This is a genomic window from Corynebacterium propinquum DSM 44285, assembly GCF_000375525.1.
GTDB lineage: Bacteria > Actinomycetota > Actinomycetes > Mycobacteriales > Mycobacteriaceae > Corynebacterium > Corynebacterium propinquum.
In genome coordinates this window covers 1-57,671 of sequence record NZ_AQXC01000007.1, presented here as the reverse complement: position 1 = coordinate 57,671, position 57,671 = coordinate 1, and the positions used below count along the sequence as shown (strand labels likewise).

Annotated in this window: 47 protein-coding genes and 5 tRNA genes (1 of these 52 running past the window's edge); 16 read left to right on the top strand and 36 right to left on the bottom strand. The window is 57.5% G+C overall.

Going from position 1 to position 57,671, the window contains the following annotated elements:
* From B142_RS0107110 to ramA, 6 genes are all read right to left on the bottom strand, one after another.
* On the bottom strand, nt 1-568 hold the 5' portion of the coding sequence (locus B142_RS0107110) for a DsbA family protein (protein WP_018120855.1). Its footprint begins 152 nt before the window's first position; only the first 568 of its 720 coding nucleotides appear in the window; its start codon is at nt 566-568; the stop codon falls past the left edge of the window.
* A 65-nt stretch (nt 569-633) separates the two neighbouring features.
* Complete coding sequence (locus B142_RS0107105) at nt 634-1,155, bottom strand: MauE/DoxX family redox-associated membrane protein (RefSeq protein ID WP_018120854.1); 522 nt, start codon at nt 1,153-1,155, stop codon at nt 634-636.
* A gap of 1 nt (nt 1,156) precedes the next feature.
* Nucleotides 1,157-3,772, bottom strand: a complete 2,616-nt coding sequence (locus tag B142_RS0107100) for an ABC transporter permease (protein WP_026167931.1) — start codon at nt 3,770-3,772, stop codon at nt 1,157-1,159.
* A 2-nt stretch (nt 3,773-3,774) separates the two neighbouring features.
* The gene (locus B142_RS0107095; protein ID WP_018120852.1) at nt 3,775-4,593 is read right to left on the bottom strand and encodes an ABC transporter ATP-binding protein; all 819 of its coding nucleotides are present in this window, start codon (nt 4,591-4,593) and stop codon (nt 3,775-3,777) included.
* A 161-nt stretch (nt 4,594-4,754) separates the two neighbouring features.
* Nucleotides 4,755-6,017, bottom strand: coding sequence for a UDP-N-acetylglucosamine 1-carboxyvinyltransferase (gene murA, locus B142_RS0107090; RefSeq protein ID WP_018120851.1), 1,263 nt, complete (start codon nt 6,015-6,017; stop codon nt 4,755-4,757).
* A 93-nt stretch (nt 6,018-6,110) separates the two neighbouring features.
* Nucleotides 6,111-6,953 (bottom strand): acetate metabolism transcriptional regulator RamA, encoded by an 843-nt coding sequence (gene ramA, locus B142_RS0107085; protein ID WP_018120850.1) that lies wholly within the window; start codon nt 6,951-6,953, stop codon nt 6,111-6,113.
* 300 nt (nt 6,954-7,253) lie between these two features.
* Here ramA and cysK point away from each other — a divergent pair, with 300 nt between their 5' ends.
* Both cysK and epsC read left to right on the top strand, forming a co-directional pair.
* Nucleotides 7,254-8,189, top strand: coding sequence for a cysteine synthase A (gene cysK, locus B142_RS0107080; protein ID WP_018120849.1), 936 nt, complete (start codon nt 7,254-7,256; stop codon nt 8,187-8,189).
* A gap of 21 nt (nt 8,190-8,210) precedes the next feature.
* Nucleotides 8,211-8,777 carry a serine O-acetyltransferase EpsC gene (epsC, locus tag B142_RS0107075; RefSeq protein WP_018120848.1) on the top strand — a complete coding sequence of 189 codons (567 nt, stop codon included), beginning with the start codon at nt 8,211-8,213 and terminating at the stop codon, nt 8,775-8,777.
* Between the two features lie 194 nt (nt 8,778-8,971).
* On the opposite strand, the gene B142_RS0107070 is transcribed toward epsC, so the two are convergent.
* The 3 genes from B142_RS0107070 to B142_RS0107060 form a co-directional block, all read right to left on the bottom strand.
* Nucleotides 8,972-9,262: a GNAT family N-acetyltransferase gene (locus B142_RS0107070; RefSeq protein ID WP_018120847.1), complete on the bottom strand. Its 291-nt coding sequence runs from the start codon at nt 9,260-9,262 to the stop codon at nt 8,972-8,974.
* Between the two features lie 168 nt (nt 9,263-9,430).
* A tRNA-Phe gene (locus B142_RS0107065) sits at nt 9,431-9,503 on the bottom strand.
* Between the two features lie 54 nt (nt 9,504-9,557).
* Nucleotides 9,558-9,631: transfer RNA gene (locus B142_RS0107060), tRNA-Asp, on the bottom strand.
* 173 nt (nt 9,632-9,804) lie between these two features.
* Here B142_RS0107060 and B142_RS0107055 point away from each other — a divergent pair.
* Complete coding sequence (locus tag B142_RS0107055) at nt 9,805-10,641, top strand: SDR family NAD(P)-dependent oxidoreductase (RefSeq protein WP_018120846.1); 837 nt, start codon at nt 9,805-9,807, stop codon at nt 10,639-10,641.
* A gap of 48 nt (nt 10,642-10,689) precedes the next feature.
* On the opposite strand, the gene B142_RS0107050 is transcribed toward B142_RS0107055, so the two are convergent.
* A tRNA-Asp gene (locus B142_RS0107050) sits at nt 10,690-10,766 on the bottom strand.
* Nucleotides 10,767-10,797: 31 nt separating this feature from the next.
* A tRNA-Glu gene (locus B142_RS0107045) sits at nt 10,798-10,870 on the bottom strand.
* Between the two features lie 254 nt (nt 10,871-11,124).
* Here B142_RS0107045 and B142_RS12185 point away from each other — a divergent pair.
* Nucleotides 11,125-11,457, top strand: a complete 333-nt coding sequence (locus tag B142_RS12185; protein WP_039734012.1) for a metal-sensitive transcriptional regulator — start codon at nt 11,125-11,127, stop codon at nt 11,455-11,457.
* On the opposite strand, the gene B142_RS12180 is transcribed toward B142_RS12185, so the two are convergent.
* On the bottom strand, nt 11,458-12,936 hold the full coding sequence (locus B142_RS12180) for a DUF4185 domain-containing protein (RefSeq protein WP_018120844.1): 1,479 nt from the start codon (nt 12,934-12,936) through the stop codon (nt 11,458-11,460).
* Nucleotides 12,937-13,039: 103 nt separating this feature from the next.
* On the opposite strand from B142_RS12180, the gene B142_RS12175 reads away from it, so the two are divergent.
* Nucleotides 13,040-13,285, top strand: coding sequence for a heavy-metal-associated domain-containing protein (locus B142_RS12175; RefSeq protein WP_236588387.1), 246 nt, complete (start codon nt 13,040-13,042; stop codon nt 13,283-13,285).
* A gap of 74 nt (nt 13,286-13,359) precedes the next feature.
* Nucleotides 13,360-15,657 (top strand): heavy metal translocating P-type ATPase, encoded by a 2,298-nt coding sequence (locus tag B142_RS0107025; protein ID WP_018120842.1) that lies wholly within the window; start codon nt 13,360-13,362, stop codon nt 15,655-15,657.
* 197 nt (nt 15,658-15,854) lie between these two features.
* Here B142_RS0107025 and B142_RS0107015 read toward each other — a convergent pair.
* Both B142_RS0107015 and B142_RS0107010 read right to left on the bottom strand, forming a co-directional pair.
* Nucleotides 15,855-15,927: transfer RNA gene (locus B142_RS0107015), tRNA-Lys, on the bottom strand.
* A gap of 159 nt (nt 15,928-16,086) precedes the next feature.
* Nucleotides 16,087-17,598: an acetyl-CoA hydrolase/transferase family protein gene (locus B142_RS0107010; protein WP_018120840.1), complete on the bottom strand. Its 1,512-nt coding sequence runs from the start codon at nt 17,596-17,598 to the stop codon at nt 16,087-16,089.
* 298 nt (nt 17,599-17,896) lie between these two features.
* On the opposite strand from B142_RS0107010, the gene dusB reads away from it, so the two are divergent.
* Together dusB and B142_RS0107000 are read left to right on the top strand one after the other, a co-directional pair.
* Nucleotides 17,897-19,045: a tRNA dihydrouridine synthase DusB gene (dusB, locus tag B142_RS0107005; RefSeq protein WP_026167929.1), complete on the top strand. Its 1,149-nt coding sequence runs from the start codon at nt 17,897-17,899 to the stop codon at nt 19,043-19,045.
* 79 nt (nt 19,046-19,124) lie between these two features.
* Nucleotides 19,125-19,808 carry a phosphate signaling complex PhoU family protein gene (locus B142_RS0107000; protein WP_018120838.1) on the top strand — a complete coding sequence of 228 codons (684 nt, stop codon included), beginning with the start codon at nt 19,125-19,127 and terminating at the stop codon, nt 19,806-19,808.
* A 108-nt stretch (nt 19,809-19,916) separates the two neighbouring features.
* On the opposite strand, the gene pstB is transcribed toward B142_RS0107000, so the two are convergent.
* From pstB to mshD, 5 genes are all read right to left on the bottom strand, one after another.
* A complete protein-coding gene (pstB, locus tag B142_RS0106995; protein ID WP_018120837.1) occupies nt 19,917-20,696 on the bottom strand; it encodes a phosphate ABC transporter ATP-binding protein PstB in 780 nt (259 codons plus the stop codon).
* A 19-nt stretch (nt 20,697-20,715) separates the two neighbouring features.
* The gene (gene pstA / locus B142_RS0106990; RefSeq protein ID WP_018120836.1) at nt 20,716-21,609 is read right to left on the bottom strand and encodes a phosphate ABC transporter permease PstA; all 894 of its coding nucleotides are present in this window, start codon (nt 21,607-21,609) and stop codon (nt 20,716-20,718) included.
* Nucleotides 21,606-22,583, bottom strand: coding sequence for a phosphate ABC transporter permease subunit PstC (pstC, locus tag B142_RS0106985; protein ID WP_018120835.1), 978 nt, complete (start codon nt 22,581-22,583; stop codon nt 21,606-21,608). Before pstC ends, pstA begins: the two co-directional genes overlap by 4 nt.
* 56 nt (nt 22,584-22,639) lie before the next feature.
* A complete protein-coding gene (gene pstS / locus B142_RS0106980) occupies nt 22,640-23,830 on the bottom strand; it encodes a phosphate ABC transporter substrate-binding protein PstS (RefSeq protein ID WP_018120834.1) in 1,191 nt (396 codons plus the stop codon).
* A 173-nt stretch (nt 23,831-24,003) separates the two neighbouring features.
* Nucleotides 24,004-25,146, bottom strand: coding sequence for a mycothiol synthase (gene mshD / locus B142_RS0106975; protein WP_018120833.1), 1,143 nt, complete (start codon nt 25,144-25,146; stop codon nt 24,004-24,006).
* 30 nt (nt 25,147-25,176) lie between these two features.
* On the opposite strand from mshD, the gene B142_RS0106970 reads away from it, so the two are divergent.
* Nucleotides 25,177-25,977, top strand: coding sequence for an LmeA family phospholipid-binding protein (locus B142_RS0106970; protein WP_018120832.1), 801 nt, complete (start codon nt 25,177-25,179; stop codon nt 25,975-25,977).
* On the opposite strand, the gene B142_RS0106965 is transcribed toward B142_RS0106970, so the two are convergent.
* On the bottom strand, nt 25,974-27,008 hold the full coding sequence (locus B142_RS0106965) for a diacylglycerol/lipid kinase family protein (protein WP_018120831.1): 1,035 nt from the start codon (nt 27,006-27,008) through the stop codon (nt 25,974-25,976). The genes B142_RS0106970 and B142_RS0106965 overlap by 4 nt on opposite strands.
* Before the next feature lie 41 nt (nt 27,009-27,049).
* On the opposite strand from B142_RS0106965, the gene B142_RS0106960 reads away from it, so the two are divergent.
* Nucleotides 27,050-27,733, top strand: coding sequence for a heme-binding beta-barrel domain-containing protein (locus tag B142_RS0106960; RefSeq protein ID WP_018120830.1), 684 nt, complete (start codon nt 27,050-27,052; stop codon nt 27,731-27,733).
* A gap of 67 nt (nt 27,734-27,800) precedes the next feature.
* Here the strand turns inward: B142_RS0106960 and B142_RS0106955 are convergent, their stop codons facing one another.
* Nucleotides 27,801-28,814, bottom strand: coding sequence for an aminodeoxychorismate lyase (locus B142_RS0106955; RefSeq protein ID WP_018120829.1), 1,014 nt, complete (start codon nt 28,812-28,814; stop codon nt 27,801-27,803).
* An 85-nt stretch (nt 28,815-28,899) separates the two neighbouring features.
* On the opposite strand from B142_RS0106955, the gene ygfZ reads away from it, so the two are divergent.
* Together ygfZ and B142_RS0106945 are read left to right on the top strand one after the other, a co-directional pair.
* Entirely contained in the window at nt 28,900-30,069 is a 1,170-nt protein-coding gene (gene ygfZ, locus B142_RS0106950) for a CAF17-like 4Fe-4S cluster assembly/insertion protein YgfZ (protein WP_051067314.1), read from the top strand.
* 120 nt (nt 30,070-30,189) lie between these two features.
* Entirely contained in the window at nt 30,190-30,363 is a 174-nt protein-coding gene (locus tag B142_RS0106945) for a DUF3073 domain-containing protein (RefSeq protein ID WP_081604949.1), read from the top strand.
* A gap of 172 nt (nt 30,364-30,535) precedes the next feature.
* Here B142_RS0106945 and purM read toward each other — a convergent pair whose 3' ends face one another.
* From purM to purD, 12 genes are all read right to left on the bottom strand, one after another.
* Nucleotides 30,536-31,618 carry a phosphoribosylformylglycinamidine cyclo-ligase gene (purM, locus tag B142_RS0106940; protein ID WP_018120826.1) on the bottom strand — a complete coding sequence of 361 codons (1,083 nt, stop codon included), beginning with the start codon at nt 31,616-31,618 and terminating at the stop codon, nt 30,536-30,538.
* 67 nt (nt 31,619-31,685) lie between these two features.
* Complete coding sequence (gene purF, locus B142_RS0106935; protein ID WP_018120825.1) at nt 31,686-33,209, bottom strand: amidophosphoribosyltransferase; 1,524 nt, start codon at nt 33,207-33,209, stop codon at nt 31,686-31,688.
* Nucleotides 33,210-33,311: 102 nt separating this feature from the next.
* Complete coding sequence (locus B142_RS0106930; protein WP_018120824.1) at nt 33,312-33,713, bottom strand: sterol carrier family protein; 402 nt, start codon at nt 33,711-33,713, stop codon at nt 33,312-33,314.
* 84 nt (nt 33,714-33,797) lie between these two features.
* A complete protein-coding gene (gene trhA, locus B142_RS0106925) occupies nt 33,798-34,529 on the bottom strand; it encodes a PAQR family membrane homeostasis protein TrhA (protein WP_018120823.1) in 732 nt (243 codons plus the stop codon).
* A 155-nt stretch (nt 34,530-34,684) separates the two neighbouring features.
* Nucleotides 34,685-36,991 (bottom strand): phosphoribosylformylglycinamidine synthase subunit PurL, encoded by a 2,307-nt coding sequence (gene purL, locus B142_RS0106920; RefSeq protein WP_018120822.1) that lies wholly within the window; start codon nt 36,989-36,991, stop codon nt 34,685-34,687.
* A gap of 12 nt (nt 36,992-37,003) precedes the next feature.
* A complete protein-coding gene (purQ, locus tag B142_RS0106915; RefSeq protein ID WP_018120821.1) occupies nt 37,004-37,684 on the bottom strand; it encodes a phosphoribosylformylglycinamidine synthase subunit PurQ in 681 nt (226 codons plus the stop codon).
* Nucleotides 37,684-37,965: a phosphoribosylformylglycinamidine synthase subunit PurS gene (purS, locus tag B142_RS12170; protein WP_049149862.1), complete on the bottom strand. Its 282-nt coding sequence runs from the start codon at nt 37,963-37,965 to the stop codon at nt 37,684-37,686. Before purS ends, purQ begins: the two co-directional genes overlap by 1 nt.
* Before the next feature lie 90 nt (nt 37,966-38,055).
* Nucleotides 38,056-39,387 (bottom strand): glycosyltransferase family 87 protein, encoded by a 1,332-nt coding sequence (locus B142_RS0106905; RefSeq protein ID WP_018120819.1) that lies wholly within the window; start codon nt 39,385-39,387, stop codon nt 38,056-38,058.
* Nucleotides 39,388-39,389: 2 nt separating this feature from the next.
* Nucleotides 39,390-41,630, bottom strand: a complete 2,241-nt coding sequence (locus B142_RS0106900) for a S9 family peptidase (RefSeq protein ID WP_018120818.1) — start codon at nt 41,628-41,630, stop codon at nt 39,390-39,392.
* Between the two features lie 55 nt (nt 41,631-41,685).
* Nucleotides 41,686-42,585, bottom strand: a complete 900-nt coding sequence (locus B142_RS0106895) for a phosphoribosylaminoimidazolesuccinocarboxamide synthase (protein ID WP_018120817.1) — start codon at nt 42,583-42,585, stop codon at nt 41,686-41,688.
* Nucleotides 42,586-42,636: 51 nt separating this feature from the next.
* The gene (gene purB / locus B142_RS0106890) at nt 42,637-44,055 is read right to left on the bottom strand and encodes an adenylosuccinate lyase (protein ID WP_018120816.1); all 1,419 of its coding nucleotides are present in this window, start codon (nt 44,053-44,055) and stop codon (nt 42,637-42,639) included.
* 54 nt (nt 44,056-44,109) lie between these two features.
* Nucleotides 44,110-45,387 (bottom strand): phosphoribosylamine--glycine ligase, encoded by a 1,278-nt coding sequence (purD, locus tag B142_RS0106885; protein WP_018120815.1) that lies wholly within the window; start codon nt 45,385-45,387, stop codon nt 44,110-44,112.
* Nucleotides 45,388-45,517: 130 nt separating this feature from the next.
* Here purD and B142_RS0106880 point away from each other — a divergent pair, with 130 nt between their 5' ends.
* Nucleotides 45,518-45,943, top strand: a complete 426-nt coding sequence (locus B142_RS0106880; protein WP_018120814.1) for an HIT family protein — start codon at nt 45,518-45,520, stop codon at nt 45,941-45,943.
* Here the strand turns inward: B142_RS0106880 and B142_RS12165 are convergent.
* Both B142_RS12165 and B142_RS0106870 read right to left on the bottom strand, forming a co-directional pair.
* Entirely contained in the window at nt 45,940-47,643 is a 1,704-nt protein-coding gene (locus B142_RS12165; RefSeq protein WP_018120813.1) for a sensor histidine kinase, read from the bottom strand. The genes B142_RS0106880 and B142_RS12165 overlap by 4 nt on opposite strands.
* A 34-nt stretch (nt 47,644-47,677) precedes the next feature.
* The gene (locus B142_RS0106870) at nt 47,678-48,391 is read right to left on the bottom strand and encodes a response regulator transcription factor (RefSeq protein ID WP_018120812.1); all 714 of its coding nucleotides are present in this window, start codon (nt 48,389-48,391) and stop codon (nt 47,678-47,680) included.
* 230 nt (nt 48,392-48,621) lie between these two features.
* Here B142_RS0106870 and B142_RS0106865 point away from each other — a divergent pair, with 230 nt between their 5' ends.
* Nucleotides 48,622-49,650, top strand: coding sequence for a daunorubicin resistance protein DrrA family ABC transporter ATP-binding protein (locus tag B142_RS0106865; RefSeq protein WP_018120811.1), 1,029 nt, complete (start codon nt 48,622-48,624; stop codon nt 49,648-49,650).
* Complete coding sequence (locus B142_RS0106860; protein ID WP_018120810.1) at nt 49,650-50,453, top strand: ABC transporter permease; 804 nt, start codon at nt 49,650-49,652, stop codon at nt 50,451-50,453. Before B142_RS0106865 ends, B142_RS0106860 begins: the two co-directional genes overlap by 1 nt.
* Before the next feature lie 304 nt (nt 50,454-50,757).
* On the opposite strand, the gene B142_RS0106855 is transcribed toward B142_RS0106860, so the two are convergent.
* Complete coding sequence (locus B142_RS0106855) at nt 50,758-55,584, bottom strand: Rib/alpha-like domain-containing protein (RefSeq protein ID WP_018120809.1); 4,827 nt, start codon at nt 55,582-55,584, stop codon at nt 50,758-50,760.
* A gap of 816 nt (nt 55,585-56,400) precedes the next feature.
* Here B142_RS0106855 and B142_RS13575 point away from each other — a divergent pair.
* Nucleotides 56,401-57,636: an IS30 family transposase gene (locus tag B142_RS13575; protein ID WP_420703252.1), complete on the top strand. Its 1,236-nt coding sequence runs from the start codon at nt 56,401-56,403 to the stop codon at nt 57,634-57,636.
* Nucleotides 57,637-57,671: the final 35 nt, after the last annotated feature.

Below are 57,671 nucleotides of genomic sequence, written 5' to 3'. Positions count from 1 at the left end.
GGAACTTGCCATTGCGAATGTCCTCGACAGCCTCGTCAGATGCTTCCATCTGCGCGGCCGCATCAGCGAAATCATCAGGGCCCCAGCTACGGGCAATATCCTGCTGGTTTTCGAACATAGCTTCACGCAGGTTCCACAGGGCGTTGACGTCGTCATGCTCTGCTAATGCCAGCAGAGCGGCAACTGCCTGGGTGGAATGACCGTCGCCCTGGTTGTCCAGGAAAGTCATAGGGTGAATCGATACGGCCAGGTTTCCAGCGTTGATTTCTTCCAGAGCCTCAGCATCCGTGGCTTCTGCCAAGTGTGCGCAGTGTGGGCAGGAGAAATCCTCATACAGATCAACGTGTGGGGCCTTGTCGGCATCACCAAACGTCAGGGTGTTGCCGTCAAAACTCGTTTCTGCAGAAACTTGCTTGATCTCCCAATTGGCAAATTTCTCTGCTTTCGCACCCTGTCCAGCGATGACGATATACGCAATCACTGCTACCACGATGACCAGCACCGCGACGATGGCACCGATAAAGCCCGCGCTTGATTTCTGGTTCGGGTTGGTTACTTTCTTACTCACTCATCCACCTTGTTCTTCGTTGGTTCTCGCTAGCGAGAAGGTCTCAGTTAAGGATAAACGGCCGCCTACGGATAAATAGCTAAGCGTCGGAAAGGCCTGCGCGCAATCCACACGCTTAAGAAGATATAAAACACATCCCGCAGGATTGTGCGTAAATAGTTCATAGCCTGATCCGATTCGCTGATATCGACAGTGAAGCAACCGCAATCGATCATCAGCCCACGCGCCCAAGCGGACCCTACACCGATGATAAACAGCACGAGCACCGTCGTCGATACCCAACCCGCTGGTTTCAGGAACAAACCAAGAAGCAGGAATACTCCCCCGGCGATCTCCAGCGGGCCAATCAGATGTGCCAATGCCGAAGACCATTCCGGGGTAAAGATTTCGTAGCCCTCAATGGTCTGTGTCACGGACAAGTGCTGATTCAATTTCGCGGAGCCAGCACTGATCCAGATATAGGCCATATAAAACCGAGCGAAAGCGCTGATGGCCTCGAGCAGCCAGAAGCCTAGAGAGTGGCCCTTCCAGGTGCGTTTCGCCACGCCAACATCCTTGGGCTCAGTCGTGCTGTCCATATCGTTCATGCTAGTCCGCGATGGCTTCCAGCGGTGGTGTCTTAGCAGCCTTGCGTGCTGGCCACAACGCGGAAACCACGCCCACGACTGCCGCACCACCCAGCATGATCAGCACCTGATTCCACGGAATGACCGCTCCGCCGAGGCCTTCACCTGCCAGCACGTCGATAAACGCCCAGCCCAGGCCAAGCCCCGCAAGAATGCCCATGATGGCACCGAATAGCGCAATCTGGACGGCCTCAACAATGATCATCGTGCGAATCTGTCCACGGTAAGCACCAACTGCACGCAACATGCCGATTTCTTGTCGACGCTCTATCACGCCGAGTGTCAGCGTATTGATAATGCCCAGCACCGCGATAATCACGGCAAGCGCCAGCAGCGCATACAGGATTGACAGCATCTGATCGATCAGCTGGCTCGCCTCATCGGCATATTCGGCACCGGTTTTCACCTGAATGACCAGGAATTCCTTGACCGATTCCACCAGCCGCTCGCGCATCTCATCTTCACCGACGGAATCATCGGTGTTTACCGCGATCATTTGGATCGGTGCGGTATCGCCGTCCATGACTTCATCAACGGCAGATTGCGAGACCAGCAGGTTTTCGAAGATATCGTTCTCGCTGCTGTAAATGCCGGTGATGGTCACCTCGGTTTGTGTCCCCGCTTCCACGTCCACCGGCGCACCGGATTCATCAGAAGTTTCGGCGGTCTCGAGCGTCGTCAATGGCAGTGCCTGGCCCACACTCCAGTCTTGTGCTTTCGCTAAGTCTTCGCTAACCAGCACACCGGGTTCTGCGACCAAATCTGCCGACCCGTCGACGATATCCATCGCGACGAAATCCTGCGGGTTGCCGTCAATGCTGTTGGTAAAGGTATAGCCCGGACCATAGTTGTATCCGGCCTGACCGGCGATCTGCACTGGCGCCATGCGCATGGTCACTGTGCTTTCCACGCCGTCGGTTTCTGCCAGCGCACCCGGAACCGCTTGGGGTACTGGGAAGGATCCATCCTGCGGGCCGGTAGCCAAGAAATCAGCCGTAACGGTTTCTTCTAGCATGTCGCCGATACTGTTTTTCATGGTCGCACCCAGCATGCCAATGCCGGTGACCAGCATCATGCCCAGGGTCAGCGCGAATGCCGTGGCAGCGGTACGACGTGGCGAGCGGCGCGCATTCGTGGAAGCCAGCCGTCCCATAGAACCAAATGGCGCACCGATGACCCGTCCCAGCGCGGGCACGATGCCCATGCTGAATGCCGGCCCAGCCATGAAGTAACCGACGACTACTAAGAAGGCGCCGATGCCAACCAAGCTGGCGCGCAGGGTAGTTCCCGAATCGTCCAGCAGCATCGCCAGGCCCGCGGCCAGCACACCGGCGACGATAATGATGGTTCCGATGATGGTACGCACAGTCAGCGGCGCCCCGGCGGCAGATTCTGTCGAGCGCATGGCTTCGACTGGCTTCACCCTGCCCGCCCGGCGCGCCGGAGCCCAGGCAGAACCGATGGTGACCAGAATTCCCAAGATGATTGGCACGACAACGGCGGAGACCGACAAGCCGAGGCCCCCACCGTCGAAGGACATCCCGCGCGCTGATAGCACCGCGCGGATCACCGCAACCAAGCCGATGCCGGAAATAACGCCGAGCACCGAACCCAGGAAGCCGACGACCAGAGCTTCGACGACCACCGATCCGGTGATCTGGCGCTGGGAGGCACCGATAGAACGCAGCAGCGCAAATTCCTTGATGCGCTGGGCGACAATCATCGAGAAGGTGTTGGCGATAATAAACGTGCCCACCAGCAGACCGATCAGCCCGAAGGCAACCAAGAAGTAATTGACGAAGCTCAGCGCGTTGCTGATTTGTTCGGTCAAATCGTCGGCAAGCGCTTGCCCGGTTTGGGCTTCCACCTTTGGGTATGTCTCGTTGAGGTGGTCAACCAGCTGCTCGGAAGTGGTGCCATCGTGTGCGGCGACGGTCATCTGGCTAGCAATACCGTCCGGGTTAAACAGGTGCTGGTACGCGCCTGCCTCCATCAACACAGACAGCGAGCCCACTCCTTCTTCCAGGGCTGGGGTGTAGATTCCGCTGACGGTAACCTCATAGCGCTCATCCGGAGTGACCAGGATGATCTTCTCGCCGACGTTGATGTCTTGTTCTTCCGCGGCGGCGTCGTTAACAATGACTTCGCCCTCGCCGCGCGGTGCTGCCCCATCAATGATTTCATCGGCCTCACCCACCTTGGCTTCCGGCGGGTAATACATTTGCAGCGTCGACGTACCTCCGCCGACTTGGTAGGCCTCGAGGTTCTCATTAGCAACCACGACATTGGTGGATTCGGTGAGGTTGACCGCCCGCACGGACTCGTCGTCAGTAATGGCCTGGACAGTCTCACCATCAATGGCCGGGGAGCCTTCTGCCGGACTGACGGCCGCGTCCACGTCCTCATAGGCACTACCGACGGCTGCTGCAAACGTCGACGACAGCGAATTAGTGAACATGAACGCGCCAGAAATAAACGCGGTGCCTAGCATCACCGACAGCACCGTCAGCGCCAAGCGCAGTTTATGCGAGACGATATTGCGCACGGCGATGGTGCGCATGGATGTACGCTTCGCCATCTTTAGCCCTCAATTCCCGCCATGGTCTGCAAAATATCGTCCATGCTCGCCCCATACAGCTCGTCGACGATGGTGCCGTCCTTCAGGAAAATCACGCGATCCGCATAAGAGGCAGCACGCGCATCGTGCGTCACGATCACGACGGTTTGGTCATCGTTATCGACTGCGGTGCGCAGAATATCCAGCACTTCTGCCGAGGAATTGGAATCCAAGTTACCGGTCGGCTCATCACCGAAAATGATCTCCGGGCGCGAGACTAACGCGCGGGCACACGCCACGCGCTGCTGCTGGCCACCGGAAAGCTCTGCTGGGCGGTGATCCAGGCGCTTGGCCAAGCCCAAACGCTCCGTGACCTCATCGAACCAGGCTTGGTCTACGTCTTTACCGGCAATATTCAGTGGCAACGTGATATTTTCCGCCGCTGTTAGTGTTGGCACCAGGTTAAACGACTGGAAAATAAAACCGAGCCGGTCACGCCGCAGCTCAGTAATGCCTTTATCGCCAAGCTGAGACAGGTCCGTATCCCCGATGAAGGAATGCCCTGCAGAAGCCGCATCTAGCCCAGCCATGCAGTGCATGAGCGTGGATTTGCCGGAACCGGAAGGCCCCATGATCGCGGTGAATTTCCCCCGCTCAAAAACCACATCGACAGCGTCAAGCGCGACAACTTCCGTATCACCCGAGCCGTATTTCTTGGACAACCGATGCGCGCGGGCAGCGGGAACAGCTTGTGGTTCAGCCTGCGGGTCAACGGCATGTTTGCCAGTGGCGTGTTTGCCTGTGCCTGAGCTTTGCTGTGGGCCATTGTCGTGAGCCGTCATGTGGGTGCGAACCTTTCCGGAAAGTTTCGGCGAAATCTAGCGCGTGATTACTCCAAGCAGACTACCCGATGGGGCTCACACCCGGGCAAGGTTTTCCGGTATTCCCTGGGTTATTCCCCCGAAAACCCCGGTTTGTCCAGGCACTGCACCAGCAACCCTGACTATGCAACGGAGCGTTCGATGGTTGCCCCCAAACGCTGCAGATTCTCCACAAAATTTGGGTATCCGCGATCAATATGGTGCACGTCATGGACGGTGGTCACCCCGTCGGCACGCAAAGCTGCCAGTACCAAACCGGCGCCCGCGCGAATATCGGAGGACCACACGCTTGTCGACGACAGCTCATCGATGCCACGCAACACGACGTGGTGGCCATCCACTTGGGCGTCCGCGCCGAGTCGCTGCATTTCGTCCACGAACCGGAATCGCGCCTCAAACACGTTTTCCGTGATCACAGACATGCCGTCGGCAAGCGCGGAAATGCCAATTGCCATCGGCTGCAAGTCTGTCGGGAAGCCAGGAAACGGCAGGGTTTGGTAGTCGACAGCGACCGGGCGCTGGTCCATGCGCACGCGGAATCCGTTTTCGTACGATTCGATTTCGGCACCCGCGCTGCGCAGCTTTTCCAGCGGCAAATGCAGATGCTTCGGGGCAATGCCACCGACCGTAATATCGCCTTGCGTCATCGCCGCAGCGTAGGCCCACGTGCCAGCCACAATGCGATCGCCGATCACTTCGTGTTCGATCGGGTGTAGCTTGTCGACGCCGGTGATCACGATTTTCGACGTCCCGGCGCCTTCTACCTGTGCGCCCATGCCATTGAGCATGTCGCACAAATCAACAATTTCTGGTTCCCGCGCTGCGTTATGCAGGGTGGTCACGCCGGCGGTCAGTACTGCGGCAGTCAGGATGTTTTCGGTAGCGCCGACCGAGGGAAAATCGAGTTTGATTTCTGCGCCATGCAGGTTTTCTGCCTCCGCGACGACAGCACCGTGCTGGATGCGGGTAGTCGCACCCATTTTTTCCAGGCCTGATTGGTGCATATCGAGTGGACGCGAGCCAATCGCATCGCCGCCCGGCAACGCGACGACAGCGCGACCGCAGCGCGCAGTCAACGGACCAAGCACGCAGACTGAAGCCCGGAACTGCCGGACTGCCTCAAAATCCGCATCCGGGGATAACTTTTCGCTGCTAGGCGTGGTGATCCGTACGGTGGGACCATCGATGTCCACCTCACAGCCCAGCCCTTGCAGCACGTTTTGCATCAAGGGAACATCAAGGATTTCCGGGCAGTTGTGCAGCGTGGTCGTACCTTCTGCTAACAGCGCCGCGGCCATCAACTTCAGCACGCTGTTTTTGGCTCCATCGACTTTGACCGAGCCCTGCAAGCGTGCGCCACCGGTGACTAAAAATATATCCTTCACGGTGTTAAACAGTACCGATTTCTACCTTGCTTATGGTCGCATTCGGCCAGTCCGTCTGTGCTCGCAGAGTTTTTTGTGGGCTCACGCAGATTTTTACGGCAAGGCGCCAATGCGACGAGCCGCATTTACGGCCTCGTATCTAGTGTGTGCGCCTAGTTTACGCATGACAGAACGCAGGTAAGACTTCACGGTTTCTGCACCGATGCCCATTTCTTCTGCCGCTTCCACATTGGTATGCCCCAGCGCGACACATGAGAGTACGTCGAGCTCACGGGCAGACAACCGCGTAGATTGCTTCACGCGTACTGGCGAGACCATTTGTTCACACAGCACCTCGATTTCTTTGCGCATATTGTCATCATCGACGCGGTTAGCCAGCATGCGCAGTTTGGAATGTGTGGAACGCACCTGCTCCCATTCCGCGCCATTCATGCTGCGACTTGAGCGCGGCGTGGCAGGCACGGAGGCTTCGAATTGCCGTAGCGCAGAATTGACCGCGAAATCTTGTTCCAGACAACGGGCAGTCATCGTAACTTCTTCGATAACTTTGTCACCCAAGCGCACCGGCGAGTGCACACCCACGTACAACACCCCACGGATTTCGCGGCGCACGATGACTGGCACTGCCAGTAATGAATGCAGCCCTTCGTCCTGCATGACTTGGTCATTTTCGTGGCTAATGATGTTTGCACGCACGTAATCGGAAACACCTACCGGGCGCCGGGTGCTGACCACGCGCCCACCGACGCCGGTTCCTGGTTCCATGATGAGGTTTTGCAGCGCAGGTGTACGCAGCCCAACCCACTGCGTGATTTGCAGGCGGTTATCAGCCAACAAGGTGGCGTACATGGTGACGGGAATGCTGGTGGAATTTTTCAGCGTCGTGAGCGCAGAGCGGATGGCTTCGTCATCGTCTTTGACTAGTTGGGAATCCATGAAGTCTCCTCATCTGGGTGTACCCATTTGGGTGTTTCCAAAACCGCGTGACCTCACTGTAGCGTGAAAACGGGGGTAATACCTAACCCCGATCGACCCATCGGAAACTTCACACCAAGCTGAAACTTTCGTTGGCAAAACCCCCGACTTAGCTGTCTAGAATATAAAGACTGCTCTGTCTAGTCCTTTGCTGTATAGTGGTGCGCAGAAAGAAACCCCAATTTCATTGCAGAGTGCCGTGCATAGTCGCTACACAGACCAATGCATAGATTCTGCAGCCGCAAAGGAGATGAACAACAAATGGGTAAGGTATACGACAACATTCTGGACACCATTGGTGGCACCCCACTGGTTCGTTTGAACGAATCCGTCAAGGGCCTCAAGGCGAATGTCTACGCGAAGGTAGAATCCTTCAACCCAGCAAACTCGGTGAAAGACCGCATCGGCCGCGCGATCGTCGATGCCGCCGAGGAATCCGGCCAGCTGAAGCCAGGTGGCACCATTATTGAGGCTACCTCCGGCAACACCGGTATCGCCCTAGCGCTGGTGGGCGCAGCCCGCGGCTACAAGGTCATCTTGACCATGCCAGAAACCATGTCCAACGAGCGTCGCGTTCTGCTGCGCGCCTACGGTGCAGAAATTGTTCTCACCCCTGGTGCAGCCGGCATGCAGGGCGCCGTCGACAAGGCCAACGAGATCGCTGAGGCCGAAGACAACGCCATCCTGGCCCGTCAGTTCGCTAACCAGGCCAACGCCCAGGTGCATTACAAGACCACTGGCCCAGAAATCTGGGAAGACACCGACGGCAACGTCGACATCTTCGTTGCTGGTATCGGCACCGGCGGCACCATCTCTGGTGCAGGCAAGTACCTGAAGGAAAAGAACCAGGACCTGAAGGCTATCGCCGTTGAGCCAGCCGCTTCCCCACTGCTGACCGAAGGCAAGGCCGGCCCACACAAGATCCAGGGCCTAGGCGCAAACTTCATCCCAGAGATTCTGGATCGTTCCGTATTGGATGAAGTCATCACCGTCAGCAACGAAGACGCCGTCAAGGCTTCCCGCAAGCTGGCTGTTGACGACGGCATTCTGGGCGGTATCTCCACTGGTGCCAATGTCAAGGCCGCCTTGGAGGTTGCAGCTCGTGAGGAAAACGAAGGCAAGAACATCGTCGTGATCATCCCAGACTTCGGTGAGCGTTACGTTTCCACCTTGCTCTACGAAGACATCCGCGACTAATCACCTGTTAGGCTCTTGTCTATGTTCCAGATCGTGTCCCGCATCCGCGAAGATCTTCAGAATGCCCGTGAGCATGACCCTGCTGCACGCGGCACCGTCGAAAATGCGATCGTGTATTCGGGTCTACACGCGATCTGGGCGCATCGCGTTGCCCATTGGTTGTGGCAGCGAGATTGGAAAGGGCCTGCCCGGGTTTTAGCGCAGCTGAACCGATTTTTCACCGGAATTGAAATCCACCCCGGTGCAAAGATCGGTCGGCGCTTTTTCATTGACCACGGCATGGGTATTGTCATCGGCGAAACCGCCGAAATTGGTGACGGCGTGATGCTGTATCACGGTGTCACCCTGGGCGGCCAGGTGCTCACCCAAACCAAGCGTCACCCAACGTTAGAAGACAACGTCGTTATCGGTGCCGGCGCCAAGGTATTAGGCCCGGTGACGATCGGGAAGAATTCCTCGGTCGGTGGCAATGCTGTGGTAACCAAGGATGTTCCGGCTGATTGCATTGCCGTGGGCATCCCCGCTGTGGCACGTCCACGGAAGAAGGAAGAGTGTGAAAAACTGCGCGACCCGGATTACTACATCTAGTCTAGGCAGCTAGCTCTTAGGCATCTAGGAACCGCGCACTAGGCGCCCTAGCGGGGTGCACAGCGCGTGGTCCACACACATGGTTAAAGCCCGGGTATTTCCACCCGGGCTTTCCTGCTGCCTGCAAACCCTGGTTCATCGTGTGGATCTTCCCCTGGGCTTAGCCGCTGCGGAGTGGTTTCAGGCTAGCGCTTTTATTTCGCTACCAGCTCTTGGTATTCCTCGTTTTTCTGCAGGAATTTCTCGTATGCCGGGCAGGTAGGAATAATTTTGAGGCCGTTGTCCCGGGCGTGATCCAAGCTAAATTTGATCAATGGCTTGGACAGGCCGTTGCCTTGAAATTCTTCGTGCACCACGGTGTGGTCAAATTCACGGACGTCGCCGTTGTCTTTGTATTCAGAAAAACCTGCCAGCTCGCCGTCAACGGTTAATTCAAAGCGTGATTCTGCAGGGTTATCAGTGATTTGTTGGTTATGTGCAGTCATGAAACCTCTCCTTTGCTCATGTAGTTTCCGTGGATCGTGTGATCCTTGTGCCGGAAAACCTGACTCCCCCAGTATGCCAGCATTCCTGGCTCCCCTGTATCCGAGTCCGCATCCACGATGCACAAAGCCCGCCAGGATGTTTCTGTAAACATTCTGACGGGCTAGATGTGGCCAGAAGCGGGATCGAACCGCTGACCTTCCACTTTTCAGGCGGATGCTCTACCAACTGAGCTATCTGGCCAAGGAAAATAATCATAGCATTAACGTTTCCGTGAATGCCGGGCATTTTCCTGAGCGACCCTGACGGGACTTGAACCCGCGACCTCCGCCGTGACAGGGCGGCGCGCTAACCAACTGCGCCACAGGGCCTTATTAACTTTGTGTGACTTCGGATTCTGTCTGTGCAGACTCCGTTGCGCACGATGGTTAAGACTACCGTTTGTTTGCATACCTGAGCAAATCTGCACTACAAACACCATAAACCCGCCATCCGAACCTCTTCATCAGGCCCAAAGTTACGCGCATAAAGTTAAACTCCTAGTATGCCTATCGAAAATGTTGCACCCCGCACCATCGTCATCACTGGAGCATCAGATGGAATCGGTGCCGCAGCCGCACACACGCTACACAAGAACCGCCCGGGTGATCGGCTCATCATCGTTGGGCGTAATCCAGACAAGACACGCAGCGTCGCTAGTGCCATCGGCGCAGAGTATTTCACGGCAGATTTCGCTTCCCTGGCGGAGGTTCGAGCGCTTGCCGACGAACTCAACCAGCTGGAACACATTCACGCCTTGGCCAATAACGCCGGCGGCATTTTTGACGGCCCTGTGACCACAACTGATGGTTTTGAACTCACGTGGCAGATCAACGTTGTCGCGCCGTTCCTCTTGACTTCGCTTCTGCAAGATAAACTTCGTGCCGACGACGCCACCGTCGTACAGACTGCCTCTGTGGCGCATTTGTTGATGTCTTATTTTCGCCCGAAAGACCCAAACACCTTCCGGAATTTCAGTTCTTCCCGTGCTTATGGCAACGCGAAACTCGGCGATATGCTGTTGACTCGCTACCTCGACCTGCACGGACTAACAGCGGTGTCTTTTCACCCCGGCGCACTGGCGACCTCGTTTGCGCAAACGTCATCAGGAGTTATTTCCCGGGTTTATTCCAGTGTTGTGGCGAAAGCTCTCAGTGCTCCTTCTGTGGGCGGCGATAACCTAGCGTATTATTTGGCCGGAACTCCGGGGATTCATTTCGACTCCGGCGAGTATTACAACGAGAAACGCCGTCCAGGCAGGCAGCGTCCAATCGCGAAAAATTTGGTGGTCGCGCGTCGAATCTTCGACGATATGTCCAACAAGCTAGGCGTGAGTTGGTAAAGAAAAATCTCGAGGCACCGTTTCTACAACGATGACTCGAGATCTTGTTGGCGACCCTGACGGGACTTGAACCCGCGACCTCCGCCGTGACAGGGCGGCGCGCTAACCAACTGCGCCACAGGGCCAAACTGTGAAAGAGGTTTAGAAAGCTCTTTGTACCCCCAACGGGATTCGAACCCGTGCCGCTGCCGTGAAAGGGCAGTGTCCTAGGCCGCTAGACGATGGGGGCTAGCGTGTTCAACACCTTGTTTCCTTGGTGTCGGCGACTTGCAATACATTAATACATGCCGTGATATTACACAAAACGGCAGGTAATAGACCATTTTTAGCCGTTTGTATGCGGTGCTAAGCAACCAGTAATCTACGAGTATGAGCGCTGCGGATACCCCACAAGAACTCGCACAGACCATGAATACACAGACCATGGATACACAGACCATGGATACACAGACCACCGACGCACAAACCACAGACACACAGAACATGCAACGACGTACAGAACAGGACGACGATCATTGCCCGTGCACCCACCACGAGCATGGGTACAGCGCAGATAAATCCCGCTACCTGTCCCGTTTACGCCGCGTGGAAGGGCAAACTCGCGGGATTCAACGAATGATCGACGAGGACCAATACTGCATCGACATCATCACGCAGATCTCCGCGATCACCTCAGCATTAGAAAATATTTCCCTGGACTTGCTCAACGACCACATCCATTCGTGCGTGGCCGATGCCGCTACCCAATCTGGGCCACAGGCAGAAGCCACGCTGGACGAGGCCATGAAGGCCATCCGGAAGATCGTCAAGAGCTAGCTAGTTCAGCAGCGCGGCAGCTTCGGCGTCGTCAAGTTCGACGATCGTGGTGGTCTCATCAGTGGTCAGTTGCGGTATGACGGCGTCGTCTGGAGCCACCTCGGTAACATCCAGGACTTCCGCATCGAACGGCACAACGTCTGCATCTGGCATCGGCGCCGAGCGCAGCGCACGTGGCTGTATTGTGTCAGCCTCCGCAATACCGAAGAATTTATCCAGCCCACGCACATTGAATTGCGTGGAGTTATAGCGCGAATTGTTCGAGGTGTTCCACTGCGAGATCACCAAGTCCAGGTTATCCAGGGTTGAGCCGGGCGTGATGTAGCCACCATAGGGCTGCGAGAAGTTATCCGGCCCCTGCGGCTGGCTCCACGGCCCGTTGCGCACGATGGTCGCCACCGGAACGCGGTTCCAGTCGGTCGCCAGGTCCCGGGAAATCCGGACCTCCACGGCTAATGTCTGCTCGTTGAACATCGCGAGCACCCAGTGGCCTTGGATATAGCGCAAAGACATTTCTCCGGCCTGTACAGGCTCGCTGAGTACCGGGTGCAGGGTTCTTGTCGACGCCGACTCCCACTGCCCCGTCCGCGGGTTGAAATGTTGCCAGGCGCGCGGGTTGGTGAGCTCGCCAGGCTGCATACGGCTCAGGTACACGTCGTGCTTGCGGCCAAATTTCGTCGACACCTGATAGATCCAACCATCCGGGCCTTGCTCCCAGGACAGTAGCTGCATCAGCCCACCCTTATAGCCGCCGTCGATCGTGCCGACGGATTGCCAGGTAGCGCCGTGGTCGACTGATTTCCAAACTTGCGTGTGCGTGACGTTTCCCAATGGTTTATTCCACATACCCTGCATGTACAGGGTCCCATTGAGGTTGAGCAGGTCGGATGGGATCACGGTCAGACCGTTATTGCCGTGGGAATATTTAATTAGCTGTTCAGCTTTGGCGCCGTCATTCAGTGGCTCCAGGATTTCGATGCGCCCATCCTGGGTTTTCTGGGCGACGACACCAACCGGGCTCATCCATTCACCTTGCCCAAAACGCTGGCCACGGAAAGAATCGCCAAATACCACCGCAAATTTCTTACCCGGGGTGATTTCACGCATGATCCCCAGATCACCGGAATAAAAACCGGCGGCATCGGACTTGCCGACGCCGAGCAGATCACCCAACATCGTGACGTTGAAATCTTGGCGTGGCTGATGCGGTTGCCCTGGTTGGCCCGGTTGGCCCGGTTGGCCAGGCTGTTCCGGGCGTTCTGGCTGCGGTGCTGGACGCTCCGGCTGCGGTGCCGGTTGCAGGGCTGGCCTACTACCTTGCCCACCTCCATTGGAGGAGCTGAACGATGATTGCGCGTGGGCTGCTACCGGAGCCACACCAGAACCAACCCCAATGCTGAAGCTCATTCCCAACGCGATGGCCAGAGCATATGGCCGCTTTTTAGATGAAGGCCGCTGTGCGCGGCGTGGTTTTGTCATAACCAGCAATGTAGACCATCACCTATCCTTGTCATATACCCCATGGGGGTATAACATGAGGCGTATAGCGTCCCAAAAAACGATTACCCCAACAGAAAGGCTCATGATGTCGACCGAGAACGCATCCAACCCAGCAGCAACCTACAATGTCACCGGAATGAGCTGCGAGCATTGTGAAAAAGCCGTACGCGAAGAAGTATCCCAACTGTCCGGAGTTTCCGGCTTAGATGTCAGTGCCGCCAGTGGAGTACTCACCGTGCACTTCCATGAAGGCGCAGAAACCCCAGCTACTGATCAGGACATCATCGCCGCTGTTGATGAGGCAGGCTACACCGCCGAACGCGCATAACGCAGCGCATAAAACTGCGCACAAGACACCACGTAAGTAATGCGTAAACAACGCGCAAAGGAGCATGTTCCACGATGCCCACTCCGACACCATCGTCACCGTCACCGTCCCCAGCCAACGCTGCATCCACTATCGAACTGAATATTTCCGGCATGACGTGCGCATCCTGCGCGGCACGCATCGAAAAGAAACTCAACAAGCATGACGGCGTGCAGGCACAGGTCAACTACGCCACGGAAAAAGCCACCATCACCGGCGGCACGGATGCCTTGGATGCCGACGCATTCATCGCCACCGTCGAAAAGACCGGTTACGGCGCAGAGCTCATTCCAGACGCCAGTGCGCCGGGCTCGCAGGCTCCGCAGGATGCGATGGCCGAAGCTGAACTAGATTCTTTACGACGCCGCCTGATCGTTTCTGCAGTGCTGGCCGTACCGGTTATTGCGCTGGCGATGGTTCCGGCGTGGCAGTTCGACTACTGGGGCTGGGTCTCGCTGGCGTTGACGCTCCCGGTCGTGCTGTGGGCCGGGTGGCCGTTCCATAAGGCCACGTGGCAAAACCTGCGCCACGGCAGCGTGACCATGGATACGCTGATTTCGCTGGGAACCTCCTCGGCGCTGCTGTGGTCGCTGGTCGCGCTCATCTTCGGTTCGGCGGGTGATGCCGGCATGCGTCACGGTTTTGATTTCACCGTCTCGCGTGGCGACGGGCTCAGCCACATTTACCTCGAAGTCGCCGCTGGCGTGATCACCTTCATTCTGCTCGGGCGCTACTTCGAGAAGCGCTCGAAACGCACCGCCGGTTCTGCCTTGCGCGCGCTGCTGGATCTCGGTGCCAGTGAAGTCACGGTACTGCGCGATGGCTCGGAGACCACCATCAGCATCGATGAGCTGGCCGTCGGAGATGAATTCGTCGTCCGTGATGGCGAAAAGATTGCCACCGATGGCGTGATTGTCTCCGGCCACAGCACCATTGATACCTCGATGCTCAGCGGTGAATCCATACCAGTAGAAGCAGGCCCGGAGGACTCTGTCGCTGGCGCCACGATCAACGTCGGCGGCGGCAAACTGGTTGTGCGCGCCACGAAAGTCGGCGCAGACACCCAATTGGCGCAGATGGCCAAGATGGTCGAAGACGCACAATCGGGCAAGGCTTCTGCCCAGCGGTTGGCCGATAAAATCTCGGGAATCTTCGTGCCCATTGTCATCGGCGTCTCCGTCCTCACGCTGGTCGCGTGGCTGCTCATCGATGGTGACTGGGCTGCCGCGTTTACCGCCGCAGTTGCTGTGCTGATCATCGCCTGCCCGTGCGCGCTGGGGCTGGCAACTCCCACTGCTTTGCTGGTAGGCACCGGCCGTGGCGCACAGATGGGCGTGCTGATCAAGGGCCCAGAGGTACTCGAACAGTCCCGCGGCATTGATCGCGTCGTCCTGGATAAAACCGGCACCGTCACCACCGGCGTGATGGAGCTTGCCGACGTCATCACCGCCGAAGGCGTCAACCGTGACGAAGTCCTGCATCTCGCCGGAAGCCTGGAGCACGAATCCGAGCACCCGATTGGCCGCGCGATCGCCCGGGCAGCAGCGGACAAGCCTGCCAACGACAGCCGCAGCCTCAGCGAGGTCACCGAATTCGAATCCATCCGCAGCGCTGGCGTGCGCGGAGTGGTGGATGGCCGCCAGGTCGCCGTCGGCAAGCCAAGCCTGGCAGATAACGAAGACCTGGGTGCGTTGCAGCAGCCGTTTTTCGACGCGCAGCAACAAGGACACACGGCGTTGGCTGTGCTTGTCGACGGCTCCCCCGCCGCCGTACTGACCGTGGCCGATCAGGTGAAACCCACCAGCGCTGCGGCCATCCAGCAATTCCAGGAGCTTGGCATTGAAACCATGCTGCTGACCGGCGATAACCAGGCAGTGGCGGACACCGTCGCAGCCGAAGTAGGCATTGACCACGTGAAAGCGGAAGTCATGCCGGAAGATAAGGTCGCGGTGATCGAGGAATACCAGGCTCAGGGCTATCAGGTCGCGATGGTCGGCGATGGTATCAACGACGCCCCTGCCCTGGCGCAAGCCGATCTGGGCATGGCGATGGGCACCGGCACCGATGTGGCTATGGAATCCGCCGACATCACGCTGGTGCGCGGCGATCTGCGGGCAGCCACCGACGCGATCCGGCTGTCCCGCCGCACGCTCGGCACCATCAAAGGCAATCTGTTCTGGGCTTTTGCTTATAACACCGCCGCACTTCCCCTGGCTGCTCTCGGTTTGTTGAATCCGATGCTCGCCGGGGCGGCGATGGCGCTATCGAGTGTGTTTGTCGTCAGCAACAGCCTGCGCTTGCGTGGATTCAAATCTACTGCGGGTACGGATTAGTGCGCTTGCCGCTCCACGTGGGTCTTGAGCGAAGACACGAAAAAGATCCACCCTTCGGTGACTCCTTGCAGCATCACAGAATCTTCGGAATCAAAGCCAGTATGGTTCAGGCAGGCCATCGTCCCAGGCATCCCGTTGTCTGAGGATTACACGACACAACCCCGGTCAATTTCCTGACCGGGGTTGTGCGCGTTATGTGGGCCCTGCGGGGGTCGAACCCGCGACCTTCGGATTAAAAGTCCGCAGCTCTACCAACTGAGCTAAAGGCCCAACAGCTCACTATGCTAATACATGCCAAACATAATTAAAAATCACCCCAGCTAGGTGCGGAAAGCACGCTAGCTTGGGGTGTCAGGCAGCGGCCCAACAGGGCCCGGCAGACGCTAGTTGCAGCTAGACAACCAGTAAGGGCTCGGAATTAGTCCGGAATTAGTCCTGCTTACCGCGCATATCGCCGTATTCTTCGAAGTTGCGCTGGAAATCGAAGGCGGTTTCCAGGTCAACCGGGGTGTGGACGTGCTGCTGTTTCATAGCACGGTCGAAGTATGCCTGCAGTTCGTCGCGGTAATCTGGGTGTGCGATCGCAATCATCTTCTCAGCACGGTCACGTGGGGTCAGACCACGCAGGTCGGCGTAGCCGTACTCGGTAATGAAGACCATGGTGTCGTGCTCAGTGTGGTCGATGTGTGAGGCGAATGGAACAATCGCGGAGATCGCACCACCCTTGGCCTGGGATGGGGAGATGAACGTCGAGATGTAGGCGTTACGGGTGAAGTCACCGGAGCCACCGATGCCGTTCATGACGCGGGAGCCCATGACGTTGGTGGAGTTGATGTTGCCGTAAATGTCGGCTTCAATCGCGCCGTTCGAAGAGATCAGGCCCATGCGGCGGATGACCTCTGGGTGGTTAGAGATCTGCTGTGGGCGCAGGATGATGTGCTCGCGGTACTTCTCTGCCTGTTCGTTCATTTTCTCCGCATATTCTGGGGACAAAGCGAACGAGGTAGCCGAGGCCACGGTCATCTTGCCGGCGTCGATCAGGTCGAGCATGCCGTCCTGGATAACCTCGGTGTACGCGGTGATGTTTTCGAACTTGGAGTCCAGCAGGCCAGCCATCACGGCGTTAGGCACGTTACCGACACCAGACTGCAGGATGAACTGATCATATTCCAGACGTCCCGCTTCAACCTCAGCTTCCAGGAACTTCAGGAAGTTCTGGGCGATCTTCTCGGAGATTTCATCTGGCTCGCTGAATGGGGCGTTGCGGTCTGCCGCATCGGTTTCGACGACTGCGACAACCTTTTCTTTGTCAATCTCGATGTATGGGGAACCAATACGGTCACCCACGTTGACGATCGGCACTGGGGTACGGTTTGGCTTGCGCGGAATCTGGTAAATGTCGTGCATGCCCTCGAGGTTTTCGGACTGCCAGGAGTTGACCTCGATGATGACCTTGTCGGCGTTGTCGATCCATTCCAGGTTGTTACCCACAGCAGACGATGGCACGATCTTGCCGTCTTCGGTGATCTTGGTGGCCTCGATAACAGCTACCTGGAAGCGACCAAAAAAGCCCTGCTCAACCTGCAGGCCCAGGTGGGACAGGTGAATGTCCTGGTACTTGGCTTCGCCAGCGTTGAACTGCTTGCGCAGGTTCGGGTCAGAGTTATAAGGGGTGCGGTAGTTAATGGCATTGGCTTCTGCCAGCACACCGTCGCACTCTGGCGCGGTGGAAGCGCCGGTGAACAGATCGATCTTGAATTCTTCGCCCTTGTCGTGGGCTGCTTTCGCCTTGTTGGCAATAGCGGTAGGAACGGCCTTCGGGTAGCCAGCGCCGGTAAAGCCGGACATTCCGATCTTGTCGCCGTTGTTGACGTGCTCCGCAGCCTGTTCAGCGGAAACGATCTTGTCTTTGAAGAATTCGTTGAGGATACGGTCAGCCACGTTAATCTCTCCTTGTTCTGAACGTTGTGAACTTCGTTAGGTTGTGAACTTCGCGTTCGTGTTGAGTGCACGCTGTGCAGGCGTTAGAGCCCAGATTCCCACATGGGGGCTAGGACTCAGTTTCTGCGTAGCGCTTCTGACACCACAGTATAGCGGAGGTCACTGTGATTGTGTTCATGATGAATACTAATACAGCTCATAGCCCCAATAGATCCACGTCATAGTTCGTGATCACCGCGTTTATGATCGCACCGGTGGCCGTTTGGCGTATTTCCCAACGTTGAGCACAATAGGGCCTGTGAGCTTAACAATTGGCCCCCACCGGCTTTCTTCCCCCGTCGTCCTCGCCCCCATGGCTGGGGTGACCAATGTCGCTTTTCGACGTCTCTGCCGCGAGCAAGAAATCACGAAAACCGGCACGGTTTCTGGTTTGTATGTCTGCGAAATGGTCACCGCCCGCGCGTTGGCTGAGCGTAACGAAAAAACCTTACACATGACGACGTTCGCGCCGGAAGAATCTCCGCGTTCGTTGCAGCTGTATACCGTGGATCCGGAATGGACCTATAAGGCTGCGAAGATGATCGTCGAGGAGAACCTGGCTGATCACATTGATATGAACTTCGGCTGCCCGGTGCCGAAGGTCACCAAGCGCGGTGGTGGTGCTGCCTTGCCGTATAAGCGCCGGTTGTTCGGCCAGATCGTGGCCGCCGCGGTCAAAGCCACCGAAGGTACCGATATCCCCGTAACCGTGAAATTCCGCGTCGGCATTGACGACGAACACCACACGCATCTCGACGCCGGCCGTATCGCCGTGGAGGAAGGTGCCCAGGCAGTCGCGCTGCACGGGCGTACCGCCGCGCAACGTTATTCCGGCACCGCGGACTGGGAACAGATCGCCGCGCTGAAACAACACCTGGCGCACACGGGAATTCCGGTGCTGGGCAATGGCGATATCTTCAAGGCCTCGGATGCCTCGGCGATGATGGAAGCCACCGGCTGCGACGGCGTCGTCATCGGGCGTGGGTGTTTGGGTCGGCCGTGGCTGTTTGCTGAGCTGTCTGCCCACCTGCGCGGCGAGCAGCCCCCTGCCCCACCAACTTTAGGTGAACTCACCGGCATCATCACCCGGCACGCGGAATTGCTCGCTGAGCACCAGGGTGAACAGCGAGCCTGCCGTGATCTGCGCAAGCACATGGGTTGGTACCTGCGCGGCTACCCAGTTGGCGGTGAGGTCCGGGCGCGCCTATCCAAGGTGTCGAGCCTGGCGGGTCTTGCCGACGAGCTAGCTCCCTGGGCAGACTCTGACGCGCTTGCCGACGACGCCGACGGCGCCCGCGGACGCCAAGGCTCCCCGTCGAAGGTGGCGCTGCCAGAGGGTTGGTTGGATGATCCACAAGATGATGCCCGCGCGCTTGCCGGTGCGGAGGCAATCAATTCCGGGGGATAACCAAGAGTTTTCCCGAACTTCACGTTCTGCCAGCCGCGGGGTAATCTCGTGGCAACTTTGTGTTTTTAGTCTCGTATCTATGCGTACTGCATATCGAGACACACTAAATAATTTTGCCAATGACATCGTTGAACTCAGCGACACCGTCCACCAGGTGATGGACTTGGCTTCGCAGGCGTTGTTGGCGCAGCCAGAAGCCGCACAAGAACTCGCTGCCCAGGCCGTCGCTCGCACGGAGGATCTGGATGCGATCCGCGAGCGCAGCGAAGCCCGTGCTTTCGAGCTGCTCGCCTTGGAAGGCCCGGTTGCTTCGGAACTCCGCCAGGTGGTTTCTTCGATTTATATCGTGGAGGATTTCACACGCATGGCGGCCCTTGCCACGCACATCGCCACAGCGGTGCTGCGCCGTTCACCGGAGCGCGTGGTACCGGAGTCAGTCACCCCGGATTTCGCGCAGCTAGCTGAGCTTGTCGACGACATGGCGCAACAAACCAACGCAATCCTGAAAGATCCTGCAGGCGGGATTGATACGGCAATGAATGATGATGACGACGCCGTCGACAAGCTCAATGCCACGTTGCTGGCACTGACCACTGCCGATGATTGGGCACATGGTTCACGCGCGGCCGTGGATGTGGCCATGCTGGCTCGCTATTACGAGCGCTATGCCGATCACTGCGTCAATGTGTGCGCACGCATCGTCTTTTTGGCCACCGGAAAACTACCCGAAGGTTTTTTGAGCTCGCAGTTCAACATCGATTGAGGCCTGTCAGCGGCAACAAAAATAGCCGCGGTCATTGTGACCGCGGCCCTATCTTAGGTTACCCAAGATTAATCGAGATTAACCAAGGTTGTTTCTGGTTTCAGGCGGCTAGCCAAACCTACCCGCAATATAATCCTCGGTTTCTTTCTTGCCCGGGTTTTCAAAGATCGTTTTCGTGTCACTAAATTCCACCAAATGCCCCGGCTTCCCGGTCGCTTCTAAAGAAAAGAATCCGGTTTTATCCGATACACGCGCCGCCTGCTGCATATTATGGGTGACCACAACAATCGTGTAATCCCGTTTCAACTCATGAATCAGATCTTCCACCGCCAGCGTCGAAATCGGGTCCAACGCCGAACACGGCTCATCCATCAACAACACCTCTGGCTCCACGGCAATGGCGCGCGCAATACACAGACGCTGCTGTTGACCACCAGATAGTCCCCCGCCGGGCTTATCCAGGCGGTCTTTGACCTCTTCCCACAAATTCGCCCCGCGCAATGATTTCTCTGCCACCTCACGCAAACGCTTTTTATCTTTCACCCCAGCCAGCTTCAAACCAGCAACCACGTTTTCTTCGATCGACATCGTCGGAAACGGGTTCGCCTTCTGAAACACCATGCCCACATTCATGCGTACCGCCACCGGGTCCACGTTGTGAGCGTAAATATCCTGCCCGTCCAGCAAAATCTTGCCAGCCACACGCGCGCCGGGGATGACCTCGTGCATGCGATTCAGCGTGCGCAGCACGGTGGATTTGCCGCAGCCAGACGGCCCAATAAACGCCGTAACGGCTTGCGCGGGGATCGTGAGGTTGACGTTTTGTACCGCGTGAAAATCACCGTAGTAAATGTTGACATCATCCAGCACGAGCTTCGGATCACACATGAGAATTAATCACCTTTGGTTAGCGGGAGGTTTTCACAGAGAATTTGGCGGAAATCAGCCGGGCGATGCCGTTGAGCACGGCAACGAATAGCACCAGGGTCAACGCAGCGCCCCACAGTTTCGCGGCTACCTCATCGGAGGTTCCGGCTTTGTACATATCCAGCATCATCAGTGGCAGCGAGGATTGCGGCCCACCGAATGGATTGATATTCAACGACGAGGTAGACCCCACCAGGATCAGCACCGGAGCGGATTCACCCATGATGCGCGCAATCGCGAGCACGATCCCGGTTCCGATACCAGACATCGCGGTAGGCAATACGATGCGCACGATGGTTTTCCATTTCGGAACACCCAGTGCATACGCGGATTCACGCAGCTCCATGGGCACCACTCGCAGCATTTCTTCACAATTGCGCACCACGATCGGGATCATCAACAACACCAGCGACAGCGCTACGGCAGCACCAGAACGCTCGAATCCCAGAACCGTAATCCACAGCGCGTAGACGAACAACGCGGCCACGATGGAGGGGACACCGGACAGGATGTCCACCATGAACGTCGTCAAGCGCGCCAGTGGGCCACCCTGGGAATATTCCACCAGGTAAATCGCGGTCAAAATGCCGATGGGGATGGAAATAAGCGAAGCGATGGCCACCTGGACCAGCGTGCCGACGATCGCGTGCAGTGCGCCACCGCCGATATCGTGCAAGCGGATACCGCGCTGGGAATACTGCCACCAGCCGGCATCGAGAATTGTGGGCAATCCGCGCGAGATTACTTCCCACAGCACCCAAACCAGCGGGATCAACACGATGACCACTGCCAGCCACACACTGATGGTGGCGATTGTGTCGGCGGTTCGGCGTTTTTGTGAAAGTCCGGCAGTTTCTAGAGTTGCTGGCGTCATGATGCACCCTTTTTCGATTTCGGTTTCGCCGTGGATTTCGACACCACCAGTGAACGTGCCGCCGCGTTAACCACGAAGGTGAGAATGAACAGCACCAAACCAGCAGCGATATACGCCCCGGCGCGCAACGGATTAGAGAATTCTGGCGCGGCGTTCGCGATCAAGGTGGCAAACGTGGTGCCGCCGTCGAAAAGCGAAAAACGGAATTTTGTGAGCGGCGAGACGATCATGTACAGCGCCATGGTTTCCCCCAGTGCGCGGCCCAGGCCCAGCATCGAGCCGGAGATATAGCCGGAGAAACCAAATGGCAGCACCGTCATGCGCACTACTTCCCAGCGTGTGGCACCCAATGCCAACGCGGATTCGACCTGGCCCGCCGGGGTTTGGCGGAAGATTTCGCGGGCGGTGGCGGCGATGATCGGCAGGATCATGATTGCCAAAACCACCGAACCGGTAAAAATATTGCGTCCGGTCACAAATGACGGTGAGTTTGGGTAGACGGTGAACAGGAAAAACCCGCCGGCCCAGCCGTGTAGCCAGTCATAGAAATCTGACAAGAACGGCCCGAGCACCTGCCAGCCCCACAGGCCATACACGATCGATGGGATGGCGGCCAGCATGTCCACCAAAAATCCGAGGGGTTTGACCATTCGGGCGGGGGCATAACTGGATAGGAAAATCGCGATGCCCAGCGCAACCGGCATGGCAAGTAGCAGCGCCAAAGCGGAGATCAGCACCGTGGACCCCAGAATAGAGGCAATGCCGAAGGTCATCTCTTGCGGATCGGAGGTTACCCAATCCCGCCCGTAGGTGAGGAATCCGAGGTAGCCCTCGGTATTGCGGTTCAGTGCCGGGACCGCTTGCAGAACCAAGAAGATGCCGATGGCGGCGATCATCAAGGTCATCAGCAGCGCCGACGTCGACGATGCGGTGCGGAAAACCCGGTCGCCGATGCGTGTTCGTGCCTGCGACATTATCGGATGCTTTCTCGTTTCTTACAGCTTCGGGCTTTTCTTAAAGCTTCGGGATCTTAGGATTGCGCACCAGAACCAGCGCTAGCGCCCGAGCCAGCACCAATGGCATCAACCGCATCATGCAGACGCTGCAAGTGCTCCCCGGTCACCGGGATGTAGCCAGAGGCTGCCAACTCCTCATCCTGGGATTCCAGCATGACGTTGAGGAAATCCTTCACCTGGGTTTCGGTTTCTTCGTCGTAGCCATCCGAGCAGACGATCTCGTAGGTGGTGAGAATCAGCGGGTATGCACCTTCGTCGTCAGAAGCGAACAAGGCATCGGAATCAACGACCATATCGTGCGGAGCTTCGTCGCCTTCCGCGCCCGTGAATTTCAGGTTATCGAGGGCCACCCCCACGGATTCTTCGCTCAGTTCTACCGGGCCGGAGCCGAAATCCAGGCGGGCTATGCCCAGGCCGGTTTGTTCCGCGAATCCGGATTCCACATACGTGATGGCGCCATCAATGGATCCGGTCTGGCTGGCGACACCGCTGGAGCCGTTCGCACCCTCACCGACCTTTTGCGGGAATTGCTTGCCCGCAGAATCCCAGTGGCCAGTCGAGGCAGTCAAAAACTTCTGGAAGTTATCCGAGGTACCGGATTCATCCGACCGGTATACCACGGTGATCTTGGTATCTGGCAGTTCCGCATCCGGGTTGGCCTCGGCGATTTCTGGATCATCCCAGCTGGTGATCTCGCCGGAAAAGATCTTGGCGACGGTGTCTACTGGCAGGTTCAGCTCTCCGTCGATGCCTTCCAGGTTATAGGCAATGGCGACCGGCCCGATGACCATCGGCAGGTGCCATGCATCGTTGCCTTCGCAGCGATCGGCAGCGGCCTGTACTTGGTCGTCTTTGAGCGGTGAATCAGAACCGGCAAAATCCACATTGCCCGCGATGAATTCGGTTTGCCCGGAACCGGAACCGGTCGGGTTGTAGGCCAGGGTGGCATCAGTCAGCGAATTGAATTGCACGCCGAAATAATCCATCGCGTTTTGCTGGGAGGATGCACCCTCGCCAATGAGCTCGCCGGTGGCGGTGTGATCGCTATCGTCGGCATCGTCGGCAGTGCTAGCAGCTTCATCTACTTCCGAGCATGCGATCAACGATGCCGATAAAGCCACCGCTCCCAGTGCTGCAGAAGCTTGCCGCAGCTTGTTACGGGCAATAGCAGTACGGGAAAAAGCGGTGCGGTTGGTCAAAGTCATGGGAACCTTCCTGGATTACTGTGTAGTTCTTCACGCGGTAGTTCTTAAACACGTTGCCGCGCTCACAAAAACTCACAGTAAGAGACGTATGTAACCAGGAAGGAAAATCACTATGGACTTCGTGTGAAGTCTCTGGAAACCTTTATGGTCGGGTGAAAAACCGACCACAACCGCTAGTTCTTAGCACCGTTTCCGCTGCTAGCGGCATAGACCACGTGGTTTTCCGCGATGTCGAAACCGGACTTTTCATACACCCGCACGGCCGATTCATTATCCTTTTCGACATACAGGATGACTTCCGTTGCCCCTTTGTTCACCATTTGTTTAATTCCCCGGCGCAGCAGGTGCCCAGACAAGCCACGGCCTTGATACGCGTTAGCCAGCCCAATCACATAGACCTCACCGACGGCTTTCGCGGAATCTTCGGCAGCCCCGTGCCATTTCGTCCAGTGAAAACCTGCCTGCGCAGGACGCTTGTCGACGCCCTCGGCAGCATCGTCCCACAAAAAGATCACGTCGTGCGGATCAAACCAGTCGGCCTCCATGGCGCGATGCAGCCGGTCCGTATCCCAACCGCCTTGTTCAGGGTGCCAGGAAAACGCCTGGTTATTCGCCTCTATCCAGCTGTTTTCTACATGCTCGGTGCCGAATCGTTCTACCGAATCCGGGTAATTCGCGGCCACGAAACCGTCGGGGGTCTCGCCCGGTTCAGCGGATTTCTGCAAGGCCGCGCCAGTCACGGACATCACCAGCAGGTGGCGGACAATTTCCAACTGCTGCTTGTGCGCGATCGCTTCGGCCGCCGGCAACTGTCCGTGTGCCCAGACTTGCAGGCTCGTGCCGACGAGCTCACGCAGATGCTGATACAAACACGTGCCAAATCCTTGGCCGCGATGGCTAGGAGCGATCACCATCTCCGCATTCACGTCACCGTTCGCGTCACTGTTTGCACCGTCAGCACTGTCTCCACCGGCACCGGCATCCGCATCGGCCCCGGCCCCGGCAGGTTTCCAGCCATCCAGGCCTGCCAGCCCCACTAGCTCGTCGTCAAGAAAAACCAGCACGTGCTGGTGGCCAACGCGGGTATCCGATAGCCCCGCGACGAACTGCTCGGACAGTGGAGCAAAACCGTCGGTAGATTCTGCGTCCTGCGCAATTTTCTCAGCGGCCTCGCGCGTCGCGGGAACAATGTCTTTCGCTGTCGTAACGCTGTCTTTCCCAGCGCCGTCTTGTGCGATCCCGGACAGATCTTCTTCTGCAAGCGTGTCGTCGGCAAGAGTAGTCAGTTGGAACCGTAAACGATCGCAATTAGTCATGCCCCCACCCTAATGCGGTATGAATGAGGAATGTCGTCGATCGTCGTCAAGCGCACAACTGCCCGCCGTGTGGCCTGGGCATTGGGTCTCGCGGGTGTAGTGGGCATCGCCTGGATTGGTGATACTGCTGTGGCATCGAATGTGGAACGCACAATCTCTGATGCGGTATACGAGACTTACGCGCCCGAGGCCGGGCATGAGCTAGCCACGCCACCATCGGTGTATGTTGGCGGGATTCCCTATCTGCAGGCTTTGGGTTCGGCCCAGGTGCCCGTTGTCGGGGTATCCGCGCTGGATGTCGATGTGGACGGCGTCGGCATGGTCAACACTGGGGTCACGCTGCAGGGGGTAAGCGCTGAACCGAATCAGGTGTGGTCGGGCGATTTTGTGGGTGCGAAAGCGCAATCTATGCGACGCACGCTGCGTTTGGATGGCGTGGCGATGGGTGAATGGCTAGACATGAAGGATCTGACGATCTCACATCCGGAAAATATTTCCCCAGGTGGTGGCACCGCAACCGAGGCCGTGTTTCAGGGGCGTCCGCCGGGATTCCATGAGCAGGTATCCGTGCTGGCCACGTTGCGGTTGGTCGGTGATGAGTTTCAACTGCGGCCGAAAGAAATTGTCAGCTCGTCGGTACACCCGGATGATGCGGACGACGACGCGCTGGCAGCCTTTGATCTGACCGTGGATACCACCACGTTGCCGTTAGACCGAGCCGCAGATGCGGTGTATCTGGAAGGCGGTTCCATCGTGTTCGAGGCTGTACGCAATAACGTGATTGTGCAGCCGGAATACCTCACCCCGGTCGGTAGTGCTGGCAACCGTTAGATCCGGAATAAATCGCGCACCACGGCCCACACACCGCGCTGCTGCACCGGGATGATTTCTTCTGGCGAGAACACCTCGATGGCATCCGGGATGCTGTTGAGTTCCACGGTTTTCAGCTTGCCCTGGGTTTCGCCGTCGGCCTGAAAACGCAGCTCCGTGTCACATTCCAGGGTGATGCGCGTGGCATCGTCAAAACGCAGCGTGCGCGCATCGGTGAACTTATTCAACCGGCCCTTTTCGTCCGCGCCAAACAAGTGCAGTAAGCCGACGAAGCCACCGAAGCCTTTCAGGTCTGTCAACCCAAATGTTCCCAGCCCCTTATCGAAGGAGTTGCGCGGATTGGTGACCACCGGCAATGGGCCCAAAAAGGTCCAGGGGTTCGTGTTCGAAGCAAACACGAGTGGGGCTTCGTCGATGTGCTGGGTTTGTCCCTCGGCGGATTCTGCGTGCGCACTGATTTTCGGCGGCGCATTCAGGATGCGATGCCACGCCTGGTAGGAAATGCGCAAGTAGCGCAGCGGAGTGGCGGCGAAGCCTTGTTCGCGGAGTTTGTCGATGTTGTGTAGCACGTCGGCGTCAATACCGATGCCCGCGTTGATGGCAAACCAGCGGTCGTTCCAGGTGCCCAAGCGAATGCGTCGGCGCAGATTCTGCTTAATGTGGCCCACCACAAGCTCCGTGGTGTGCACGGCATCGCGCGGGTAGCCCAGCGCGCGCACGAATACGTTCGCCGACCCAGTCGGGATCACCGCTAATGCAGGAACCTCAGAGGCTTTTCGACGGTCGTCGCCCACCTTACCCAGCAACCCGTTGACCACCTCGTTGACGGTGCCATCACCGCCGACCGCGATAACCACGTCGAAATCATCGCGGCTCAACCCGCGGGTCATATCCTCGGCGTGCCCGGCGTAGTGGGTGAACTTGGTGAGCAAATGCGAATCATCAATACTGCGCACCAGCGGGATGATGCGGCGGAACAGTTCATTGGTTTGACTCGTCGAATTTGGATTAGCGATTAACAGGATGCGCACGAATGACTAGAGTAGCCGATCGCACGGTAGAATTGACGGTTATGACATCCGAGGAGCAGAACACCCCGAAAAACCAGAAAGACGCAAACGACAAAGTAGATCCACAGATGCGTTTGGATGGCAACGAGGCCATCAATCTAGCCGAGAAACAGGCGAAGAAAACCGCGGACAAGAACATCCCGCAAACCGGCCTGGGCAAACTACCAGTCCCGGATGACACGGCAAACCTACGTTACGGGCCAAATCTGAACGACGGCCTGCTGGGCGTGCTGCCCCTGATTGGCGTGTGGCGCGGTGAAGGCCAGGCGGTCACTGCCGATGGCCAGCACACTTTTGGCCAAGAAATCATCTTTTCGCACAACGGCGAAAACCACGTGAAGTACGATTCCCGCACCTGGTTCATTGATGAAAACGGCAAGCCAGCCGGCGCTTCCCGGCGCGAAACCGGCTACTTGCGCATCGACAACAAGGATGCCATGGAGTTGACGTATACCTCTTCTGACGGCATCGTTGAGATCATGTACGGGCAGCCACACAATGAGCGTTCTTGGGAGCTGCAATCTGCTTCCACCATGGTCACCGAGACCGGCCCGAAAACACTGGGTCCTGGTAAGCGTTTGTACGGCCTGATGCCGAATAATGACCTGGGTTGGGTCGACGAGCGAGTCACCGACGGCGAGCTGGCACCGTATATGTCGGCGCAGCTGCAGCGCGTGGCCGGTTAACGGACGGCCCTGATCGGCCCTGATCGGTCGCTGCTGCTGCAGCCACTGCTACTGCTACTGGCGGTTGCTAGAGGCTGAGCGCTTGTTCGATCAGCGCGCGGATTTCCGCGTGATTTTCTGGGGCCGGTAGCTCTACGACGTCGGCATCGCCGCCAGTTGCCTCAAGCCCGCCCAATCTGGTCACTCGCGCGGCGATCCGCACCGAGGAAATCAACCACACCGATTCCGCCTGGTACAGCTCCCCTGCTGTAACCGGGCGGTTTTCGCATCTCCAGCCACGGGCTGCCGCATACTCGAATAGAGCATCGACCGTGGTACCCGCCAGCACATCTCCCGCAGGGGTAACCAAGCGGCGCTTGCCGACGCCGACGCCGTCGTCCCGGAGCACCAGAACCACCGTGGAGGTCGCGCCTTCTAGCACGCGGGTTTCGCGTTCCGACGAACCGATGGCGGGTTCCACGAAGATCACGTCGTCGAAGCCGCGTGCTTGCCGTAACGCAGACATCGTGGCCGCATAGTTCACGGTTTTCGCCCCCACCGTCGTCGTCCAGCCGCGCGGGGCCAATTGCGCGCGTACTCCCTCGCGGCGCTGGCGCAGCACAGATTCGGTTACTGGGGCGATCACCAGCCAGGCGGTTGGTTGCATCCCACGTGCAGCAACAGATTGCCGCCCGCGGGAATAGGTCCAGGTGCATTTCGCATCGACATCACTGGCATCAACACCGCCGATATCGACACCGCTGGCGTCGGCAAGCGCCCCTGCCCGCTGCCCTGCCTCAGCGAGGTGCTGTTGCCAATCAGTAACCGCCGCCTTTGTCGCGCGTGCCCAAAGCTCACGTTCCGGTACCGGCAATTCCAAGCGCTGCGCAGAACGCTGCAAGCGGTCCAGGTGTCGCTGCAGATTCGCCGCACGCCCAGCACGCACCAGCACAGACTCAAAAACCGCTTCGCCCCTGGTCACCGCGGCATCGTCCCAGAAGACCACCGGTTGCGCTGGATCATGGCGGCGGAAAGTTCCCGCGCCCGTATCAAGGGTATAGACCACCGGTGTCAACGGCGCTGCTGGAGATTGCTCACACATGTCATGGATTATGCCAAGGATCTAGCGCTACCATGGTGGTGTGACTACGCATTACCGTTCTGTACTGCTGAACCGTCCGGATGCCATGGCTTATCAGGAGGATCCACCACACCCGGATGTCACCGGTGTGGCCTGGCATTACGGTGAGCCGCTGAGCGAACAGCGCGCCATTGAATCCGCCGGCGCCATCGTGGATCGTTCCCACCGCCGCGTGTTAAAAGTATCCGGCCCGGAAGCCGCCGCGTTTTTGCATAATTTGCTTTCGCAAAAACTGGACGACGTTTCCGCTGGTTGGTCCGGGTCCGCATTGGATCTGGATACGCAGGGCCGCATTCTGCACACCATGGATATCGCGGTGACCACCGAAAAAGATGCTCGCGCTGCAACTGGCGCTGACACTGTCTCCGCCGAAACCGCTGACACCGATGGATCTGCAGGATCTGCGGGATTGGTTTTTTACCTCGACTGCGAAGCCAACCAGTTCGACTCCCTGCGGGATTTCTTGCAGAAGATGATCTTCTGGTCGCAAGTGAGCATTGAGGAAGCCGACCTGGCAATCATCACCGTGCTCGGCGGCCCGGTGGATATCGAACTGCCTTCGCAGACGCTATATTCGCGCACGGTTTCGACGAAAAATTCTGGCGGCGCGGGGTTCGGTTCGACCGCGAGCACACAACCAACCACTGGTTTGTGGGAAACCAACCGCACAGATATCGCGGTACCGCGGGAGCAGCTGGAAGCAGCCGTCGAGGAGCTCGAGAGTGCCGGACTGCAGCTTATCGGGCTGATGGCTTATACCGCCGAGCGAGTCAAAGCACTCGAGCCAGAGGCAATTGATCTGGATGAAAAATCCATCCCGCATGAGATTCCGCATTGGATTGGGCGCGGGGAACGCATCGGTGCCGTGCACCTGGAAAAGGGATGCTACCGCGGACAAGAAACCGTCGCCCGCGTAGAAAATTTGGGTCGCAGCCCGCGGCTGGTGGTATTGCTGCACTTGGATGGTTCGGCTCCGACGATGCCGAGCCCGGGTGCGGAGATTCAGGCGAAGGGTCGACGCGTCGGCACGCTCGGCACCGTGATTGATGATTGCGACTATGGGCCGATCGCACTCGGCATCGTGAAACGCTCCGCGCTGGATGCAGGACAAGTCAACATTGGTGATGTCGCTGCAAGTATTGATGCGGAATCTATCCCGGTTGAAGAAGGCGAAAAGGCTGGTAGGGCGGCTATTAACAAGTTGCGCGGACGTTAGTTTTCCCCCGGTGCAGAATTTTTTGCGGTTTTGCTCTATCCTGTAACACAGGACGAATAGAAAAGCAGATGGGGCATCCGAATTCCCTGGATTGCCCTTAACCCAAAGGGGGTCATGGCTATGGGTCGAGGACGCCAGAAGGCAAAGCAGACTAAAGTTGCCCGGGAGCTGAAGTACAACTCCCCAGCAATGGATCTGGACTCGCTCCAGAAAGAGCTCGCTTCTCAACCGCCGGGACGCGGTTGGTCTGAGGACTCCGACGACGAGTACGACTCTGACTACCGCGAAGACTAATCGCTAGGCCCATTGTGCGTACCACGCATATCGGGCTTAATACTTGAGTTTTACCCCGCTACCCTTTCCGGCCGCTACAGTTTCCGCTGTAGATTCCGGTAAGGGTAGTTTTTGCGTGTGCTAGACGGCGGGGGCTATCCCCCGCCGGGGTTAGAACCACTAGAGCTGTGGCTTAGAGCTGTGGGTGCTCGCCGTGCATGACGACGCGTGGCTCACCCTGTTCTGCAGCACGAACCGTGCCCAGTTCCCAGGCGTCGATGTGGCGCGCGGTAAGTACGGCGAGTGCGCGGTCGCGGTCTTCTGGTGCGACGACGGCGATCATGCCCACGCCCATGTTGAAGGTTTCTTCCATGGCATCGAGGCTGACGTTGCCGGTTTCGGAAATCTTTTTGAAGATCGGCCCCGGTGTCCAGGTGGTGCGGTACACATCAGCGGCCAAGCCTTCTGGGATGACGCGCTCCAGGTTTTTCGCCAAACCACCGCCGGTGACGTGGCAGAATACCGATACCGAACATTCCGACATCAGTTCCAGGCAGTCTTTGGCGTAAATGCGAGTCGGTTCCAGTAGTTCTTCGCCCAAGGTACGGCCGAATTCTTCTACGTGCCCATCAAGTGGCAGATTAGCCTGCTCTAGCAGGACGTGGCGCGCCAGTGAGTAGCCGTTAGAATGCAGACCGGACGAGGCCATGGCGATCACGACGTCGTCTTCGTTCACCTTTTCTGGCCCCAGAACGTCGTCGGCTTCAACAACACCGACGGCAGTGGCGGAAACGTCATAATCATTTTCGCCCATGACGCCGGGGTGTTCGGCGGTTTCGCCGCCCAACAGTGCGCAGCCAGCGGTGACGCAACCTTCGGCGATGCCGCCAACGATATCGGCCACCTTTTCCGGGTACACCTTGCCAATGGCCAGGTAGTCCTGCAAAAACAGTGGTTCCGCGCCGCAGCAGATGAGGTCATCAACGCACATGGCCACCAGATCAATGCCGATGGTGTCGTGCTTATCCATTGCCTGGGCCACGGCCAGCTTGGTGCCCACGCCATCCGAGCCGGATGCCAACAGCGGCTCGCGGTACTTACCTAATGCGAATAGGCCAGCGAAACCGCCGAGGTCACCGCGGACCTCTGGGCGGGTCGCGCGCTTAGCGTGTGGCTTAATCAGTTCGACGGCCTGCTCGCCAGCTTCGACGCTGACGCCAGCATCGGCATAGGTGGGGGAATCCGGCTGCGATCCAGCCTGGGAAGAATTCATCATAATCTCAATCTATCCTTTTATTGGGTGTATTCTGCGGAGCAATGCAGCGCCGCAGCAAACAGTCTGGCTACTCAGCACTCTCAGCGCTGTTGAGCAGCGTACGCACGGCGTCGGCATTCGAGTTGCCCTCTGGCAAGCCCAAGGGATAGTTCCCATCAAAGCACGCGGTGCACAGCTGATTTGCTGGCTGCTCGGTGGCAGCAACCATCTCATCAATAGAGACAAAGCCCAATGTATCCGCGCCGATGGCGTTGCGGATGGTTTCTGTCATGCCTTCCAGGGAATCATCACCGCCGATATTCGCAATCAGTTCCGCAGGAGTGGCGAAGTCAATGCCGTAGAAGCATGGCCACTTCACCGGCGGCGAGGCGATACGCACGTGGACCTCCGCCGCGCCGGCTTCCCGCAACATCTTGATCAGCGCGCGCTGGGTATTACCGCGCACAATCGAGTCATCCACAACTACAAGACGCTGGCCTTCGATGACTTCACGCAGCGGATTCAGCTTCAACCGAATGCCCAACTGGCGCAAAGTCTGCGTTGGCTGAATGAAAGTACGCTGCACATAGGCGTTTTTCACCAAACCCTGACCAAACGGGATGCCGGATTCCCGGGCATAGCCCACCGCGGCCGGGGTGCCGGATTCTGGTACCGGAATCACCAAATCACCGTCGGCAGGATGCGTCTGTGCCAGGCGTTTGCCGATCTCCAGGCGCGTCGCGTTCACATTACGGCCCCGAATCGTGGAATCCGGGCGCGCCAAGTAGACGTATTCGAACACACAGCCCTTGTGCTTGGTTTCTGCGAAACGTTGGGTACGCAAGCCGGCTTCGTCAATCGCGATCAACTCACCCGGCTCAATTTCGCGGATGAATTGCGCGCCAACAATATCTAATGCACACGTTTCTGAAGCCACGACCCAGCCGCGCTCCAGGCGCCCCAGCACCAACGGGCGTACACCATGCGGATCACGCGCCGCATAGAGAGTATTGCCATCGGTAAACGTCAACGAAAACGCGCCCTGCACATGTGGCAACAGGCGCGCAGCGGAATCCAAAATGGAATTATCGTCACCGACGCCGTCGGCAAGCAGAGCGGACATCACGGCAGTATCCGAAGACGTATCGCCCTCGGTAATCAATCCGCGCTCTTCGGCCATGCTGCGCAGTTCCAAATAATTAGTGAGGTTGCCGTTGTGAGCCAATGCGACATCTTGGCCGTGCTTGGAAGTGCCGAACATCGGCTGCACGTTGGCCCATTCCTTGCCACCGGCCGTGGAATAACGGTTGTGCCCGATAGCAACATCGCCCTGCAATGATTCAAGCAAGGATTCATCAAAAACATTCGAGACCAAGCCCATGTCTTTAAACACGAGCAAGCCATCTTCCCCACCGACGGCCATACCAGCGGCTTCTTGGCCACGGTGCTGGATGGCGTAGAGGCCAAAGTAGGTTAGCTTCGAGACTTCTTGGCCCGGCGCCCATACTCCGAATACGCCGCATTCTTCGCGTGGTTCGGTTTCGCCGTGATCGTCGAAATCATTGTGCTCAGCATGGTCAGTAAACGTGTTGGCTACCACGCAGTTCATCATAACGGTTGGCGCTATAAACCGCTAACAAGCATTTTTTACGCGCCTACCTCGAGCTCACCTAGCTCCCAGCTAGCGCCGCACTAAAACCTGGCTAGAGCCTGTCTAGAGCCTGATGATGGGCATCCACTGCGCGATTTCACCGGCCCGCGTACCCGACGCCGTCGTGTCTGCCTGAGCCACCAGCGCATCCCAGCTGCCGTGGCCTGTGGCCAAACGCAACCAGGCATGCGGGCTGGCTTCCACCACATTGGGCGGCACTCCCCTAGTATGCCGGGGGCCCTCAATACACTGCACCGCCACAAACGGTGGTACCCGCAGTTCGACGCTATGCCCGGGCGCATCGGCGGCGAGTAGACGCGCGGTGTAGCGCACGGCGTCGGCAAGCTGAGAACGACTCGGTTGCGCAATGCCGGCCGCACGTGCACCCTCGGGGGAATCGGCTGCGATCCAATCCGCAATAGCGAGGACTGCCGCGCGAGCTTTGGCAGGGTCAGGTTTTTTCACAGAGTTTGACCTCAAAATCTTTTTTAAGAGCTCCACACTGGCAATAACTGCCAGTCTTCGGGAAAGCCCATGTCCTTTTCAGGGCTACGCACTGGCCACGATGATCCACACCGCCACCAGGTGGAAAATCGCCGCGATGATCGTCGCCGTATGGAAGTGCTCGTGATAGCCATAAATCCGTGCGTTACGGCCCGGCCATTTCAAACCATAAGCCACCGCGCCGACGGTATACACCACGCCACCAGCCAAGAGCAGCCACACCACGGCAGGTCCGGCGTTGGTCCACAATTCAGATACCAGCGGCACAATCAACCAACCCAAGGTCACATAAATAGCCACATCAACCCAGCGTGGACGGGAAAGCCAGAAGAATTTCATCACCGCACTGGTAATCGCACCGCCCCAGACGATGGCCAAAAGCCACCACGACTGCGGCAACACAATCAGGCAAAACGGGGTGTAAGTCGAGGCAATGAACACCGCGATCATGGCGTGATCAGCCCGACGCCAAGCCTGCACAGTTTTCTGCCTACCCCACGGAATGCGGTGATACAGCGCAGAGACCGCAAACAGCGCGATCAAACCGCAGCCATAGACGGTAACGCCGAGGGCTTGCCACCATTCCAAGCGCATCCACGAAAACGTCGTGAGCACACTAGCGGCAGCCAGCATAAGGATGGCCGCCGCAGAATGGAACCAACCTCGGGTGGCCGGGCGTGGGCCACGATCAACCATGAAGAAAGTGCGCTGGACCAGGCCTTCCCGGTCATGGCTTTGCCAGTCTTGATTTCCCCGGTCATGGCCGTCCTGGTTCACAGCGTGCGAGACAGACGAGGCATTGTTTTTCACGCCCCTTATTTTAGACGAGTTTGAGACGAGGAAAATCCCGCCGCGGAAGGTCCACACAGTTTCTGCAGAACACAATCCGTGGCGGGAATGCCGAGCTCTAATGTAATGCGGAGCGCTAGCTCTTAGTCAAGAACAGAGTTTGCCCCGGTGGCATTACCAAACAAACCAGGCAGCGTAGCCGCCCAGACTTCGCGCAACTCGTCGACACCGACGCTCACGCCTTCGGCGACCTTGATGGTGCGCTCTTCGGTAGTGGCACCGATTTCCGCAGCCGGAACGCCTGCCTGCTTGGCCGCTGCCAGGGTGGCCTCCACATCGTTGGTGGCTACCAGGATGCGCGAGGCCGACTCCGAGAACAGAGCCGTGGTGGCATCAGCGTGTACGGCAGACAAGTCCACCTGCGCGCCGACGCCGCCATCGAAGCACATCTCGGCCAGCGACTGGCCCAATCCGCCTTCGGACAGATCGTGTGCTGCGGTGATACCAGCAGCTTCGCCAGCGCTCAGCACGGCAGCCAGGCGCTCTTCATTAGCCAAATCCACCTGCGGTGGCAGGCCGTTCAAACCAGCACCGGTGACCTGCTGCCAGATGGAACCGCCGAATTCTTCCTTGGTCGCGCCCAGCAGCACCAGCTTCTGGCCGGCTTCCGGACGGTGCCCAATCGCCTTGCGCACGTCGTCAAACACGCCAAGTACGCCCACCACGGGTGTTGGCAAGATGGGTTCCTCGCCGGTCTGGTTGTAGAAGGAGACGTTGCCGCCGGATACTGGCAGCTTCAGCTCCACGGCGCCGTCGGCAAGACCGTGCACGGCCTCGCGGAACTGCCACATCACATCGGTGTTTTCTGGGGAACCAAAGTTCAGGCAGTTGGTGATCGCTACCGGCGTGGCACCCTTGGCCACGACGTTGCGGTAGGCCTCCGCCAGCGCCAGGCGCGCGCCCATGTTCGGGTCCAGCTTGGTGTAGCGGCCGGAGCAGTCCGCGGACACGGCCACGCCGCGGTGGGTGTCTTCGTCGATGCGCAACACGCCAGCATCCGAGTGCAATGCATCCACGGTGTTGCCTCGCACGTAACGGTCGTATTGCTCGGTGATGAAATCGCGCGAGCACAACGCTGGTGAGGCCAGCATCTTCTTCCAGGCCGCCAACAAGTCGGCACCGGCTGGCTTGTCGACGCCGCGGAACTGCTGCAGCTCATCCTGCCATTCCGGGCGGGCATATGGGCGCTCGTACACCGGACCTTCATCGGCCATGGTATAAGCCGGAGCATCCACGACAACCTCGCCACCGTGGCGGATCACCAGGTGCTTGCCGTCGACAACCTCGCCGATTTCGGCACAGGTGACATCCCACTTCGCACAAATTTCGCGGAAGCGCTCCACGTTTTCTGGTGCCACGACCGCGCACATGCGCTCCTGGGATTCCGAGGCCAGGATCTCTGCGGCAGTCATGTTTTCTGCGCGCAGCGGCACCGCATCCAGGTTGACTTCCATGCCGCCGTCACCGGCAGCGGCCAGCTCAGAGGTAGCACAGGCCAGGCCCGCACCGCCCAAGTCTTGGATGCCGACGACGGTGCCCGCGTGGTAAAGCTCCAGGCAGCATTCGATCAACACTTTTTCTGCAAACGGGTCGCCGACCTGCACGGCAGGCAGCTTGCGCTCTGCGCCATCGTCGAAGGATTCCGAAGCCAGCACGGACACGCCACCGATGCCATCCAGGCCGGTGCGCGAACCAAACAGCATCACCTTGTTGCCCTTGCCGGAAGCGAAAGCCAACTTCAGGTCTTCCACCTTCAGCTTGCCGACGCACAGCGCGTTGACCAGCGGGTTGGCCGCATAGGATTCATCAAAGACGGTCTCGCCACCGATATTCGGCAAGCCCAAAGAATTGCCATAACCGCCGATGCCATGCACCACGCCAGGCAACACGCGGGAGGTATCCGGTGCTTCTGCAGGGCCAAAACGCAGCTGGTCCATCACGGCAATCGGGCGTGCGCCCATCGCCATGATGTCGCGGACGATGCCGCCGACACCGGTCGCAGCGCCCTGGTACGGCTCCACATACGACGGGTGATTGTGGGATTCCACGCGGAAGGTCACCGCGTTACCGTCCCCGATATCCACCACACCGGCGTTTTCGCCAATACCGGCGAGGATCTTTTCCGACATCTGCTCGGTCATGGTCTCACCGAAGTAGCGCAGGTGCGCCTTGGAGGATTTATACGAGCAGTGCTCCGACCACATGACCGAATACATGGTCAGCTCGGCATCGGTGGGGCGACGGCCGAGGATTTCTTTAATGCGCGCGTATTCGTCGTCTTTTAGCCCCAGTGCGGCATAGGGTTGTTCCTGGTCAGGGTTGAGCTGGGCTTGTTCGACGGTATCGTTGGCGACTTTTTTCGCAGCAGCGTCATTGGCGACGTGAGCCATGGGTGTATCTCCTTAGAGCTTCTCGGCGCTCAAAGCGTTGAGTGCGGAACGGAAAATGCCCAGGCCGTCGACAGAAGGCCCAGTCAAAGCTTCAACAGCATGCTCCGGGTGCGGCATCAAGCCGACGACGTTGCCGGCCTCATTGGTGATGCCCGCAATGGAGTTAATCGAGCCGTTGAAGTTGTCGGTGTAGCGGAAGACGACGCGGCCTTCTTCTTCCAACTGCTCAATGGTGGCAGCGTCGGCTTGGAAGCGGCCTTCGCCGTGCTTGGCTGGGATCAGGATCTTCTGCCCCTGCTCGTATTCGCTCGTCCACGCAGTATTAGCGTTCGCTACTTCCAGGTAGGTGTCCACGCAGTGGAAGTGCAGGTGCTGGTTGCGGGTCAGCGCGCCTGGCAGCAAGCCAGATTCGGTCAGAATCTGAAAGCCGTTGCAGATACCGAGCGTCGGCATGCCTTCGCGCGCGGCTGGGATCACGGCCTGCATGACTGGCGACAACGCAGAAATCGCGCCAGAACGTAGGTAGTCGCCGTAGCTGAATCCACCTGGGACGATGACGCCGTCGACGTTGTGCAGGCTGTTGTCGTCGTGCCACAGCTCCACCACGTTGGCACCGGCTAAGCGGGCAGCGCGGGCAGCGTCGACGTCATCAAGCGAACCCGGGAAGGTAATGACACCGATGGTTGGGCTCATTAACGCTCACCCCGGGTGTTATTCGCATCGTCCTGCGCAACGTCGCGTTCTTCGATGACGATCTCAAAATCTTCAATTACCGTGTTGGCCAGGAGTTTTTCTGCCACAGCCTGGATTTCGGTTTCGGTAACGGTCTCGTCGACATCGAGTTCAAAACGCTTACCCTGGCGCACCTGGCTGGCACCCGTCACACCGATGCGGCCCAGGGCCTGCAACACGGCTTTGCCTTGCGGGTCGAGGATCTCGGGCTTGGGCATGACATTGACTACGACTCTGGGCATTGCACTTCCTTTAGCGACTCGGAGTGTGGGCGTGCCACGGCGTGTGGGCGTGCCACCGTTTTCGTTGCCAGTCTAGCGTGAACACACAAATCACTGGAGACTGGCCCGCCAACGCCTGCGCTCCGGCTTCGGTTCATCACGCTGTAATTCCGCGACGCACAAAGCAATCACCGCACCCACCAGAATGATCAGCGCAGACCACGGGAACCACAGATCAGAATCACTTGCTGCCAGCGGCGGGAAAGCAAAAAATGCCAGCAGCGGAGCAGCATAAATAATCCGGCCCTGCCCGCGAGCAACTACTCCCAGCAGCGGCATGAGCGCAATGAGCGTGTAGTGGTCCCACAAGATGCCGCTGGTAGCCGTCAGCGTCGTAAAGATACCCACGGTGGCAATTTTCCACGGCTCGTGCGAACGCCACGCGGCATAGACCACCACAGCGACTAGGACGATGGTGACTAGGCGTGGCACCAGGCTGGTGACCAGAGGTGGATCGTTGATGATGGCAACGAGCAAGCTGTCGTCGTCGACAAGATGGGTGCTGATCTGTGACGCAAAAGCACCATTAACCGGGGCCACCAATGCAGCAGCATTGATTTCTTGTAAGGTTTCGCGCCACGTCATAAACACATCCCAGCCGGCTATCACGATGGAATACGCGACCGCGACCATGCCTACAGCCATTGCCACCAACCCAGCCTTGCGCGCGCGTGGGAAAAACAGACAAATCAACACCACGATCACCGGGGTCAGCTTGATCGAGGCCACCACCCCTAGTGCTAGACCGGCACGCACCGGGTGCACTTGGACGGCTGCTAACCCATACGCGACACCGGCGAAAATCAGCGGGCTAGTTTGCCCGAGATACAGCGATGATTGAAACGCGGCCGAGACCCAGCCCAGCAGGATGCCCGCCAGCAGCACAACCATGGGGATTTCTTCTGTAAACCAGAAAAACCACGCGGAAGCCAACAACACCACCAGCGCCCAACCGGAAGCCACCGTCAACAGCAACACCGAGATATCAAAACTCATGATGCGCACGGCCACGCTCATGACATCGGCGACGAAAGGAACGTGCACGAATGGGTGCGGAAACGACGAGACATCCGAGGCGGCAATGGTCTCAAACCACACCTCGCCTTGCGGTAGCGCGAAATCGCGTTCATCGATGTTGTACAGGTGCTCACGATTGCCATCGCGCACCAATAGCCCGGCGATCCACAGCGAGCCCCAGTCGCTCGAGTTGAGTTTTCCTGCGGTGATCACCGTGATAATCAGGCCGAAAAGCAGGCCCAGCGCGTGGTGATACCAGCGCAGCACGGTATTCGGTGCTTCCGGAATGCGGTGGCGCGCACGACGGGTGGCTGGGCGTGTAGCTGGGTATGTGGCTGGGCGCGATCCCGACGGGTGGTTGGGCATAGTTATTCTGTGATCCCGGTGGCTTTGTTGATCGTCCACGCGTATTCGAACGCGGTCTGCTTCCACTTGCCGTAGCGCCCGGAGACTCCCCCGTGGCCAGCTGCCATCTCGGTTTGCAGCAAAAACTCGCCGCCACCGGCAATCTCGCGCAGCTTCGCGATCCACTTCGCCGGTTCCACGTACAACACGCGGGTGTCATTCAGCGAGGTCACCGCCAGGATATCCGGGTATCGCTGGTCCGTGATGTTCTCATACGGCGCATAGGAGGCCATGTAGTCGTAATAGTCCGGGTCATGGTACGGATCGCCCCATTCATCCCATTCGACGACGGTCAGCGGCAGCTCCGGTTTCAGCATGGATGTCAGTGGGTCGACGAACGGCACGATCGCAGCAATCCCGGCGAAACGGTCGGGGGCCATGTTGGCGATCGCGCCCATGAGCATGCCACCGGCCGAGCCACCTTCGGCCACCATCGTCTCTGGGGCGGAAAGCCCGCGGGCCACCAGGTCGTCGGCCACGTCAATGAAATCGAAGAAAGTGTTTTTCTTCTTATCCATCTTGCCATTGTCATACCAGCCACGGCCCATTTCCCCGCCGCCGCGCACGTGCGCGATGGCAAAGATCATGCCGCGGTCCAGCAGCGACAGCCGGGAAATGGAAAAGCCCGGGTCCGTGCTGGATTCATACGAGCCATAGCCGTACAACAAGGTTGGGGTCGGCGTGGTGGTGTCCAGGTCTGCGTGGTGGATGATCGAGACTGGGATCTCGGTGCCGTCGCGCGCGGTCGTCCACAAGCGGTAGGCGGTGTAGTTGCTGGCATCGTAACCGCCGAGGACTTCTTGGCGTTTCAGCAGCGTGAACACGCCGGTGGCGGGGCGGTAATCATACAGGTGCGCCGGTTGCGTGAACGAGGTATAGCCCAGGCGGATCATCGGTGCGTCCCATTCCGGGTTACCAGAGACACCGACGGTGAACAGTTCTTCGTCGAATTCGATTTCTTCAAAGCGGCCCCAGTCGCCGGTGGAATCGGTGATCGAATCCAGCATCATGATTGCCGCGCGTGGGATGGCGCCGCGCCGGTAAGAAAGCACCAAAAAGTCGCGGTAGGCGTCGACGTCTTCGAGGCGCACTTCCTCGTCGTGGGCGAGCAGAACCGGCAATTCGCGCAGGCCAGGCAGGGCGCTTGCCGAGGCCGAACCATCCGTCTCTTCGCTTGCCGACGCCGTCCCAACGCCGTTACCAGCACCACAGCCTTCGGGCACCGGCACGGTGGAAACGGCAAAGTTCGCGCCCGCGGTGTTGTGCGTGACGATCCAATAATCCGCACCTGCCACCACGGCGTGATCAACTTCGTATTCCACGCCTGGTTCCCGTGCCCACAGGCATTCAAATTCACCTTCGGGGTTGTTGTAGTCCAAAACCCAGACCTCGGAGGTAATCTTCGACGAGGTGATGATCATCAGGTACTTCTCGGAGCGCGTGGCACCGACCCCGACGTTGTAGCGCTCGTCTTTTTCTTGGAAAACCAGCACGTCTTCCGACTGCGGGGTGCCAATTCGGTGACGCCACACGGTATCGGGGCGCCAGGCTTCGTCGACACGCTGGTAGAAAATGTAGTCCTCGCCTACCCAACTGGCGCCATAAAAGATGCCGGTGAGTTCATCGGGCAAATACTCGCCGGTCTGCAGGTCTTTCACGTACAGGTGAAAGCGCTCGTCGCCGGCGGTGTCGACGGAATATGCCAGGTAGCGCCCACTGGTGGTCACCGTGGATGCACCCAGGGAGAAAAATTCGTGGCCTTCAGCCAGCGCGTTCAGATCCAGCACAATCTCTTCGCCGGGAACCGGCCCGTCGTCCGGGATGCTCGGCGGAGTCCACGGGTCAGTGCCTTCTTCGACCGGGATGCGGCAGGAATAGCCGTAGTCTTTGCCCTCTTCAGTGCGCCCGTAGTACCAATAATCGCCCGCGCGGGTGGGCACGGACATGTCGGTTTGTTTGATGCGCGAGGTGATCTCGGAATAAATATTGTCCCGCAGGCCGGTGAGGTGTTCGGTCTGCGCGTCCGTGTAGGCGTTTTCCGCCTTCAGATAAGCAAGCGTTTCTTCTGCTTCTTTATCACGCAACCACTCGTAGTTATCCACAAAATCCCGGCCATGGAAACTGCGGGTGACCGGGTGTTTCTTCGCCTGTGGCGGCTGCGCGGGTGCTGGGGTGTACGGAACGGTAGAACCAGAATTATCCATACCGTCACATGATACTGGTTTTCGTGCACCCGCTAGCCGGGGTGCTTGCCGACGCTTAGCCGCCCAGCCAATCGCTGAAGTTGGCGCCGCTCAGCCGCTCGTAGGCCTCGATATAGCGTGCCCGGGTTGCTGCCACGACGTCGTCGGGAAGCTCGGGAGGGGTGGTCTCGCCATCCCACCCGGATTCGTCGCTGGTGAGCCAATTGCGCACATATTGTTTGTCGAAGCTCGGCTGCACCTGGCCTTCCCGGTAGGAATCTGCTGGCCAGTAGCGGGAAGAATCCGGGGTGAGCACTTCGTCGCCGAGTACTAGCTGACCTGCGGCGTCCAGGCCAAATTCAAACTTGGTATCGGCCAAGATGATGCCGCGTTCGGCGGCCAGTTCCTGCGCACAGGCGAAAATATCCACGGTGGCGCTACGCAGCTGCTCGGCGCGCTGCGTGCCCAAAGACTCGGCTACCACATCGAAACTGACGTTTTCATCATGCTCGCCCTGTTCCGCCTTGGTTGCCGGGGTAAAAATTGGGGTCTCCAGTTTGGAAGCTTCCACCAGGCCGTCGGGAAGCGCTACCCCGCACACCTCGCCCGTGCGCTTATATTCCTTTAGCCCTGAGCCCGTCAGGTAACCGCGGGCGACGCACTCGAAAGGCAGCATGTTCAGCTCGTGGCAGACCATCGCGCGGCCCAACACGGATTCCGGGATGCGCTCGTCGTCCAGCGGGCCAGCCAAATGGTTGCGCACGCCCATGCGCTGGGCTAATTCCTCGAAGAAGTACGCGGAAATCGCGGTTAATACCCGGCCTTTATCCGGAATGGCGGGTTCCAGGGCGTAGTCGTAGGCAGAGATCCTATCCGAAGCGACGATCAACAGCGTGGAATCGTCAATGCGGTAGATATCGCGGACTTTGCCGGTGGCAATCGGGGTATACGCAGACAGTTCTGGTCGCGTGGTCATGTGCGTTTACGTGCCTTCCTGGAAATCGGGTGCGTGGGTGCTCGGTGTAGCTTAGAGAATCTCGCCTGGACGGTAATTCGCCGCACCTGGGTGCTCATTGCGCAGCGTGGTCACCCGCGCCAGAACGCGCTTGACCTGGGATTCCGCCGCACCGATGAAGGCGTGCTTATCTGCCAGTGCCTCGTCCAAGGCCTGCTTGTCCAGCGGCAAAGCGTCGTCAGCCGCCAAGCGCTCCACCAGGTCTTGGTCCGCACCGTTTTCACGCATGTTTAGCGCCACGGCGACGGCGTGTTTTTTGATGATCTCGTGGGCGGTCTCACGGCCCACCCCAGCGCGCACGGCCGCCATGAGGATGCGGGTGGTGGCCAAAAATGGCAGGTAGCGTTCCAATTCGCGGTCGATCATGGCCGGGAAGGCGCCGAATTCATCCAATACCGTCAGGAAGGTTTCGATCATGCCGTCGATGGCGAAGAACGCGTCCGGCAGCGCAACGCGGCGCACCACGGAACACGAGACATCGCCTTCGTTCCACTGGGTACCGGCGAGGTCGCTGACCATAGTCAGGTAGCCGCGCAACACCACTTGCAGACCGGAAACCCGCTCGCAGGAGCGCGCGTTCATCTTGTGCGGCATGGCGGAAGAGCCCACCTGACCTTCTTTGAAACCTTCAGTGACCACCTCATTGCCGGCCATCAGGCGGATCGTCGTAGCCAGCGAGGACGGCCCGGCGCCCAACTGCACCAGGGCAGAGACGGCGTCGAAGTCCAGGCTGCGTGGGTAGACCTGCCCGACGGAGTGGAACAAGTGCGCAAAGCCCAGGTAGTCTGCGATCTCGGTTTCCAGGCTGGCGAGCTTATCGTGCGAACCGCCGAGCAGATCCAGCATGTCCTGGCTGGTGCCCATGGGGCCTTTGATGCCGCGCAGTGGGTAGCGGGTGAGCAATTCATTAATGCGGTCGATGGCCAGCAGGATTTCTTCCGCGGCGCTGGCAAAGCGCTTACCCAACGTGGTGGCTTGCGCTGCGACGTTGTGGGAGCGGCCGGCCATCACCAGCGACTGGTAATTCGCGGCATGCTCACTCACGCGGGAAACCACCGCGATGGCTTTGTCGCGGATGATCTGCAACGAACTGTAAACCTGCAGCTGCTCGACGTTTTCCGTCAGATCGCGCGAGGTCATGCCCTTGTGGATGTGCTCGTGGCCAGCCAACGCATTGAATTCTTCGATGCGGGCTTTGACATCGTGGCGGGTGGAACGCTCGCGCTCGGCGATGGATTCCAGATCTACCTGGTCAATGACTTTCTCATAATCCGCGATGATATCTGAAGGAATATCAATACCCAGGGAACGCTGGGCACGCATCACGGCAATCCACAGCTGCCGCTCGTAGATCACCTTATTGTGCGGGCTCCACAGATTCACCAGATCCGCAGAACCATAACGGGTAGCGAGGACATTATTCATCGGCATTTTTTGTTGCGTCACACTGTGTATTATCACACGAATTTCGCCACAGCGTAAACGCTAAATGCTGATTTCTCCCCGCGCAGCCTTGGCACCAATATCGCGGCGGTAGAAACCACCGGCCAACTGGATGCCACCGATGGTCTCGTAGGCGGCCTCACGGGCGGCGTCCAGGTCTGTCCCCTTGCCAATCACATTGAGCACGCGGCCGCCGTTGGAATAGTATTCGCCGGTCTCGCGGCTGGTGCCGCCGTGCAAAATCTTTTCTGGGTTCTCAATATCATCCGAGACAATCCGGTCGCCCTTGCGCGGGCTGGCCGGGTAGCCTGAGGCGGCCAAGACCACGGTGACGGCCGAGCCTTCTTCCCATTCCAACGGCTCCAACTCGCCCAAGGTGCCATTCGCGCAGGCGGCGAGTGCTGGGGCCAATGGTGATTTCAGCAGTGAGAGCACCGCCTGGGTTTCCGGGTCGCCAAAACGGCAATTAAATTCCACCACTGCTGGGCCGTCTTCGCCCCAGGCCAGCCCGGCGTACAGCAGGCCGGAGTAGGCGGATCCACGCGCAGCCAATTCCTTGGCTACGGGGCGACAGACTCCATCAACGATGCGCTGGACACCATCGTCGGGAAGCCACGGTAGCGGAGTGTAGGCGCCCATGCCGCCGGTGTTAGGGCCTTCGTCGTCGTCATAAGCGCGCTTGTGGTCTTGGGCAGGTAGCAGCGGAACCACGTCTTCGCCGTCGACCAGACAGAACAGAGAAATCTCTGGGCCGGACAAAAACGATTCCAGCAACACCGGGTTGCCGCCTTCGTGCACGGCATGGATGTGAGCGACGGCTTCGTCGTAATCCTGGGTGACAACCACGCCCTTGCCACCGGCCAGGCCGTCATCCTTGACGACGTACTGTGGGCCGAAATTCTGCAGCACCTGGGCGATCTCGTCGTCGCTGGCCCCGGGTTGGATCTGCTCGGCGCGCGCGGTTGCCACACCGGCAGCGGCCATCACGTCTTTGGCGAAAGCCTTGGAGCCTTCGATGCGGGCAGCGTCTTTGTTTGGGCCAAATACTGCAAAACCGGCCGCGCGCAAGGCATCGGCCACACCCGCAACCAGGGGTGCTTCTGGGCCAATGACCACCAGTTCTGCGTGCAGTTCCTGCGCCAAAGCCACCATGGCTTCGGCGTCGTCGGCGCTGCCAGCGTCGGTATGCCGGGTAGCTAGGGTGTCCATGCCAGGGTTGCCAGGGCAGACGTGCAGTTCGTGGGTATCACGGCTATCACGGGAAAGGCCCTGCAGTAGGGCATGTTCGCGGCCGCCAGTTCCGAGTACGAGAATACGCATGGCCCATATTCTATATGGCTGCTCTCACTCGTTGAGAGTGGTCACCGAGAGTGGTCACCGAGCTTAGTCACGGAGGCTGCACTGGGAACGTACCGGGTAATAAGGCACCGGATCCCGGTAGTGTGGTGGCATGAGCACTGTATTTAGCAAAGTCATTAATGGGGAATTGCCCGGCCGTGTTGTTTACCGCAGCCCTGACGTGGTGGCGTTTTTGAGCATTGAGCCGCTCGCTTATGGCCACGTTCTCGTCGTACCAGTCGACGAGGTGGATAAGTGGACAGATATTGCCCCGGAGCTGTGGGCACGGCTGAACGCTGTGGCTTTTGAAGTGGGCAACGCTGTGATTGAGGCTTTCGACGCACCACGCGCTGGCAATGTCATTGCCGGTTTTGAAGTCCCGCACGCCCACATTCACGTCTTCCCTGCGCACAGCATGGATGATTTCAATTTCGCGAACGTCATCCCAGCTGATCAGACCGATGATGCCCAGATGGACGACGCCGCTAACAAGTTGCGCGCCGCCCTAGGCACCGATGAGGACGGCAACAAGATTTAGTTTTTATGGCCGGGGCCTTTGGGGCCGGCGTCATAGTCGCCCTCAGCTTCGTGGCCTTTGGGGCGCTCGTCGGCATACTCCTCGGTAAATTCGTCGCTATACGCGTCAGCGTCGTATTCTTCATACGTTTCAGTACTTAGACCCGGTTGCTCGAGAGCCGGGATACACACGGTAAACGTGGAACCTTCACCCGGCGTGCTGTCGACGGTGATCTCACCGTCGTGCTGGTCGACGAGCGATTTCACGATTGCCAGCCCCAGCCCGGAGCCACCACCGGCACCACGAGCCCGCGAGGGATCTTCGCGGTAGAAGCGTTCGAAAATTAATCCTGCGACTTCCTCGCTCATGCCGCGACCGTCGTCAGAGACATCAATGCAGACGTAGTCGGATTTGCGCGCAGCACCGGCTCCGTTGGCACTGTCCGCTCCATCGGCACTGTCGGCACGGGTTTCTTTCCGCAGCGTTAGTGTCACGGAAGCATCCGGGCCACCATGGTTGAGACCGTTGGTGATCAGGTTCAATAACACCTGGTGCAAGCGGTCCGGGTCGCCGGAGACCACCGGAATATCGGTGGTTTTATTTTCCACGTCGATGGTGCGTTCGGGGAAAGCCGCACGCGCCGAACCCACGACCGCGAGCGATAATTCCAGCACATCCACGGTGCGTTTATCCAAGCGTGAACCTTCTGCACGGGTGAGCGCCAGCAAGTCTTCAACCAGAAGTTTCATGCGTGCGGATTCATCATCGATGGTGGCGAAAACATGGTCGACATCGTCGGTCGCGCCCGAACGATACAGTTCCACGTAGCCGCGCAGCGACGTCAGCGGGGTGCGCAATTCATGCGAGGCATCGCCAACGAAACGGCGCATCTGTTCCTCTTTGGATTGCGCGGATTCGATGGAATCCTGCAGGCGCTCCAGCATGATATTCAACGCAGCCGAAAGCTGCCCGACCTCCGTATTCAGCGGCCAATTGGGCACGCGTCGGTCCAGATCGCCCTCGGCAATATCGCTGGCGGTGCGCTGCACAATCTGCAGTGGTTTCAACGTTTGTCTGATCACCGCGAAAGACAGCAGCGCCAAAAATCCCAGCATGAGCAAACTGATCAGCGCTTGCAGCATCGCCAATCCACGCAGGAGTCCGTTTTCTCGCTCCAGGTTCTTGGCGACGATGGTGACCACGCCGTCTTTTTGCGCCGCTATAGCGCGCCATTCTGGTTGTTGGGGCCCGTCGATGCTGGGAACGCTGCGCGGGCCACCACCGATCACCAGGTTGTTGATCTGTGGCAGGGTGTCACGGTCGTTATATACGCGCGAGGAGCCATCCGGGAAGATATGGATGACGGCATAGTCCGTCGGCGGGCTGGCCGAGAGGTTGCCGGAAAACAGCTCGGAGTTTTGCGCCCAGCCGTCCATGGATTGCGTCAGGTCGTCGTCGACACGCTGGTAGAAGACCTCACGCATCACGGAATACACCGCGAATGAGCTGGCAAAAAGCCCGAACGCGGAAACCAGGACCGTGAGCACCACCAACCAGGTGCGCAATCGCAGTGGCCGGTGGGTGCGGTAGGCGCGGTAAGAACGACGTTTGCGCTCCCCCGGTTCGCCCCATCCTGCGACTTCTTCGGCTGATTTCTGCGACTCTGACTGCCGCTCTGACTGGGCCTCGGGTTCAGGCGCTGCGCTATTCGACTCTTCCATGTTTGACGCTGCCATACTTGACGCTGCCGTGCTTCTAACGGCGTGGTTTACGCAGCACGTAGCCCACACCACGCACGGTGTGAATCAGCGGCATATCGCCGGTATCGATCTTGCGGCGCAGGTAAGAAATATAGGATTCGACGACGTTGCCGTCGCCGCCGAAGTCGTAGTGCCAGACGTTGTCCAGAATCTTTGCCTTGGACAGCACGACTTCTTTGTTGAGCATCAAAAAGCGCAGCAAGTTGAATTCCGTCGGCGACAGCTCAATGAGCTCGCCACCTTTGGTCACCTCGTGGGTGTCGTCGTTTAGTGTCAGGTCCGCGTAGGTGATGGAGGATTCTTCGTTGGCGTCTTCTTGCACGTTGCCGCGGCGCAGCACGACGCGCAAGCGGGTGATTACTTCTTCCAGGCTGAATGGTTTGGTGATGTAGTCGTCGGCCCCGATGGTCAGGCCGTGGATGCGCGATTCGACGCCGTCTTTGGCGGTCAGGTACAGCACCGGGCCTTCCAGGCCTTCGGAGCGCAGTTTTTGCAGCAGCTCGTAGCCGTCCATGCCGGGCATCATGACGTCCAGGATGTAGGCATCCGGACGGAATTCGCGGGCCACGCGCAACGCGTCAGTACCGGAGTTGGCGCTGCGTACATCGAAGCCTTGGAACTTCAACGAGACTGTTAATAGCTCAACAATATTGGCTTCATCGTCGACAACGAGGACTTTCACGGGGTCGTTATGTGGGGAGTCATCCATGGTGTTCACTATCTTCTTTCACGGTCTTGGTTCGTTCAGGTTTTCTCCAGGCCATTTTTAGTGCGATGAACTTGCACGTAACTGCAGGGGTGCTGGATAGAGTCTGTGAGCCAATTTTAGGGTTCCTGGCGGTTTTTCGCAGAGCGCTGCCCTGAATCCTGAATCACAACTGGACACGGCTCCGGAGCTGGCTTACGTGAGACATCATCTACTGGTGTTAGGCTGCACCCATGACTGATGACTTATTGATCCGCATGCGCGATGTGCGTAAAGAATATGCGGCGAAATCGGGCACGGTCCATGCCCTGGATGGATTAAACCTGGATGTCGCAGAAGGCACGGTCCGTGGCCTGCTGGGCCCCAATGGTGCGGGCAAGACCACCACGGTCAAGGTCTTGACGACGCTCACCCGCCCCACTTCCGGTGAGGTCACCATCGATGGCCTGGATGTAGTGCGCAATGGCCACGAGGTGCGCAACCGCATTGGTGTCTCCGGGCAGAATGCCACCATTGACGAGGAGCTCACGGCGCGGGAAAACCTCATGCTGGTGGGGCGTTTATTCCACCTGGGCGATAAGGGTGCCAAAAAGCGTGCCGACGAGCTGCTGGAGATTTTCAATTTAGAGCATGCCGCCGACCGCCCGATCAAGGGCTTTTCTGGTGGTATGCGCCGCCGTGCGGATTTGGCGGCCTCGTTAGTTAATGATCCGCGGATTTTGTTCCTCGACGAGCCCACCACCGGCTTGGACCCGGCTGCGCGTTTGTCTTTGTGGGAAGTTATCAAACAGCGTGTGCGTTCCGGCACTACCCTGCTGTTGACCACGCAGTATTTGGAAGAAGCTGATTATTTAGCAGATCAGATTAGCGTGATTGACCAGGGTAAAGTCATCGCTGAGGGCACTGCTGACGAGCTGAAGTCGAATGTCGGCGGCCAGCGAATCTCCGTGGTTCCGGTGAACCGCGCAGATCATGACGTCATCACGAATCTGCTGGACGATGTCGCTGCCAACCGTGGTTCGGTGTCCGTCGACGGCAACGAGCTTAGTGTGTCTGTCCATGATGGCCCGGCGGCGCTGGAGCAGGTTATCGGCAAGCTGCGCGGGCGTGAGATCGCGATGCACGATGTGGGAATGTCGCGCCCGAGCCTGGATGAGGTCTTTTTGGATCTCACTGGCCAAAGCGTTACTGGGGAAAAACCCACACGGCACGGTGAGTCTTATGAATCTGCGACACCGGCCCAGGAAGGTGGCAACAACTAATGGCTTCTACTTCTACTACGCCAGCGATGTGGCTTGCCGACGTCCGGGCGGTGGTTATTCGCAATTTGATTAGGATCCGCCGCTCGCCCGACATCATTGTGTTCACGGTGCTGCAACCAATCATGTTCGTGTTGTTGTTTTCCCAGGTGTTCGGCGGTGCTATTCACGTTCCGGGCACGAGTTACGAGAACTTCTTGATGCCGGGCATTTTTGTGCAGTCGGCGATTTTTGGTTCCACTACCTCGGGCCTTTTTATCGCGAATGATAAAAAAGACGGTCTGATTAGTCGCTATAAGACTCTGCCCATGGCGCGTTCGGCAGTGGTTTTTGGCCGCACGGTGGCCGATATCGTGCTGGCCAGCGCGACCCTGCTGGTGATGGTGTTGGCTGGGCTTGCGATTGGGTGGCGCCCGGAATCATTCTGGGGCTTTGCGCAGGGCTATCTACTCCTGCTGGTGTTCGTGTGGGCTTTTTCTTGGCTGATGGTCACTCTGGGCTTGGTGGTTCCACGGCCGGAGGCGATGAACTCCGCGACGTTTATTACCTTGTTCCCGTTGACTTTCTTGTCCAATGCTTTCGTACCGCAGGAGACTATGCCTACCCCGTTGCGCATTTTTGCGGAGTGGAACCCACTGTCTGCTCTGGTACAGGCGCTGCGTGATTTGTTCGGTAACAATGGCGGCCTAGAGACACCGGATGTGTGGAGCCTGCAAAACCCGGTGGCGCTGGTGCTGATTGGCGCGGCGTTGTTCTTCGTTGTTTTCTGCCCATTGGCGGTGCGCGCTTACGATCGCAAGGCGTAAATAATTCAGCGTTAATCGCTGCGGCGATCCTGTTGCCTGGCAATCGTTGAGGTACCAAGTAAGGCAGCCCCTTTCCGAGTATTCGGGAAGGGGCTGCCTTTTTCTGTGCCGGATTTGCTTTAGTAGCTCTGTGGTTTTCAGGCCTTGTAGCTCTGTCTGCTTGACTCTCGTGTTTAGGAACCTGGCATCATGCTGTGCACCGGGCCTGGGAACGGCAAACGGGGCACCCGGTGTGCTGTGCACATTGTGGGTAATGTGCTCACACCAGGTGCCCCGTCTTGGTTAAGGGGATGCTATCCGCGGGTTACTTGCGGTTGAACAGCCCTTGGAACCAGCCGACGATTCCGCCAGCGTTATCTTCTTTTGCCTCATTGCGGGCTGGTGCCTGCTCTTGTGAGGAGGAAGACAAATCTACCGACGAAGTGGATTCGCTCGACGCTGCCTGGGTGTTCATGCAGTGCTGGAAGCTCAGACCGGCTACGGCAATGGCAGCTGCGGCCAAGCCGATGTGGCGGTTATCGTGCGCTACCTGGCCCAGTTGCTGGTTGAACTCGTTGACCCGAGCGTTGATGTGGTCCATGAACTGCAGGGCTGGGTGTCCTTCGACACCGAGGCCACGACGTACTTGCTGATCCAGAGCGTGCAGTTCGCGGTGGAACTGTTCACGCAGCCCGTTCAGGTGCGGGTTGATCATCATCTCGTACATGTTGTGCATTGGCGAGAGGAGGATCAATGGGATCGCGGTGACTCCGCCCGCAAAGACCGCGCATTGCAGGTGCTTCGGGATGTCGAAGTTGCTGGAGCCCAAGGAGGATCCTGGCAGTTCGGACGAACCTGGGTTTGGCAGCGGCTTGTTGTCCCCACCGACAGTCACGAGTACCTGAACGGACTCGTTCTTGTCACCGTCCTTTTGGGACACGATGAACTGAGTCTCTGGGGTCGCACCGCCGGTTAGGTCGACAGACCAATGTCCGTTCTCGTGCACCGTTGTGGTGGTGGAGAAACCGTTTGGCCCGGTGACCGTGATGGTGGCACCTGGCTTACCAGTACCAGTGATGATGCTGTCACCTGGGCTTACATCATTGACCGTTGGTGCGTCGGTAAAGAGGTCACCTGCGGTGAGATCATCGTCGTTGCCGCCGGTCAATGGTGGAAGCTCGCCGAAGTTTCCTGGTGCGAACGCGTCACGGTCACCTTGCACCTGGACCACGAAAGTCTTGGTTTCGCTATTTCCGTCTGGGTAGTTGATTTCTACCTCGACCATGATGGCGTCACCCGGCTGCGCATCGGCACCTGGGGTAACGGTGATGTCACCGTTTTCCTCCATTTCGAGTTCCCAGTCGTCTGTACCCTGGTTGAGTCCACCATGGCCCCAGCCGAGTTCAACTTCTGTGCCATGAGGCAGCTCATCGCCCTTGTTTTCGACGGTTACTGGAGAATTATCCTCGATAGTGGTGTCATTCCACAGCGGTTCATAGCGCTCAGCATCAGGCAACAGATCTTGATCACCAGCAGCAACCTGAACAGTTACCTCAACAGCCTCAGTCGAACCATCCGGGTAGGAAACAATCACCTTCGCAGGCTTGTCACCAGGAGTAGAAGTATCTACCGGACCATCAAACTCAAACTCAGTACCCTCAGGCAACTCACCCTTATTGGTAATTGCATCAGCCGGGTCTAGCTCCCCACCTTCAGCAACCTCAAGGTTCTGCCCTTGCGGATCATGACCATCTGCATCAGTAGGAACCTCAGTGACCTCAAGCTCTACTGCAATAGTCTCACTAGAACCATCCGGGTAAATAACCTTGACAACGCCACCAGTGTTACCCGGCACGTCAACATTTGGCTCAATTTCCCACTCGAAGGTAGTCCCAGCTGGCAAATCACCCTTGTTACCGATCAACGCACCAGCTTCAGGAGTTTCACCCTCCGAAGTAGTAACACCATCCTTCGCCTCTGGCTCATAACGATCAGCATCAGGCAACAAGTCCTGATCACCAGCAGCAACCTGAACAGTTACCTCAACAGCTTCAGTCGAACCATCCGGATAAGCAACAATCACCTTTACAGACTTCTCCCCAACAGAAGAAGTATCTACCGGACCATCAAACTCAAACTCAGTACCTGCAGGCAACTCACCCTTATTAGCAATACCCTCAGCAGCATCAGGATTACCACCCTGAGCAACAATGACGGTCTTACCTTTCGGCTCAAACTCATCAGCCTGAGTAGCAACCTCAGTGACAGTCACCGTGATCTCGACCGAATCAGTCGAACCATCCGGGTAGGAAACAATCACCTTCGCAGGCTTGTCACCAGGAGTAGAAGTATCTACCGGACCATCAAACTCAAACTCAGTACCCTCAGGCAACTCACCCTTATTGGTAATTGCATCAGCCGGGTCTAGCTCCCCACCTTCAGCAACACTGATCGACTGCCCCTCAGGATCACGCTGCTCAGCAAACGACGGAATAGCAAACTCAACAACACCTACCGAGTCACCATCACCATCAAAAACCTCAACCTGAACAACATCACCAGGCTTATCACCAGCACCAGGGGTATAGACAACATTGCCATCCTCATCCAAGGAAGCAACACCATCACCATTAGACACCTCAACGCCAGCATCATCACCTAACGCATCAGCACCCTCACCGGTATAGGAAACAGTGACATCACCATCATTACCCTTAACCGGCGAATCCGTATCCCAACCATGCTCAGTGCCATCAACAACATGAACATTAACCTCGACCTCATCAGTCGAACCATCAGGATAAGTCACAACAAGAGTCTGCGCCTCAGGCAACGTACCCACAGTAGAGGTATCAACATCACCCTTAAAGGCAAACGTCGTACCCTCAGGCAACTCACCCTTATTCGAAACACCCTCGCCAGCTACCTCATCAGCATCCTGACCACGGAACACAGAAACATCCGCACCCTCAGGAGTGTAATCATCTGACTGCGATGGAATCTTGAAAACCACATCGCGGACATGATCGTCTTCAGAATCGGTGATAGCAACTTCGATCTCGTCACCAGGTCGGTCACCTTCACCTGGCGTGTAGTTGATGTTGCCATTCTCGTCCAACATTGCTTCACCATCACCTTTGGTGACTGAAGGAGTTAGGTCCTTAGTCAGGTCAGGCTTGCTACCGGTGTACGGAACGTTGACAGATCCATTTTCGGATTCCGTTGGCTCACCATTCCAGGAATGCGCAATTGGCCGAACTGATACAGATACGGTGTCCTTACCTTTGAGGTTGCCATTGGCGTCGGCATACTCAACTGGCAATTCTTGAAGTGAATAATCTGCATCGGGTCCAGCATTTACCTCAACTTTGCCGTTCTGCTTGTTAATACGAAGCAATACCCGCTCAGATTCGCCAGCACCCTCACGGATGATTTCTTCCACACCATTCCAGGAAGGATTTGGATTGCGGACGAATCCTTCAGGCAATTCGCCGAATCGGAAGAAATCACCATCCTGTTTCTGGATGGTATCTGGAAGGTCAGGCGTTCCAGTTGAGTCACTACGCTTGTAATTATCCGGTGCAACATGGATATCCTGCAAGTAACCAAGATCATCAGCTACAGGAGCTGTTGCTGGAGGCTCTGGATCTTTGACTTTGACTTCAACGGTAACTGAAACTTCTGCAGTATCTTCAGAGCCGTCTTCGTATGTGACAGTTACTGGAACTTTGTACTCACCAGTCTGAACCCCTTCTCCAACGGTTAATTCAACTGAACCGTCATCTTTTACCGTCGCACTCAAACCATCCGGCAGCTTTGAAAGATCGCCAGGCTTAAAAGTGGTACCGCTAGGCGCAGGATCGGCCTCCGTAACGTCTTGGGTTTCTACCTTGTCGAACGTAGGTGCCTCGACAGTTTCAGAGTCACCCAGCTCTACGGTGAACGGCTTGTACGACGGGGCTAACTCATCAGCCTTCTTTTTCTCTGGCGCAGCTACGGGTTTAAAAACAACGTCTGCAGTATCAGAAGAACCATCAGAATAGGTGGCAACAACCTGAACAGTAGTTTCTGCCCCGACTGCGGTATCAAATGAAACTACACCAGTGTCCGGATCGATCTTGGCCCCAGATTGCGCACCACTGGCCAGGGAGAATTTTGTACCAGATGGTTTGCCAACTGTAGTACTTGGATCCCCCTGCTTTTGAAACGTCGGTTCGTCCGATTTTTTAGCACCCGGTTGTAGTTCACCGTATATTGGCTCGACATCATTGGCTGTCCGAAGTTCAGGATGTGCAACGTTTATGTTGTGTTTAGGAATATTTGATCGTTCGATCCAACGCCCAATGACACCCATCGATTGGGTGTACCATCCTTGGAAGTTTTCTGCACCCGTTCCAAAATTTACTTTGCCCTGTTGGCGCAGATTTTCTGCTGGAATACCCTCTACAAATACGGGGTCTTTCATATTGGCTGGTTTTACAGCCTTATTTGCAGCTTCACCACGGCCTTCGCTGTTACCGATTTGAATAGGTAATTCGAAAGTCCAAACATACTTTCGTTTATTTTCTACGTCTTCATAGACGGCTTTCATCGGGACATTGATACGGGCACCGTCGGTCGGGTTCCCACCCAAAGCAAATAAGACTTGACCCGTATCAGCAACTACATAAGGAGTGTTCGAAGGAGCATTCGATAGCACTGAAGGCCCTGTGCCATCAGACTTTCGGTTATTGATCTCACCATTTGCATGCTTCCGAACTCCACCCCAGCCGACGGTGTCAGAATATTTATATTGGTCTTGCTCGCCTACAGCACGAGAGAATGCCCATGTAGGGTCCTGTAATTCAAACTTTGTCCCCTCTGGAAAAAAGGTACCAGCCAAAATCCCCGTTGTGCGCATATGCAAAATCCCAGTACCGCTATAGCGTCCTCCCCTTTGTGTATTTGCATAAAAGGTAGGTGGGTTTACTTCAAGCTTTTTCGAGCCGAGTTCTTTAAGGCCTTCACCCTCAACTGCACGTGCAGCAGCCGAAATCTCAGGGTAGGCAACAGATTGTGCGAATGGTGCAACCAGCGCCACAGAAAGAGCAGCGGCTGCGATGGTAACGCCTTTACGGCGCACAGTTTTATTCGCGGAAATACGGTGGTTCATGCAAGTCCTTTCGGGAGCAATCCCCCCCCCCCTTTTTTTTTCCTAAGAGGGAGGAAAATATAGCCAAGTGATAGCCTTCGCCCAAAAAATATACAGATAACAGACAGGTTTTAACAAGAAAACTAAACCTGATTTAAGGCGTTGCCCAGAAGAATCCTAGATGGCCAGCAATTAACTATCGAACAGCCGGTTTTACAACCTGTACATTCCCTAAGAAATCGTTAAACAAGAATCGAACAAAACTTTTTTATGAATCTCGTCAAAATTACATTCAGGTAACAACAGGGATTCACTTGCGTCACATTCGCGGCGACTAGCGGAGCTATCCAGGACCCCGGAACAAGGCTGGGTTAAACGGGGTTAATCAAAGGCGTGTTAAACGGGTTAAACGACAGGAACCCGCCCCAGGCTTTGGAGTCCTTGGATTCTAGGGGTCGTGGAAACACCTGACATGGGTTAGGTGATTGTGTGGGAGCGAAGTGGGATCCGGATTCTGCTGTTACTACTCGCTTTTGTGCTCTTGTTCGGGCCGGTGATTCGGTTCGTGCTGCTGCTGGTGTGGTTGACATGCCGTTGTCTGTGGCTTACCGGCTTGCACATCAGCTTCAACTGCCGATGAGGAGTAAAAAGCCGGTAAGCCCAGGTACAGAAGAAGAAATCACTCGGTTGTGGCTGGATGGCCTGGCCCCGATGGAAATCGTGCGAATACTATCTGTCGGGCCAAGCGTGGTCTATCGCATTGGTATCGAGCTGGGCTTATGGCAGCGAAACTCACACGGGCGTAGAGCAGCAGCTACATCTCGTCGGTGTGAATACCTGCAACTACGCGCGAATGCTTTAGGACGCAAAGATGCAGCCCTGGCGTGTGGTATCAATCCGCGTGATGCTTTGGATATTGATAAGGGTGTGATAAAGCTGCGTGGCGCGCGTGTCCCGTTTGTTCCCGATGGTCCCGACGTTGCACTGTATAACAGGCTTATGCAGGTTATTTCTCATGTCGACGGTCGGGTAGCTGTGCCGGTTCAGGTTATTCCTCAAGAAAGGATCGACCAGCGTATTTCATTGCGTTACTTGTGTGTAGAAGAACGCGAGCTTATTTTTGATTTGCTTCGCCAGAATTATGGTGTCCGCGAGATAGCCCGGCGACTAGGCCGCTCACCTGGCACGATTAGCAAGGAACTCAAACGCAATCGAGACGAATTCGGTGTGTATCTACCTACCTATGCGCAGCGTAAGTCTGTGTTGTCTAGGTTTCGCCCGAAAAAGCGCAAGGTTGAGGCCAACCCAGAATTAGGCAGCCGTGTGTGGGAGATGCTGAAAGAAAAGAATTCTCCTGAGCAGATTTCCGGGCGGTTGCGTAGAGACTATCCCGATGATGACACTATGTATGTGTGTCCTGAAACTATTTATCAGTCGTTGTTTTTCCAGGCTAAAGGTGAACTCAACAAAGAAGTAGCCGCAGCCTTGCGCCGCGGCCAAACGCAGCGCAAGCCACGAGGTCAACGTGTTGGGCGTACACGCTTTGTCGATCCGATGGTGATGATTTCTCAGCGCCCGGCAGAAGTAGAAGACCGAGCTGTGCCAGGTCATTGGGAAGGCGATCTCATCTTAGGGAAATCAAATAAATCAGCGATCGGTACTCTAGTCGAGCGCAGCACCCGTTACGTTATGTTGTTACACCTACCCAACGGTCATAGTGCGTTGGATGTTAATGAAGCGTTAGCCAAAGCGATAGGAACTTTGCCTGAACACCTCAAAGGTTCATTGACCTGGGATCAAGGCAGTGAAATGGCATGCCATAAAGCTTTTAGCATCGCTACGGATTGCCCGGTGTATTTCTGTGAGCCTGGTTCGCCTTGGCAGCGAGGGACTAATGAAAACACCAATGGGCTATTACGGCAGTATTTCCCAAAAGGAACAGATTTGAGTCTCTACACTGCTGAGGACCTTGAATTTGTAGCGATGCAGTTAAACCGCAGGCCACGCAAGACGCTAAGTTTTGACACCCCGGCCGAACGAATGGCAACCCTGCTAGAGTCAACCGAAACGTAGGACGTGTTTCCACGACCCCTAGAATTCGCCAGTCT

What these genes read in the sequence shown, in the direction of transcription:
- B142_RS0106905 (WP_018120819.1), bottom strand. Translation starts at nt 39,387, where the DNA reads ATGCCCAACCACCCGTCGGGATCGCGCCCAGCCACATACCCAGCTACA.
- ygfZ (WP_051067314.1), top strand. Translation starts at nt 28,900, where the DNA reads ATGGCTTATCAGGAGGATCCACCACACCCGGATGTCACCGGTGTGGCC.
- purL (WP_018120822.1), bottom strand. Translation starts at nt 36,991, where the DNA reads ATGGCTCACGTCGCCAATGACGCTGCTGCGAAAAAAGTCGCCAACGAT.
- B142_RS0107055 (WP_018120846.1), top strand. Translation starts at nt 9,805, where the DNA reads ATGCCTATCGAAAATGTTGCACCCCGCACCATCGTCATCACTGGAGCA.
- purB (WP_018120816.1), bottom strand. Translation starts at nt 44,055, where the DNA reads ATGCCGATGAATAATGTCCTCGCTACCCGTTATGGTTCTGCGGATCTG.
- B142_RS0106880 (WP_018120814.1), top strand. Translation starts at nt 45,518, where the DNA reads ATGAGCACTGTATTTAGCAAAGTCATTAATGGGGAATTGCCCGGCCGT.
- mshD (WP_018120833.1), bottom strand. Translation starts at nt 25,146, where the DNA reads ATGACTAATTGCGATCGTTTACGGTTCCAACTGACTACTCTTGCCGAC.
- B142_RS0106900 (WP_018120818.1), bottom strand. Translation starts at nt 41,630, where the DNA reads ATGGATAATTCTGGTTCTACCGTTCCGTACACCCCAGCACCCGCGCAG.
- B142_RS0106955 (WP_018120829.1), bottom strand. Translation starts at nt 28,814, where the DNA reads ATGTGTGAGCAATCTCCAGCAGCGCCGTTGACACCGGTGGTCTATACC.
- B142_RS0106860 (WP_018120810.1), top strand. Translation starts at nt 49,650, where the DNA reads ATGGCTTCTACTTCTACTACGCCAGCGATGTGGCTTGCCGACGTCCGG.
- B142_RS0106895 (WP_018120817.1), bottom strand. Translation starts at nt 42,585, where the DNA reads ATGACCACGCGACCAGAACTGTCTGCGTATACCCCGATTGCCACCGGC.
- B142_RS0107100 (WP_026167931.1), bottom strand. Translation starts at nt 3,772, where the DNA reads ATGGCGAAGCGTACATCCATGCGCACCATCGCCGTGCGCAATATCGTC.
- epsC (WP_018120848.1), top strand. Translation starts at nt 8,211, where the DNA reads ATGTTCCAGATCGTGTCCCGCATCCGCGAAGATCTTCAGAATGCCCGT.
- B142_RS0107095 (WP_018120852.1), bottom strand. Translation starts at nt 4,593, where the DNA reads ATGACGGCTCACGACAATGGCCCACAGCAAAGCTCAGGCACAGGCAAA.
- pstC (WP_018120835.1), bottom strand. Translation starts at nt 22,583, where the DNA reads ATGTCGCAGGCACGAACACGCATCGGCGACCGGGTTTTCCGCACCGCA.
- B142_RS0107105 (WP_018120854.1), bottom strand. Translation starts at nt 1,155, where the DNA reads ATGAACGATATGGACAGCACGACTGAGCCCAAGGATGTTGGCGTGGCG.
- B142_RS0106970 (WP_018120832.1), top strand. Translation starts at nt 25,177, where the DNA reads ATGTCGTCGATCGTCGTCAAGCGCACAACTGCCCGCCGTGTGGCCTGG.
- purD (WP_018120815.1), bottom strand. Translation starts at nt 45,387, where the DNA reads ATGCGTATTCTCGTACTCGGAACTGGCGGCCGCGAACATGCCCTACTG.
- B142_RS0106870 (WP_018120812.1), bottom strand. Translation starts at nt 48,391, where the DNA reads ATGGATGACTCCCCACATAACGACCCCGTGAAAGTCCTCGTTGTCGAC.
- B142_RS0106960 (WP_018120830.1), top strand. Translation starts at nt 27,050, where the DNA reads ATGACATCCGAGGAGCAGAACACCCCGAAAAACCAGAAAGACGCAAAC.
- B142_RS0107000 (WP_018120838.1), top strand. Translation starts at nt 19,125, where the DNA reads ATGCGTACTGCATATCGAGACACACTAAATAATTTTGCCAATGACATC.
- B142_RS0106945 (WP_081604949.1), top strand. Translation starts at nt 30,190, where the DNA reads ATGGGTCGAGGACGCCAGAAGGCAAAGCAGACTAAAGTTGCCCGGGAG.
- cysK (WP_018120849.1), top strand. Translation starts at nt 7,254, where the DNA reads ATGGGTAAGGTATACGACAACATTCTGGACACCATTGGTGGCACCCCA.
- B142_RS0106855 (WP_018120809.1), bottom strand. Translation starts at nt 55,584, where the DNA reads ATGAACCACCGTATTTCCGCGAATAAAACTGTGCGCCGTAAAGGCGTT.
- pstA (WP_018120836.1), bottom strand. Translation starts at nt 21,609, where the DNA reads ATGACGCCAGCAACTCTAGAAACTGCCGGACTTTCACAAAAACGCCGA.
- pstS (WP_018120834.1), bottom strand. Translation starts at nt 23,830, where the DNA reads ATGACTTTGACCAACCGCACCGCTTTTTCCCGTACTGCTATTGCCCGT.
- B142_RS12180 (WP_018120844.1), bottom strand. Translation starts at nt 12,936, where the DNA reads ATGACAAAACCACGCCGCGCACAGCGGCCTTCATCTAAAAAGCGGCCA.
- purS (WP_049149862.1), bottom strand. Translation starts at nt 37,965, where the DNA reads ATGCCCAGAGTCGTAGTCAATGTCATGCCCAAGCCCGAGATCCTCGAC.
- B142_RS12165 (WP_018120813.1), bottom strand. Translation starts at nt 47,643, where the DNA reads ATGGAAGAGTCGAATAGCGCAGCGCCTGAACCCGAGGCCCAGTCAGAG.
- B142_RS0106865 (WP_018120811.1), top strand. Translation starts at nt 48,622, where the DNA reads ATGACTGATGACTTATTGATCCGCATGCGCGATGTGCGTAAAGAATAT.
- pstB (WP_018120837.1), bottom strand. Translation starts at nt 20,696, where the DNA reads ATGTGTGATCCGAAGCTCGTGCTGGATGATGTCAACATTTACTACGGT.
- B142_RS12185 (WP_039734012.1), top strand. Translation starts at nt 11,125, where the DNA reads ATGCAACGACGTACAGAACAGGACGACGATCATTGCCCGTGCACCCAC.
- purQ (WP_018120821.1), bottom strand. Translation starts at nt 37,684, where the DNA reads ATGAGCCCAACCATCGGTGTCATTACCTTCCCGGGTTCGCTTGATGAC.
- B142_RS12175 (WP_236588387.1), top strand. Translation starts at nt 13,040, where the DNA reads ATGATGTCGACCGAGAACGCATCCAACCCAGCAGCAACCTACAATGTC.
- B142_RS0107025 (WP_018120842.1), top strand. Translation starts at nt 13,360, where the DNA reads ATGCCCACTCCGACACCATCGTCACCGTCACCGTCCCCAGCCAACGCT.
- purF (WP_018120825.1), bottom strand. Translation starts at nt 33,209, where the DNA reads ATGATGAACTGCGTGGTAGCCAACACGTTTACTGACCATGCTGAGCAC.
- ramA (WP_018120850.1), bottom strand. Translation starts at nt 6,953, where the DNA reads ATGGATTCCCAACTAGTCAAAGACGATGACGAAGCCATCCGCTCTGCG.
- purM (WP_018120826.1), bottom strand. Translation starts at nt 31,618, where the DNA reads ATGATGAATTCTTCCCAGGCTGGATCGCAGCCGGATTCCCCCACCTAT.
- B142_RS0107070 (WP_018120847.1), bottom strand. Translation starts at nt 9,262, where the DNA reads ATGACTGCACATAACCAACAAATCACTGATAACCCTGCAGAATCACGC.